This window comes from Rhodobacter ferrooxidans (assembly GCF_000176015.1).
GTDB classification, from domain to species: domain Bacteria; phylum Pseudomonadota; class Alphaproteobacteria; order Rhodobacterales; family Rhodobacteraceae; genus Pseudorhodobacter_B; species Pseudorhodobacter_B ferrooxidans.
In genome coordinates this window covers 110967-164990 of the sequence record NZ_ACYY01000007.1, presented here as the reverse complement: position 1 = coordinate 164990, position 54024 = coordinate 110967, and the positions used below count along the sequence as shown (strand labels likewise).

The 54024-nt window shown below is 66.1% G+C and carries 55 protein-coding genes (1 of these 55 cut by a window edge); 26 read left to right on the top strand and 29 right to left on the bottom strand.

Annotated features, from left to right (window positions below; genetic code table 11):
* Nucleotides 1-2628 (bottom strand): helicase-related protein (locus RSW2DRAFT_RS07505; protein ID WP_040671825.1); only part of this gene is annotated, 2628 nt, incomplete at its 3' end.
* Nucleotides 2629-2646: 18 nt separating this feature from the next.
* Nucleotides 2647-3246 (bottom strand): tetratricopeptide repeat protein, encoded by a 600-nt coding sequence (locus RSW2DRAFT_RS07500; protein ID WP_008029603.1) that lies wholly within the window; start codon nucleotides 3244-3246, stop codon nucleotides 2647-2649.
* 40 nt (nucleotides 3247-3286) lie between these two features.
* Between RSW2DRAFT_RS07500 and RSW2DRAFT_RS07495 the strand changes: the two genes are divergently transcribed.
* Together RSW2DRAFT_RS07495 and RSW2DRAFT_RS07490 are read left to right on the top strand one after the other, a co-directional pair.
* The gene (locus RSW2DRAFT_RS07495) at nucleotides 3287-3571 is read left to right on the top strand and encodes an SCP2 sterol-binding domain-containing protein (protein WP_008029600.1); all 285 of its coding nucleotides are present in this window, start codon (nucleotides 3287-3289) and stop codon (nucleotides 3569-3571) included.
* A complete protein-coding gene (locus tag RSW2DRAFT_RS07490; protein WP_008029599.1) occupies nucleotides 3568-4503 on the top strand; it encodes an alpha/beta fold hydrolase in 936 nt (311 codons plus the stop codon). The genes RSW2DRAFT_RS07495 and RSW2DRAFT_RS07490 overlap by 4 nt, the downstream gene beginning before the upstream one ends.
* Before the next feature lie 127 nt (nucleotides 4504-4630).
* Here RSW2DRAFT_RS07490 and RSW2DRAFT_RS07485 read toward each other — a convergent pair whose 3' ends face one another.
* The 4 genes from RSW2DRAFT_RS07485 to RSW2DRAFT_RS07470 are packed head-to-tail and all read right to left on the bottom strand — an operon-like array spanning nucleotide 4631 to nucleotide 8542.
* Nucleotides 4631-5356, bottom strand: coding sequence for a proteasome-type protease (locus RSW2DRAFT_RS07485; RefSeq protein WP_008029597.1), 726 nt, complete (start codon nucleotides 5354-5356; stop codon nucleotides 4631-4633).
* A 30-nt stretch (nucleotides 5357-5386) separates the two neighbouring features.
* On the bottom strand, nucleotides 5387-6196 hold the full coding sequence (locus RSW2DRAFT_RS07480; protein WP_008029595.1) for a transglutaminase family protein: 810 nt from the start codon (nucleotides 6194-6196) through the stop codon (nucleotides 5387-5389).
* The gene (locus RSW2DRAFT_RS07475) at nucleotides 6196-7146 is read right to left on the bottom strand and encodes an alpha-E domain-containing protein (RefSeq protein WP_008029594.1); all 951 of its coding nucleotides are present in this window, start codon (nucleotides 7144-7146) and stop codon (nucleotides 6196-6198) included. The genes RSW2DRAFT_RS07480 and RSW2DRAFT_RS07475 overlap by 1 nt, the downstream gene beginning before the upstream one ends.
* 4 nt (nucleotides 7147-7150) lie before the next feature.
* The gene (locus RSW2DRAFT_RS07470) at nucleotides 7151-8542 is read right to left on the bottom strand and encodes a circularly permuted type 2 ATP-grasp protein (protein WP_040671793.1); all 1392 of its coding nucleotides are present in this window, start codon (nucleotides 8540-8542) and stop codon (nucleotides 7151-7153) included.
* Between the two features lie 237 nt (nucleotides 8543-8779).
* Here RSW2DRAFT_RS07470 and RSW2DRAFT_RS07465 point away from each other — a divergent pair, with 237 nt between their 5' ends.
* Nucleotides 8780-10600: a M3 family oligoendopeptidase gene (locus RSW2DRAFT_RS07465; RefSeq protein WP_008029592.1), complete on the top strand. Its 1821-nt coding sequence runs from the start codon at nucleotides 8780-8782 to the stop codon at nucleotides 10598-10600.
* A gap of 15 nt (nucleotides 10601-10615) precedes the next feature.
* Here RSW2DRAFT_RS07465 and RSW2DRAFT_RS07460 read toward each other — a convergent pair whose 3' ends face one another.
* The 7 genes from RSW2DRAFT_RS07460 to RSW2DRAFT_RS07430 form a co-directional block, all read right to left on the bottom strand.
* Nucleotides 10616-11461 (bottom strand): cobalamin B12-binding domain-containing protein, encoded by an 846-nt coding sequence (locus RSW2DRAFT_RS07460; protein WP_008029591.1) that lies wholly within the window; start codon nucleotides 11459-11461, stop codon nucleotides 10616-10618.
* A 183-nt stretch (nucleotides 11462-11644) separates the two neighbouring features.
* A complete protein-coding gene (locus RSW2DRAFT_RS07455) occupies nucleotides 11645-12634 on the bottom strand; it encodes a Gfo/Idh/MocA family protein (protein WP_040671791.1) in 990 nt (329 codons plus the stop codon).
* 57 nt (nucleotides 12635-12691) lie between these two features.
* Nucleotides 12692-13306 (bottom strand): class I SAM-dependent methyltransferase, encoded by a 615-nt coding sequence (locus RSW2DRAFT_RS07450; RefSeq protein WP_008029589.1) that lies wholly within the window; start codon nucleotides 13304-13306, stop codon nucleotides 12692-12694.
* Nucleotide 13307: 1 nt separating this feature from the next.
* A complete protein-coding gene (gene pssA, locus RSW2DRAFT_RS07445) occupies nucleotides 13308-14060 on the bottom strand; it encodes a CDP-diacylglycerol--serine O-phosphatidyltransferase (RefSeq protein WP_008029588.1) in 753 nt (250 codons plus the stop codon).
* Between the two features lie 10 nt (nucleotides 14061-14070).
* Nucleotides 14071-14763 carry a phosphatidylserine decarboxylase gene (locus RSW2DRAFT_RS07440; protein WP_008029587.1) on the bottom strand — a complete coding sequence of 231 codons (693 nt, stop codon included), beginning with the start codon at nucleotides 14761-14763 and terminating at the stop codon, nucleotides 14071-14073.
* 142 nt (nucleotides 14764-14905) lie between these two features.
* Nucleotides 14906-15802, bottom strand: a complete 897-nt coding sequence (rpoH, locus tag RSW2DRAFT_RS07435) for an RNA polymerase sigma factor RpoH (protein ID WP_008029585.1) — start codon at nucleotides 15800-15802, stop codon at nucleotides 14906-14908.
* Between the two features lie 167 nt (nucleotides 15803-15969).
* On the bottom strand, nucleotides 15970-17286 hold the full coding sequence (locus RSW2DRAFT_RS07430; protein ID WP_008029583.1) for a hypothetical protein: 1317 nt from the start codon (nucleotides 17284-17286) through the stop codon (nucleotides 15970-15972).
* Between the two features lie 300 nt (nucleotides 17287-17586).
* Here RSW2DRAFT_RS07430 and RSW2DRAFT_RS07425 point away from each other — a divergent pair, with 300 nt between their 5' ends.
* Complete coding sequence (locus tag RSW2DRAFT_RS07425) at nucleotides 17587-18588, top strand: TerC family protein (protein WP_008029580.1); 1002 nt, start codon at nucleotides 17587-17589, stop codon at nucleotides 18586-18588.
* Nucleotides 18589-18628: 40 nt separating this feature from the next.
* Here RSW2DRAFT_RS07425 and RSW2DRAFT_RS07420 read toward each other — a convergent pair whose 3' ends face one another.
* Nucleotides 18629-19699 (bottom strand): RluA family pseudouridine synthase, encoded by a 1071-nt coding sequence (locus tag RSW2DRAFT_RS07420; RefSeq protein WP_008029578.1) that lies wholly within the window; start codon nucleotides 19697-19699, stop codon nucleotides 18629-18631.
* Here RSW2DRAFT_RS07420 and RSW2DRAFT_RS07415 point away from each other — a divergent pair.
* From RSW2DRAFT_RS07415 to RSW2DRAFT_RS07375, 9 genes are all read left to right on the top strand, one after another.
* Complete coding sequence (locus tag RSW2DRAFT_RS07415) at nucleotides 19698-20012, top strand: DUF6476 family protein (RefSeq protein WP_040671788.1); 315 nt, start codon at nucleotides 19698-19700, stop codon at nucleotides 20010-20012. The genes RSW2DRAFT_RS07420 and RSW2DRAFT_RS07415 overlap by 2 nt on opposite strands.
* A 66-nt stretch (nucleotides 20013-20078) precedes the next feature.
* Nucleotides 20079-21818 carry an ATP-binding protein gene (locus RSW2DRAFT_RS07410; RefSeq protein WP_232209662.1) on the top strand — a complete coding sequence of 580 codons (1740 nt, stop codon included), beginning with the start codon at nucleotides 20079-20081 and terminating at the stop codon, nucleotides 21816-21818.
* A gap of 116 nt (nucleotides 21819-21934) precedes the next feature.
* Nucleotides 21935-23398 (top strand): amidase, encoded by a 1464-nt coding sequence (locus RSW2DRAFT_RS07405; RefSeq protein WP_008029573.1) that lies wholly within the window; start codon nucleotides 21935-21937, stop codon nucleotides 23396-23398.
* 81 nt (nucleotides 23399-23479) lie between these two features.
* Nucleotides 23480-24532: an ABC transporter ATP-binding protein gene (locus tag RSW2DRAFT_RS07400; RefSeq protein WP_008029572.1), complete on the top strand. Its 1053-nt coding sequence runs from the start codon at nucleotides 23480-23482 to the stop codon at nucleotides 24530-24532.
* Between the two features lie 4 nt (nucleotides 24533-24536).
* Complete coding sequence (locus RSW2DRAFT_RS07395; RefSeq protein WP_008029570.1) at nucleotides 24537-25445, top strand: ABC transporter permease; 909 nt, start codon at nucleotides 24537-24539, stop codon at nucleotides 25443-25445.
* A complete protein-coding gene (locus tag RSW2DRAFT_RS07390; protein ID WP_008029569.1) occupies nucleotides 25438-26262 on the top strand; it encodes an ABC transporter permease in 825 nt (274 codons plus the stop codon). Before RSW2DRAFT_RS07395 ends, RSW2DRAFT_RS07390 begins: the two co-directional genes overlap by 8 nt.
* Nucleotides 26263-26310: 48 nt before the next feature.
* A complete protein-coding gene (locus RSW2DRAFT_RS07385; protein ID WP_008029567.1) occupies nucleotides 26311-27336 on the top strand; it encodes an extracellular solute-binding protein in 1026 nt (341 codons plus the stop codon).
* 93 nt (nucleotides 27337-27429) lie between these two features.
* Nucleotides 27430-28839, top strand: coding sequence for an amidase (locus RSW2DRAFT_RS07380; protein WP_008029565.1), 1410 nt, complete (start codon nucleotides 27430-27432; stop codon nucleotides 28837-28839).
* 66 nt (nucleotides 28840-28905) lie between these two features.
* Entirely contained in the window at nucleotides 28906-30144 is a 1239-nt protein-coding gene (locus RSW2DRAFT_RS07375; RefSeq protein ID WP_008029563.1) for a 3-deoxy-D-manno-octulosonic acid transferase, read from the top strand.
* On the opposite strand, the gene RSW2DRAFT_RS07370 is transcribed toward RSW2DRAFT_RS07375, so the two are convergent.
* The gene (locus RSW2DRAFT_RS07370; RefSeq protein WP_008029561.1) at nucleotides 30141-31238 is read right to left on the bottom strand and encodes an acetoin utilization protein AcuC; all 1098 of its coding nucleotides are present in this window, start codon (nucleotides 31236-31238) and stop codon (nucleotides 30141-30143) included. The two genes, RSW2DRAFT_RS07375 and RSW2DRAFT_RS07370, sit on opposite strands and share 4 nt — an antisense overlap.
* Nucleotides 31235-31759: a glutathione peroxidase gene (locus RSW2DRAFT_RS07365; RefSeq protein WP_040671782.1), complete on the bottom strand. Its 525-nt coding sequence runs from the start codon at nucleotides 31757-31759 to the stop codon at nucleotides 31235-31237. Before RSW2DRAFT_RS07365 ends, RSW2DRAFT_RS07370 begins: the two co-directional genes overlap by 4 nt.
* Nucleotides 31760-31936: 177 nt before the next feature.
* Here RSW2DRAFT_RS07365 and RSW2DRAFT_RS07360 point away from each other — a divergent pair, with 177 nt between their 5' ends.
* On the top strand, nucleotides 31937-32422 hold the full coding sequence (locus RSW2DRAFT_RS07360) for an NUDIX hydrolase (protein ID WP_050786788.1): 486 nt from the start codon (nucleotides 31937-31939) through the stop codon (nucleotides 32420-32422).
* A 60-nt stretch (nucleotides 32423-32482) separates the two neighbouring features.
* Nucleotides 32483-32923 carry a DUF1178 family protein gene (locus RSW2DRAFT_RS07355; RefSeq protein WP_008029555.1) on the top strand — a complete coding sequence of 147 codons (441 nt, stop codon included), beginning with the start codon at nucleotides 32483-32485 and terminating at the stop codon, nucleotides 32921-32923.
* Between the two features lie 96 nt (nucleotides 32924-33019).
* Here the strand turns inward: RSW2DRAFT_RS07355 and RSW2DRAFT_RS07350 are convergent, their stop codons facing one another.
* Nucleotides 33020-33343: a 2Fe-2S iron-sulfur cluster-binding protein gene (locus RSW2DRAFT_RS07350; protein ID WP_008029553.1), complete on the bottom strand. Its 324-nt coding sequence runs from the start codon at nucleotides 33341-33343 to the stop codon at nucleotides 33020-33022.
* Nucleotides 33344-33472: 129 nt separating this feature from the next.
* Here RSW2DRAFT_RS07350 and RSW2DRAFT_RS07345 point away from each other — a divergent pair, with 129 nt between their 5' ends.
* From RSW2DRAFT_RS07345 to RSW2DRAFT_RS07335, 3 genes are all read left to right on the top strand, one after another.
* Nucleotides 33473-33853 (top strand): OB-fold nucleic acid binding domain-containing protein, encoded by a 381-nt coding sequence (locus tag RSW2DRAFT_RS07345; protein ID WP_008029552.1) that lies wholly within the window; start codon nucleotides 33473-33475, stop codon nucleotides 33851-33853.
* A gap of 84 nt (nucleotides 33854-33937) precedes the next feature.
* The gene (locus RSW2DRAFT_RS07340) at nucleotides 33938-34459 is read left to right on the top strand and encodes a peptidoglycan-binding domain-containing protein (RefSeq protein WP_008029551.1); all 522 of its coding nucleotides are present in this window, start codon (nucleotides 33938-33940) and stop codon (nucleotides 34457-34459) included.
* A gap of 136 nt (nucleotides 34460-34595) precedes the next feature.
* Nucleotides 34596-35303, top strand: a complete 708-nt coding sequence (locus RSW2DRAFT_RS07335) for a hypothetical protein (protein ID WP_008029548.1) — start codon at nucleotides 34596-34598, stop codon at nucleotides 35301-35303.
* A 147-nt stretch (nucleotides 35304-35450) separates the two neighbouring features.
* On the opposite strand, the gene RSW2DRAFT_RS07330 is transcribed toward RSW2DRAFT_RS07335, so the two are convergent.
* The 6 genes from RSW2DRAFT_RS07330 to rpiA all read right to left on the bottom strand — a co-directional run bounded on the left by RSW2DRAFT_RS07330 (nucleotide 35451) and on the right by rpiA (nucleotide 41575).
* Nucleotides 35451-36917: a Do family serine endopeptidase gene (locus RSW2DRAFT_RS07330; protein ID WP_198008079.1), complete on the bottom strand. Its 1467-nt coding sequence runs from the start codon at nucleotides 36915-36917 to the stop codon at nucleotides 35451-35453.
* A gap of 166 nt (nucleotides 36918-37083) precedes the next feature.
* Nucleotides 37084-37278, bottom strand: a complete 195-nt coding sequence (locus RSW2DRAFT_RS07325; protein ID WP_008029544.1) for a DUF2065 family protein — start codon at nucleotides 37276-37278, stop codon at nucleotides 37084-37086.
* Nucleotides 37275-38171, bottom strand: coding sequence for a protease modulator HflC (gene hflC / locus RSW2DRAFT_RS07320; protein ID WP_008029542.1), 897 nt, complete (start codon nucleotides 38169-38171; stop codon nucleotides 37275-37277). The genes RSW2DRAFT_RS07325 and hflC overlap by 4 nt, the downstream gene beginning before the upstream one ends.
* Nucleotide 38172: 1 nt before the next feature.
* Nucleotides 38173-39372 (bottom strand): FtsH protease activity modulator HflK, encoded by a 1200-nt coding sequence (gene hflK / locus RSW2DRAFT_RS07315; RefSeq protein WP_008029540.1) that lies wholly within the window; start codon nucleotides 39370-39372, stop codon nucleotides 38173-38175.
* A gap of 54 nt (nucleotides 39373-39426) precedes the next feature.
* The gene (gor, locus tag RSW2DRAFT_RS07310) at nucleotides 39427-40782 is read right to left on the bottom strand and encodes a glutathione-disulfide reductase (protein ID WP_008029539.1); all 1356 of its coding nucleotides are present in this window, start codon (nucleotides 40780-40782) and stop codon (nucleotides 39427-39429) included.
* 4 nt (nucleotides 40783-40786) lie between these two features.
* Nucleotides 40787-41575, bottom strand: coding sequence for a ribose-5-phosphate isomerase RpiA (rpiA, locus tag RSW2DRAFT_RS07305; RefSeq protein ID WP_008029537.1), 789 nt, complete (start codon nucleotides 41573-41575; stop codon nucleotides 40787-40789).
* A gap of 177 nt (nucleotides 41576-41752) precedes the next feature.
* Here rpiA and RSW2DRAFT_RS07300 point away from each other — a divergent pair, with 177 nt between their 5' ends.
* From RSW2DRAFT_RS07300 to RSW2DRAFT_RS07275, 6 genes are all read left to right on the top strand, one after another.
* Nucleotides 41753-42205, top strand: a complete 453-nt coding sequence (locus RSW2DRAFT_RS07300; protein WP_008029536.1) for a DUF2267 domain-containing protein — start codon at nucleotides 41753-41755, stop codon at nucleotides 42203-42205.
* 147 nt (nucleotides 42206-42352) lie between these two features.
* Nucleotides 42353-43039 (top strand): glutathione S-transferase family protein, encoded by a 687-nt coding sequence (locus RSW2DRAFT_RS07295; protein WP_008029534.1) that lies wholly within the window; start codon nucleotides 42353-42355, stop codon nucleotides 43037-43039.
* A gap of 44 nt (nucleotides 43040-43083) precedes the next feature.
* Entirely contained in the window at nucleotides 43084-44463 is a 1380-nt protein-coding gene (locus RSW2DRAFT_RS07290) for an L-serine ammonia-lyase (protein ID WP_008029531.1), read from the top strand.
* 29 nt (nucleotides 44464-44492) lie between these two features.
* Nucleotides 44493-45230, top strand: a complete 738-nt coding sequence (locus tag RSW2DRAFT_RS18265) for a helix-turn-helix transcriptional regulator (protein ID WP_008029529.1) — start codon at nucleotides 44493-44495, stop codon at nucleotides 45228-45230.
* Between the two features lie 282 nt (nucleotides 45231-45512).
* Complete coding sequence (locus RSW2DRAFT_RS07280; protein ID WP_008029528.1) at nucleotides 45513-46241, top strand: hypothetical protein; 729 nt, start codon at nucleotides 45513-45515, stop codon at nucleotides 46239-46241.
* A 299-nt stretch (nucleotides 46242-46540) separates the two neighbouring features.
* Nucleotides 46541-47449: a GSCFA domain-containing protein gene (locus RSW2DRAFT_RS07275; protein WP_198008078.1), complete on the top strand. Its 909-nt coding sequence runs from the start codon at nucleotides 46541-46543 to the stop codon at nucleotides 47447-47449.
* A gap of 227 nt (nucleotides 47450-47676) precedes the next feature.
* Here the strand turns inward: RSW2DRAFT_RS07275 and RSW2DRAFT_RS07270 are convergent, their stop codons facing one another.
* From RSW2DRAFT_RS07270 to RSW2DRAFT_RS07250, 5 genes are all read right to left on the bottom strand, one after another.
* A complete protein-coding gene (locus RSW2DRAFT_RS07270; protein WP_008029526.1) occupies nucleotides 47677-49320 on the bottom strand; it encodes a CTP synthase in 1644 nt (547 codons plus the stop codon).
* Nucleotides 49321-49485: 165 nt separating this feature from the next.
* On the bottom strand, nucleotides 49486-49992 hold the full coding sequence (secG, locus tag RSW2DRAFT_RS07265; protein WP_008029525.1) for a preprotein translocase subunit SecG: 507 nt from the start codon (nucleotides 49990-49992) through the stop codon (nucleotides 49486-49488).
* A gap of 155 nt (nucleotides 49993-50147) precedes the next feature.
* The gene (locus tag RSW2DRAFT_RS07260; RefSeq protein WP_008029524.1) at nucleotides 50148-50891 is read right to left on the bottom strand and encodes a hypothetical protein; all 744 of its coding nucleotides are present in this window, start codon (nucleotides 50889-50891) and stop codon (nucleotides 50148-50150) included.
* Nucleotides 50888-51265, bottom strand: a complete 378-nt coding sequence (locus RSW2DRAFT_RS07255; protein ID WP_008029523.1) for a VOC family protein — start codon at nucleotides 51263-51265, stop codon at nucleotides 50888-50890. Before RSW2DRAFT_RS07255 ends, RSW2DRAFT_RS07260 begins: the two co-directional genes overlap by 4 nt.
* Before the next feature lie 3 nt (nucleotides 51266-51268).
* On the bottom strand, nucleotides 51269-51664 hold the full coding sequence (locus RSW2DRAFT_RS07250) for a DUF6524 family protein (RefSeq protein ID WP_008029522.1): 396 nt from the start codon (nucleotides 51662-51664) through the stop codon (nucleotides 51269-51271).
* Between the two features lie 153 nt (nucleotides 51665-51817).
* On the opposite strand from RSW2DRAFT_RS07250, the gene RSW2DRAFT_RS07245 reads away from it, so the two are divergent.
* Nucleotides 51818-53110: an adenylosuccinate synthase gene (locus RSW2DRAFT_RS07245; RefSeq protein WP_008029521.1), complete on the top strand. Its 1293-nt coding sequence runs from the start codon at nucleotides 51818-51820 to the stop codon at nucleotides 53108-53110.
* 102 nt (nucleotides 53111-53212) lie between these two features.
* The gene (locus tag RSW2DRAFT_RS07240; RefSeq protein WP_008029520.1) at nucleotides 53213-53464 is read left to right on the top strand and encodes a DUF2842 domain-containing protein; all 252 of its coding nucleotides are present in this window, start codon (nucleotides 53213-53215) and stop codon (nucleotides 53462-53464) included.
* 17 nt (nucleotides 53465-53481) lie between these two features.
* On the opposite strand, the gene RSW2DRAFT_RS18260 is transcribed toward RSW2DRAFT_RS07240, so the two are convergent.
* On the bottom strand, nucleotides 53482-54024 hold the 3' portion of the coding sequence (locus RSW2DRAFT_RS18260) for a hypothetical protein (RefSeq protein ID WP_008029518.1). Its footprint extends 1818 nt past the window's final position; only the last 543 of its 2361 coding nucleotides appear in the window; the start codon falls outside the window, past its right edge; the stop codon is at nucleotides 53482-53484.

Below are 54024 nucleotides of genomic sequence, written 5' to 3'. Positions count from 1 at the left end.
GCGGCGCTCGCCGGCCGGTTGGAGTTCGGTCCGGGCGCGCGGGCCACGGCCTTCGCCGCCACGCGGGCGCGGGGCCCAGGTGAAGGTGACGAAGGTTTCCATCTCGACCACCGGCGGCTCGGCAGCCTCCGCTTCGCCTTCGGCGGCGGGCGCTTCGGGTTCCGGCGCCAAAGCTTCGGGAGGCGGCGCCAGCACCGATTCCCCCTCGGGGATCGGCGCGGTGGACACCACCACCGGCACCACCACCTCGGCCTTGACCTTGGGCCGCTCGCCCTTGTCGCCCTTGTAGCCCAGACCGGCCATAAGATCGGTGAACTGCTCCAGCGTCATGCCGGTGATCGACAGCATCTCGGGCGTGGCTTCAAACCCCGCCCGGCTGTCCTTGGCGCGCAGCAAATCGGCCAGCCGTTCCAGCATGTCGATGCGGATGGCGCGGCTGCCGGCCGGGTGATAGCCCGCCAGCGTGTAATGGTTGCGCGGCACTTCCGGCAGGTTGGGGATGGTCACCAGACCGGGCGGCGGGCTTTCGGGAAACTCGGCCAGACCATTGGCCAGCGACCACAACACCAGCCGCAGCCGGGTCGGCGCGGGCTTCAAGAGCAGCGGCAGGAACACGGTGAACTGGCCAAACCGCACGCCATGCTTGCGCAAGGCCGAGCGCGCCTCCTGGTCCAGCGCCTTCACATCCTCGGCCACCTCGGCGCGGCTGAGAACGCCAAGCCCCTCGCCCAGCCGGAAGGCAAAACCGCGGGCCAGCCCGGTCAGCGTCTCGTCGCGGCCCAGCGCCAGCAGCGGCTCGAACAGCGCCGCCACCTTGCGGTCGATGAAATGCTGCAAGCGGCGGCGCACCTTTTCCAGCACCTCCTGGCCTGCATCTTCGTCCACGAAAGCCTCGACCTGCGGCCGGGTAACCTCGGCCCCCGCCACCAGCTTGCCGACGGCATAGGTGCCCCACATCAGGCCGCCCTGCTCGGTGAAATCCATCTCGGTGTCGGGGGCGTTGTAGAACTTGTCCGCCCGCAGATGGAACTCGGGGCGCAGCGCCTGCACCGCGGCCTGCCGCAGCACCCGCGCCTCGTCTGGCGAGCCTGACGCATCCTGACGGAAGCGGAACCCTTCCAGACGGCCGACGAATTCGCCTTCCACCGTCACTTCACCCAACGTATTGACCTCGGCCACAAGGCTCTCCTTCTGCTTCAACCGCCGCATCAGAACCGAGGTGCGCCGGTCGACAAATCTTTGCGTCAGCCGTGCGTGCAACGCATCTGACAAGCGGTCTTCTACAGCGCGCGTTTCATCGCGCCAATGGCTTTCATCGTCCACCCAGCCTTTGCGCTGTGCGACATATGTCCAGGTGCGGATATAGGCCAGACGTTTGGACAGCGCGTCAATATCGCCATCGGTCTTGTCGATCCGCGCCACAGCCTTGGCCAACCAGTCGGTCGGCACCCGTCCATCCTGCAGAAAGCCGAAGATTCGCGCGAGCAAACTGGTGTGCTCGCCGCCCGAAATGCCGCGGAAATCCGGGATGCGGCAGACATCCCACAGCAGACGCACCGCTTGCGGGCTGCGGATGCGGTCGTGCAGGTCGGGCAGGTCCGACAGCACCTTCAACGCCGCAAGATCGTCGGATTCGCGGGTGCGGTTCAGCCATTCGTTGTCGGTGGGGGCCTCCAGCGAGCCAATCAGCCGCGCCACCGTGCCGAACTCCAGCACGTCGTTGCGCCAGTTCAGCTTGCGCACCGGGGCAAAGCGGTGGTTCTCGATCGCCTCGATCACCTCGTCGTCCAGCACCTGCGCCTCGCCGGTGACACCAAAGCTGCCGGGCTCCAGATAGCGCCCGGCCCTTCCCGCGATCTGACCCAGCTCGTGCGGGAACAGCGCCCGCATCCGGCGGCCATCGAACTTGGCGGTGGCGGAAAAGGCGACATGGCCGATATCAAGGTTCAGCCCCATGCCGATGGCATCGGTGGCCACCAGATAATCGACGTCGCCATTCTGATACAGTTCCACCTGCGCATTGCGGGTGCGGGGGGAAAGCGCCCCCATCACCACCGCACAACCGCCCTTCTGGCGGCGGATCAATTCGGCGATGGCATAGACATTTTCAACCGAAAACCCGACGATGGCGCTGCGCGCGGGCATCCGGCTTATCTTTTTCGAACCATTCCACGTCAAAGTCGAAAACCGCTCGCGCCGGGAAAACTGCACCCCCGGCACCAGCGCCGCAATCGCCGGACGCATCGAATCCGAGCCCAGAAACATTGTATCCAGCAGGCCGCGCGCCCGCAGCAGGCGGTCGGTAAAGACATGGCCACGTTCGGGGTCGGCGCAAAGCTGGATCTCGTCGATGGCGACGAAATCGGCACCGATCTCCAGCGGCATCGCCTCGACGGTGCAGACCCAATACTGGGTGCGATCGGGCACGATGCGTTCCTCGCCGGTGACCAGCGCCACCACCGACGGGCCGCGCAGGGCCACGATCTTGTCATAGACCTCGCGCGCCAGCAGCCGCAACGGCAGGCCGATCACCCCGGTGCGGTGGCCCAGCATGCGCTCGATGGCGTAATGGGTCTTGCCGGTATTGGTCGGCCCAAGGACCGCCGTGACCCGCGCGTTCGATCGCATCATCCTGCCCGTGGTTTGTTACAGCGCCTGGCCCGCGGCTTTTTCTTCCAGCCGCTTCACCGCGTCCAATACCGCCTGCAGGCGCGGATGTATAGCAAGCGCGGCGCGATAGACGGCCAGCGCCTGTTCCGGGCGGTCCAACTCCTCCAGAATCACGCCAAAGCCGGAAAGCGCCCCGAAATGCCGCGGATTCAGCGCCAGCGTGCGCTGGATATCCTCGATCGACGGTCCCAGATCGCCGTTCTGGAAATAGGCGGTGGCCAGCGCGTTCCAGCCCTCGGCAAACTCGGGCGCATGGTCGGTCAGCGCCGTCAGATGCTGGATCGCCACCTCGTAATCGCCCTGCTCCATCGCCTTGCGGCCCCGCTCCAGCAGCAGATCGAAGGCGGGCGAGCCGGACCGCGACCATTCGCGCCAGATATCGGATTCGATCCGCACTGCCTGACGCTCATCAGCGGTGGCCAGATCCGCAAACAGCGCGTCCAGCTTGGCGGTCTGGGCGGCAACGGGCAGGCATGACAGGAAAATCAGCACAATTGCCGCAACGATACGAAGTGGAAAGGGTTGCTGCGCATACATTTCACGGGCAAGTGTAGCGCGCGCGGCGGGAAAAGCCATATCCTGCCGCTCACGTTTCGGGGACCGCAGGGAGAGCAGGATGAGCAAGGTAATCGCAAAGGCTGTGGAAGAACTGGGCAAGAAGGTGCCAAGTTTTGATGGCGTGGCGAAATTCGTCATCCCCGGTGAGGGGGCGATCATGATCGACGCCAATGGCGTGCGCCCCGGCGACGAGCCTGCCGAAGTGACGCTGACCGCCAGCGGCGAGGTGTTTGCCGCGATTCTGGCCGGCGAGATGAACCCGACGATGGCCTTCATGACCGGCAAGCTGACAGTTGATGGTGCCATGGGTCTGGCGATGAAGCTGGGGGCGGCGCTAAGTTGAAAGCTGCTCCGTACTTTGCCGAGATTGCCGAGGGCCCCGAAGATGGCCGCACCTTCTGGCTGACCACTGCCGATGAAGTGCGGCTGCGCGCCGGGCTGTGGCATGGAAACGGGCCGCGCGGCACGGTGATCCTGCTGCCCGGCCGCACCGAATATATCGAGAAATATGGCCGCATCGCCCGCGATCTGGCGGCCAGCGGCTATGCCACACTGACCTTCGACTGCCGCGGTCAGGGGCTGGCCGACCGGCTGCTGGCCGACCCGATGGCGGGCCATGTGCAGGATTTCGCGGAATATCAACGCGATCTGGATGCGCTGTTGACGGCGGCGGATGCGCAGGGTCTGCCGGAACCGCGCTATCTGCTCAGCCATTCGATGGGCGGCTGCATTGCGCTGCGCGGGCTGATGCGCGGCATCAAGGTGCAGGCCGCGGCGTTCTCGGCACCGATGTGGGGGATTTCCATCGCCGCCTGGATGCGGCCCTTTGCGTCGGTGTTTTCCACCATGTCGGTCTGGTTCAATCAGGCGCATCGCTATGCGCCGGGGACCGGCGGCAAGACCTATCTGGCCGAGGCCGAGTTTGCCGGCAACATCCTGACCAAGGACAGCGAAACCTGGGACTACATGAAACGCCAGGCGCTGACGCATCCCGAGCTGACGCTGGGCGGACCGTCGATGGGCTGGCTGCATGCGGCGCTGATGGAATGTCACGCGCTGTCGATGATGCCGTCGCCGCCTGTCGCCGCCTATTGCGCGCTCGGCACTTCGGAACGGGTCGTCGATACCGGGCCGGTGCATCTGCGGATGGCGGCCTGGCCGCGCGGGCGGCTGGACCTGATCCCCGGTTCCGAGCACGAGGTGATGATGGAAGTGCCTGTCACCCGCAGCCGATTCATCGCCAGTGCAGTGGCGCTGTTCGAGGCCAATCGCTAGCGCCTGTCAGGCAAAAGTGGACACCGGTATTGCCGCCCGACAGGCGCTGGACCATTCCGCCGCTCCTCCCTCCCTTTCGGTCGGTCCTCGCTGCAGCGAAGCGCGCCCGCAAGGAAGCAATGAGCGACTAGAGCGTGATCTGGGCGAACCCGTCGCGCAACGCCTTTGACCAGGCATCCGACATGGCGCGGAACCCCGGATCGCCCGCCTCGATCCGCCGCCGCAGCGTCACCCGACAGGCATCGCGCTCGATCACCGCCAGATCCAGCGGCATGCCGACGCTGAGGTTCGAGCGCAGCGTCGAATCCATCGACAGCAGCACCGCCTTCTGCGCATCGGCCAGACTGGTCGCGGGCGTCACCACCCGGTCAAGGATCGGTTTGCCGTATTTGTGCTCGCCGATCTGCAGGAACGGCGTGTCCTCGGTGGCCTCGATGAAATTGCCTTCGGGATAGATCAGGAACATCCGCATCTCGCCGCCGCGCCGCTGCCCGGCGACGATCATGCTGGCCGAAACCCCCTGCCCCATCGCCACCAGCTTTTCATCGACATCGGCCCGCACCGCCGCCAGGGTATTGCCGATGATCTCGGCCACCCGCAGCAAGGTCGGCGCCAGCATGATCGAGGTTTCGGCATCGACATCCGGCCCGCGCACCGCGTCCTTCAATCGGGCGATGGTGGTTTGCGTCACCGACAGGCTGCCGGCGGTCAGGATGGTGATCACCCGTTCGCCGGGGTCTTCGAACACGAACATCTTGCGATAGGTGGCAATATTGTCCAGCCCGGCATTGGTGCGGGTGTCCGACAGCAGCACCATCCCCGCATTCACCAGCAGGCCCACGCAATAGGTCATTCGTCTTCCCCGGTTCCGTTGCGGGCCAGCCTATTGCTGCACCGACTGAACTGCAACCGTCACGTCCATGCTTTCGACGCCGGGCCCCCGGGCAATGCCGCGAATAGGTGCTGCATCTTGTGCATCCAACCCCGAACCAAGCCGGATATAGCGTTCGTCCGGGCAGCAACGGTTTGCGGGGTCAAAACCAACCCAGCCCAGGCCTGCCACCCAGACCTCGGCCCAGGCATGCGCCGCCTCGTGCAGGGTGCCATCCTCGCTGGCATGCAGGTAGCCCGAGACATAACGCGCAGGCATCCCCAGATGCCGCGCCATCGCCAGCACGGCATGGGCATGGTCCTGACAGACCCCTTCGCCACCGGCCAGCGACTCGGCGGCGGTGGTGTGGGCATGGGTGGTGCCGGGGCGATAGACGATGGCATCCGCGACCGCCGCCGACAGCCGGTGCGCGGTTTCCAAGCCGCCCGAGGCCGTGACGCATTGCGCCGCCAGATCGGCCAGCGCCTGATCGGCCTGGGTGGGCGTGGTGGAGCGCAGGTAACATTCCGGCGGCACCGCTTCGCGGTGGCCGCGCAAAACCCCTGACAGATCCGTGGTTTCCAGCCGCCCGCGCACCGTGACCGAAATCTCGCTGACCGGGCCGGGCACGCTCCAGCCTTGCACCCAGTCGCCCGCCCCATCGCGGAACGCCCCACCTGCCAGCCCGCCCGACACCGAAACTTCCCAGTCCAGCAGCCGCTGGCCGTCGAACCGCGAGGGGGTCAGCCGGTGGCTTTGCACCACGCTGCGGGCAGGCGTGTCATAGCGATAGCGGGTCACATGATCGACACTCAGCAACATCAACGCATGTCCCCGCTCAGGTAACTGTCGTGGATCACCGCGCCAAGGCTGGCCGCATCGCGGATGAAGCGGGACAGGAACTCGTGCAAGCCTTCCTCGAAGATCGCCTCGACACTGACCGAGTCCAGCCCCGCCAGCAAGCGCGCGCTGAGTTCCTGCGCCTCGGTCATCCGCCCGTAAGCCTTGGCCAGCCGCCCGAGGTGGTTGTTCATCCCGGCGACGCAGGTGATCAGGCTGCGCGGGCATTGCGGGTTCAAGATCAGGAAATGCGCAATCTTGGCCGCCGTCACCTCGCCACCGTAGGCCCAGTGAAACGCCCGTTGCGACGACATCGCCCGCAGCAAGGTGGCCCATTGGTAGTTGTCCAGCCCCGAGCCGACATAATCGACCTTCGGCAACAGCACATAGTATTTCACGTCCATCAGCCGGGCTGTGCTGTCGCCACGCTCCAGATAATAGCCGATGTTCAGAAAGTTGTAGCCGTCGTTGCGCAGCAGCGTCGCATCAATGGCGCCGCGCACCATGGCGGCGTGGCGCATGGTCCATTCGGTCATTTCCGAAAGCTCCAGCTCGCTGCGTTCGCGGCGTTCCAGCGCGCGCAATTCCTGAAACGCGGTGTTCAGCGCGTCCCAGACTTGCGCGGTCAGCGCCGTGCGCACGATGCGGCCATTCTCGCGTGCCGCGGTGATGCAGGCCGCCACCGACGAGGGGTTGTCGTGGTCGAAGAACAGATGGCTTTCGATGTTGCGCTGCACCGGGTCGCCGTATTTGGCGGCAAACCCGTCGGCCATGCCGCCCGCGCGCAACAGGCTGTCCCATTCGCTGCGATAGCCGTGCACCGAGGGCAAGAGCGAGATGCGCGCGCCCACCTCCAGCAGCCGGGCGGCGGTTTCGGCGCGCTCCATCCGGCGGGCGATCCAGTAAAGATTGTCGGCGGTCCGGCTTAACATGACATCACTCCGCCAGCACCCAGGTGTCCTTGACGCCGCCACCCTGGCTGGAATTCACCACCAGAGAGCCATCGGTCAGTGCCACCCGCGTCAACCCGCCGGGCACCAGATCAATGCTTTCACCAACCAGACAATAGGGCCGCAGGTCCACATGCCGCGGGGCGATGCCATCGGCCACGAAGGTCGGCGTGGTCGAAAGCGCCAGCGTCGGCTGGGCGATGTAGTTGCCGGGGTTGGCCTTGATGCGGGCGCGAAACATCTCGACTTCGGCGGCGCTGGATTTCGGCCCCACCAGCATGCCGTAACCGCCCGAGCCGTGAACCTCTTTCACCACCAGTTCGGCCAGATGCTCCAGCACATATCGACATTCGTCATCGCGGCCGCATTGCCAGGTCGGCACGTTGTTCAGGATCGGCTCCTCGCCCAGATAAAACCGTATCATTTCCGGCACATAGGTATAGACCGCCTTGTCGTCGGCCACCCCGGCCCCCGGCGCCGAACAGATCGACACCCCGCCCGAGCGGTAAACGTCCATCAGCCCCGCCACCCCCAGCATGCTGTCGGGGCGAAAGCACAGCGGGTCCAGATAGGCATCGTCCAGCCGCCGATAGATCACATCCACCCGGCGCGGGCCTTCGGTGGTGCGCATGTAGACATACTCGCCTTCCACGAACAGATCCTGGCCCTCGACCAGTTCCACCCCCATCAGATCGGCCAGAAAGCTGTGTTCATAATAGGCGCTGTTGAAATGCCCCGGCGTCAGGATCACCACCGTCGGCTCGCGGTCGCATTTGGCGGGGGCCACCGAGGCCAGGGTGCGCCGCAGCCGTTCGGAATAGCTGTCGATCGGCAGGATACGGTTTTCGCGGAAGAGATCGGGGAACATCCGCATCATGATCTCGCGGTTTTCCAGCATGTAGCTGACGCCAGAAGGGGTGCGGCAGTTGTCCTCCAGCACGAAAAATTCGTCCGGCCCGGTGCGCACCAGGTCGACGCCGACGATGTGGCTGTAAACCCCCTTGGGCGGCACGAAACCCACCACCGATTTCTCGTAGGCCGCGTTCTGATAGACCAGCCGCGCCGGAATCCGCCCGGCCCGCACAATCTCGCCGCGCCCGTAAACATCGACCAGAAAGGCGTTCAGCGCCTGCGCCCGCTGCTTGATGCCACGCTCCAGCCGGGTCCATTCGGCATGGCTGAAGACGCGCGGAAACATGTCGAACGGGATCAGCCGGTCGGGGTCGCCACCCTCGCCGTAAACCGCGAAGGTGATGCCGATCCGGCGAAACAGCGCCTCGGCCTCGGCCTGTTTCATCTGGCGCAACTCGGCCGGCATGGCCCGGGTCCAGCCTTCCAGCCGGGCATAGGGTGGGCGCACGGCGCCTTGCAGATACATCTCGTTGAAACAGCTTGTCACGGCGGATGCCCCTGTGCTTGCCCTTTCACTTAATCAGTGGCGCGGCGCAGGGGGAAGCCTTGGCGGCCATTCGCGCGCATTCCCCCAGCATATGCCTATATTTTAGGCGCACTCGCCCGGTTTCGCGCCGCTTTACCCACGAAAAGCTGATCCCCGCGGCCTTGCACCCACCCCACCCTTCCCCCTAGATGGGATGAACAGCAAACGAGGTTCCGCATGCCGCTTCCCCTGCCCCGCCCGGTCTTTGATGCCAACAGTGCCGCCGCAGGCTTTGGCGACCTGCCCGAATGGGATCTGACCGACCTTTACCCCAGCCCCGAGGCGCCGCAACTGGCCGCCGATCTGGCTTTTGTCGAGCGTGCGGTCGTGGCCTTCGAGGCCGCGCACAAGGGCAAGCTGGCCAGCCTTTCCGCCGATCAGATGCTGGCCTGCGTGCAGGATTACGAGGCGATCGACATCGCCGCCGGGCGGCTGATGTCTTACGCGGGCTTGCGTTACTACCAGAACACCATGGACAGCGACCGCGCCAAGTTCATGGCCGACATGCAGGACAAGATCACCACCTTCACCACGCCGATGGTGTTTTTCTCGTTGGAATTCAACCGTCTGGACGAAAACCATCTGGCAGGCCTGCTGGCCGCCAACGAAGCCCTCGCCCGCTACAAGCCGGTGTTCGACCGCATGCGCGCCATGCGGCCCTACCAGTTGTCGGACGAGCTGGAGACCTTTCTGCACGACGAATCCGTGGTCGGCGCCTCGGCCTGGAACCGGCTGTTCGATGAAACCATGGCCGGGCTGACCTTCACGCCGGAGAACGAGACCCTCAGCCTCGAAGCCACGCTGAACCTGCTGACCGACCCCGACCGCGCCCGCCGCGAGGCTGCGGCCCGGGCGCTGGCGAAGGTGTTCGAGCGGGATATCAAACTGTTTTCCCGCATCCACAACACGCTCGCCAAGGAAAAGGAAATCCACGACCGCTGGCGCAAGATGCCGACCCCGCAAACCGGGCGGCACCTGTCGAACCATGTCGAGCCCGAGGTGGTCGAGGCGCTGCGCAATGCCGTGGTCGCGGCCTACCCGCGGCTCAGCCACCGCTATTATGCGCTGAAGGCGAAATGGCTGGGGCTGGAGCGGATGCAGGTCTGGGACCGCAACGCCCCCCTGCCGCAGGAATCGCCGAAACTGGTGGATTGGGACACCGCGCGGCAGACCGTGCAGGCCGCCTATGCGTCGTTCGACCCGCGCATGGCGGCGCTGTCGGAGCCGTTCTTCTCCAAGGGCTGGATTGATGCGGGCGTCAAACCCGGCAAGGCTCCCGGTGCCTTTGCCCACCCGACCGTCACCACCGTGCATCCCTATGTCATGCTGAACTACCTTGGCAAACCGCGCGACGTGATGACTTTGGCGCACGAGTTGGGCCACGGCGTGCATCAGGTGCTGGCCGCAGCACAGGGCGAACTTTTGTCCTCCACCCCGCTGACGCTGGCCGAAACCGCCTCGGTGTTCGGCGAAATGCTGACCTTCCGCAAGCTGCTGGATGGCGCCAGCACGCCTGCCGAACGCAAGACCCTGTTGGCCGGCAAGGTCGAGGACATGATCAACACCGTGGTCCGCCAGATCGCCTTTTACGACTTCGAGTGCAAACTGCACGCCGCCCGCGCGCAGGGCGAACTGACCCCCGACGACATCAACGCCCTGTGGATGAGCGTGCAGGCCGAAAGCCTTGGCCCGGTGTTCGATTTCATGCCGGGATATGAAACCTTCTGGGCCTATATCCCGCATTTCGTGCACTCGCCGTTCTACGTCTATGCCTATGCCTTCGGCGACGGTTTGGTGAACGCGCTTTATGCCGCCTATGCCGACGGCCTGCCGGGGTTCCAGGAGAAGTATTTCGACATGCTGAAGGCTGGTGGGTCCAAGCACCACAAGGAACTGCTGGCGCCCTTCGGGCTTGACGCGTCGGACCCGAAATTCTGGGACAAGGGCCTGAGCATGATCGCAGGTTTCATCGACGAGCTGGAGGCGATGGAGGCCTGAAAAACCGCGGCGGGGTCAGCCCCGCCGCTGTGCCTGCAACCGGGCTTGCAGCCGGTTTTGCATCTGCACCTCGGCCTCGGGCAGGTCTTTCACCACCGCATCGGCGTCGGTCAGGGTCATCAGGTCGGGTTCCAGATCGGCGATCTTGCCGCTGATCATGATCCAGGCACCGGGATTGCGGATGCGCAGCGCCACGATCAGCCGCGACAGCGCAAAGATCATGCTGGTGCAACTGGCCGACAGGCCGATGATCGGATACTGCCGATGGCTGATCGAATCGACCAGTTCCTCGTGCGACATCCCCACTTTCAGGTCGATCTGCCAGCCACGACGACGCATCTGGTCGGCGGCCATGGTCACGCCCAGCGTATGGGTCTCGCCCGGCGACGCGGCAAAGACTGCGCGGAATTCGTCCGGCAGCACCACGCTTTCGGCGCAGAACAGCCGCCGCAAGCCGCGCATGATCGCATATATCCGGCCGGTGCCGATGGCGACCTCCAGCAGCGAGGCCTCGTCATCTTCCCACATCTCGCCCAATTGCCGGGCGGCCTGCGCCAGATAGCCGAAATACAGCCGCTCGATCGACACGCCGCTGTCATGGGCGCGCATGATCCGGTCGGTGGCAACATTTTCGTCGGCGGCCAGCAGATCAACGCACAGCGCGTCGATCTCGGCCTGCGGCACAGGGCCTTCGACGCGCAGGGTTTCCTTGTTGCGCTGATCCAGCCGCGCAATCACCTCTTGCGCCAGGGCATGCACCGCCTCTTGCGGCAACGTGGCCCGGCCAGAGCGGAACAGGTCGTTGGCCCGATCCAATGCCGTTCGATCCAGGCCAGAGCTTTCGTTCAGGTTCCCAGTCATGCCGACTTGCCTTCCGAAAGTTCCATGGGCGACCCCCCGCCGTTGCAAGACCCAAGGCCTTGCTGCGCCCCATGATTCCATAATCCTGCGCGACGTCACCTTAACACCGAAAACATGTCAAGCAAGCCTGACAGTTCGCGCAGAGGATGTGGCGAATCGTCTCGCTCCTTGCAATTGCAGCATTTACGACACTGCAACCGCAGCGGCAAAAATCCGGTCGATCATGGCTTGGGTGCCACGCACGAATTCCAGCGGGCAAGGGTAGGCCGCGCCGGTCCGCACCGAGGTGCAAAACGCCTCGACCTGCAACACATAGTGGTTGGCGGCGGGAAAACGCTCGACCGTCATCGACAGGCCGGGGCGGTGCAATTCCACCCGCGCCTCACCAAACACGTTGGCATTGAAGGGGGCGGTCAGCCGGATCAGCCCGGTTTCGCCCTGAAACACCACCTCTTGCCGCGGGAACAGCCGCATCGAGGTCAGCGCGGCATAGCTGAACCGCCCCTGCGGTCCGGCAAAAGTGCCCGTCACCTGCGCCCAGGTATCGACACCGTTTTCAAACCGCACGCGGGCTTGCAGGTCTTCCGGCTCCGCTCCGGTGACGAAACGCACCGAGCCATAGGCATAGACCCCGATGTCGCGGATGCCGCCACCGCCGGTTTCCGGCCGGTTGCGGATATTGGCGAGGTCGGCGCGGTTGTCATAGCTGAACACCACATCGGCATGTTCCACCCGGCCGATGGCGCCCGACTGCACCAGATCACGGGCGCGCTGCCATTGCGGGTGATGCACGATCATGTAGGCCTCGGCCGCCAGCAAGCCGCTGGCATCGCGGGCGGCGATCAGCGCGTCGAAGTCCGAGTCCTGCATGGCAATCGGCTTTTCGCACAACACATGCTTGCCCGCGGCGAGGGCTTTCAGCGTCCATTCGACATGCAGATGGTTGGGCAGCGGAATATAGACCGCATCAATCCCGGGGTCGGCCAGCAAGGCCTCATAGCTGTCATGCAGCCGCAGCCCGGGGCAAAACGCCTGAAACGGCACCGCCTTGGCGGGATCAGAGGTGGCCAGCGCCACCAGTTCGGCACCCTTTGCTGCATGGATGGCCGGGGCCATGTGATGCCGGGCGAAATTCGCCGCCCCCAGAATACCCCACCGAACCGCTGCCATCATCGCCTCCGCTGCACGGCGGTCAGGCTAGGGCCAGCCCGCCCCGCCGACAAGCCCGCATCACAGCTTGCGGAACCGCAGCATCGTCATCATCCCGAACGGCGGCAGCGTGCGTTCCTGCTTCAACAGCAGCCCGGCCTCGCCCATCACCCGCGCCCTCGCGAAATCCGAATGCCAGCCCAGCAAGTTGACCATCGGCGCCGCCGCCTTTTCCGCCACCGCCAGAAACCCGGCCTCGCGGGCAAAGTGGTTGACCACGATCACCGACCCGCCCGGACGGCAGACCCGCGCCATTTCCGCCAGCACCTTTTCCGGCTCCGGCACCACCGACATGATGTGCATCGCCATGACATGATCGAAACTGTCATCGGGATAGCCCAACGCCCGGGCGTCCATCTGCTCCAGCGCCACCACTTGCCGCAGCCGCAGCTCTTTTACCTTTTCCTGCGCCTTTTCAAGCATTTCGGCGCTGTAATCGACACCAGTGACCCGGACGTTATGGCCATAGCGGCGCAGCGCGAGGCCAGTGCCCACCCCCACCTCCAGCACATCGCCGCCGGCGCGGTTGACAAAGCTCACCGCTGCCCGCCGCCCGGCATCGGTGATGGCACCAAACGTCAGATCGTAGATCGGCGCCCAGCGGGCGTAGGATTTCTGAACAGCGTGCAGGTCCATGTCACTCTTCCTCCCCGGAACGGCCAACCCGATACTGGCGCACCGCAAATCCCAATGCGGCCAGATAGGCCACGTCCAGAACCACCAGCGTGGTCCAGGTATAGGTCAGCAGCGCCGCCACCAGCGCCACAAAGCCCAGCACGATGTAGCTGGCAGTATCGGCATAAAACGTGGTGCCCTTGAACGAGGGCGTCGGCACCCGGCTGATCATCAGCGCGCCGATCGCCACCATCCAGATCGCCACCAGACTCGGCGGCAGGTGCGGCATGCCGTCCAGCATGAACACCACATACATCGGCAGCATCACCAGCATGGCCCCGGCAGGCGAAGGCACACCGACGAAATGGGTCTTCGCAGTCGGATCATGCGGCACCCGGCTGTCTACGTTGAACCGCGCCAGCCGCATCACGCAGCACACCGCATAGATCAGCACCGCAATCCAGCCCGCACTCGACCAGCCCTGAAACGCCCAGAAATACAGCGTCAACGCCGGGGCCACCCCGAAATTCACGAAATCGCCCAGCGAGTCCAGTTCGGCGCCGATCTGGCTTTCCTGCTTGAGCATCCGCGCCAGTCGGCCGTCCAAGCCATCCAGCACCGCCGCCAGCAGGATAAGGCCAATGGCAAAGCCGAACCGCCCCTGCGCGGCAAAGCGGATCGCGGTCAGGCCCGCGCAAAGCGCCGTCACCGTCAGCAGGTTCGGCAGCAGTTGCACCAGTGGCAGTTCGGACCTTGGTCTTTTCGGTTCCGTCATGGCCGGGCAATCACTCGGTCTTGGCGGTGCGGGCGGGCGGGTTGGCGGCGAGGTCCGCAATCACCGTCTCGCCGGCGATCATGGTCTGGCCCAGCGTCACCTGCGGCTGCACACCTGCGGGAAGATAGACATCCAGCCGCGAGCCGAAACGGATCAGCCCGAACCGCTCGCCGGTGCGAACGGCCTGATCTTTCGACACGAAACACACGATCCGCCGCGCCACCAGCCCGGCAATCTGCACCACGGCGATCTTGCGGCCATCCGCCATCTCGATGCTGAGGCTGTTGCGCTCGTTGTCGATGCTGGCCTTGTCGAGCGAGGCGTTCAGGAATTTACCCGCGCGATAAGCAATCGCCGTGACCTTGCCGGCAATCGGCGCGCGGTTCACATGGCAGTTGAACACGTTCATGAAGACCGAGACCCGCAGCAGGGCCTCCGGCCCCATGCCCAATTCCTCGGGCGGCACCGCGGTTTCGATCAGCGACACCACGCCATCGGCAGGGCTGACCAGCAGCCCCTCGGCCTGCGGCACCGCCCGCTTGGGGTCGCGGAAAAAGTAATAGCACCAGATCGTCAGGCCCAGCGCCACCCAGCCGATCGGATCCCAGATCAGAAAGCCCACCAGCGTGACCGCCGCAAAGATGCCGACAAAGCGCAGCCCCTCGCGGTGCATCGGTTTGACGAAGGTATCAAGCATGTTCATGGCAGCCCCCTGTGCAAGGAATACTCAGCGCCTATAGGGTTATGCCCGCCGGTTCAAACGCAAATCCCTGCAGGCGGCCTGAAAGCGGCAATATGGCGCGCATTTCCGACATTGGCCCTGCGACAGCTGCGCGCAGCCGCCCTCAGGCCGGGATTGCCATGCCCTTGCCGCGCGCCAGTTCGCGCATGCGTTCCTGCAGCTTTTCAAACGCCCGCACCTCGATCTGGCGGATACGCTCGCGGCTGACGCCATAGCTGGCGGACAGATCCTCCAGCGTCACCGGCTCGTCGGCCAGACGGCGCTGCATCAGGATGTCCTTCTCGCGGTCGTTCAGCACCGCCATCGCCTGCACCAGCAGGGCGCGGCGCATCTCCAGCTCGTTGCGCTCGGCATAGTCGTTGGCCTGATCGCTGTCCTCGTCCTCCAGCCAGTCCTGCCATTGCGTGCTGCCCTCGCCGTCCGAGCCGACCGTGGCATTCAGCGAGGCATCGCCGCCGGAAAGCCTGCGGTTCATGTCGATAACCTCGGTTTCCGACACGTTCAGGTCATGGGCAATGCGGGCGACGTTCTCGGGCCGCAGATCGCCCTCTTCCAGCGCGCCGACCTTGGCCTTGGCCTTGCGCAGGTTGAAGAACAGCTTTTTCTGCGCCGAAGTGGTGCCCAGTTTCACCAGTGACCACGACCGCAGGATGTACTCCTGAATCGAGGCCCTGATCCACCACATCGCGTAAGTGGCCAGCCGGAAACCCTTTTCCGGGTCAAAGCGTTTCACCGCCTGCATCAGCCCGACGTTGGCTTCCGAGATCACCTCGGCCTGCGGCAACCCATAGCCGCGATAGCCCATGGCGATTTTCGCGGCCAGCCGCAGGTGGCTGGTGACCATCTTGTGCGCGGCGGTCGCGTCCTGATGATCGACCCAACGCTTCGCCAGCATGTATTCCTCTTCCGGCTCCAGCAGCGGAAACTTGCGAATCTCCTGCATGTACCGGTTCAGGCCCTGTTCCGGGCTTGGCGCGGGAAGATTGGTATAGGTGCTCATCGGACCCTCCTGCCCTGCCCGGAAATTCCCGGGCCGGGGCCAGCTACTTAAGTACCCTATGACGAAGCCGCAAGAGATTGCGCTATCACAGAACAGCTTAACGCCAGATATACGCGGCTCCGTCGCCCGCGGATGAATGTGTCGGAAATATCACGCAGATGTCAGCGTCAGGCCACCCGGTCCAGCGTGGCGGCCCCCGGTTGCAGCAGGATCACCTCGCCCGCGCCATGCCGCAGGCCGATCGCCCCCGCGGCCTTGGTGCCGGTGAAGGTGATGCTGCCCTCGCCAAGCCGCAGCGTCAGGCTGTCCTCGCCCCATTCCAGCGCGAAGCCGGTGAATTCGGCACCGATCTGCACCACCGCCTCGGTGCCCGCCGCCAAAGCCACGCTGTCGTTGCCGTCGCCCAGCCGGTAATACAAGCCCACCGTGCCGCCTTGCAGCGCGATGGTATCATCCCCCGCGCCGCCCGCGATGCCGATGGTCGATTGCGCCCGCACCGTGATCGCATCATTGCCGTCGCCGCCGCCGACATGGCTCCCCCAGGCCAGCGCCGAAGCCATCCGCGCCGCCGCGGTCTTGTCCGCCACCGGGTCCAGTTCGCCGCCTTCCTGCGGGTCGCGCGACAGCCGCTGGCCGATCGCGGCATCGACGGTGATCACATCATCACCCGCGCCGCCCGAGATGCCGCCGACCACCAGCGACTGCACGCTGATCGCATCGTTGCCCGCCCCCGCGTCCAGCCCGACCGCCACGCCCGCCATAACCGCGATGGCGTCATTGTCGCCACCGGTGCTGACGCCATCGACAATCCGGGCGGCAATCGCCACCGCATCACCCGCCTCGCGGATCGCGCCCGAGGCCATGATCCAATCGACATCACCGGCATCAGTGCTGACGTCGCGCACCACATCGGCAATGATGCTGACGGCATCGGCGTCGTTGCCGGTAAAAATGCCGCTGACCTCGCGCGCCGTGATCGTCACCGCATCCGACCCGCCCGCGGTATCGACGTTTTCCACCACATCGGCGTTCAGCACCAGCGTATCGGCCAGTTTGGCATCGTTGTAATAGGCCAGCGGCGCCAGCCCGCTTTTGAAATCGGTATAGAGGCCGGAAATCCGGCCCGCGCTGATCGTCAGCGACACCCCGCCGGTGGTCTGATGCTCGCCCGAGACCAGCACCGCCGCCCCGGCCTGCACGGTGTTCTGCCCCGCGCCGGTCTTCTCGGCCAGCAACCGGCTCAGCGCCCGGGTCAGCCTGGCCACCTTGGCCAACAAGCGATCCGTCTCGCCGCGGTGCGGCTGGTTGGCATGCCCCTGCCCGGCCTCGCGCATCTGCTTGAAATTCGCGGCCTGTTCGCTGCGCTGGGTCGCCACATCGGCCTTCACCAGCGTCGTCAGATCGGTCTGCGCCGCACCATCACGCAGCGGATAGGTCGAAGAACCTTGCACCCAGGCCATCGCGGCCGAAGAAACGCCCTGCATCGCAGCCCCCTTGGTCAACAGGCATGGCCTCAGCCTGCCAGCGGCGCGTTGCGATAAGGTTAAGGCGCTTTGCAGGGATTTCAGCAGCACGGCCGCGCGCCGGTCGCAACAGCGCGGAAATTCGGCGCAGCCCCCCTTGCGCCGCCCCGAACACTCCCTAAATCCCAAGAACGAACCGGGCCCCTCTGACGGCAGTTGCAGCCGTGATGTCGGATCGCACCGAGCGTGCTCGGTGACAGCCCGGTCTTTCGATCCTGCGGGCGGTTGCTGCCACGTTCCCCAACAGGACGAGGCTGCATCTTGGATATCCTGCTTTATTCGCAATTTCTGGGCACACCGCTGTGGATGTGGTTTGCCTTCATGGCGGTCGTTCTGGCGCTGCTGGTGCTTGACCTTGGCGTGCTGCACAAATCCGACCACGAGATCGGCGTGACCGAAAGCCTGAAGCTTTCCGCACTTTACATCAGCCTTGGCGTTGGCTTCGGCGGCTTTGTCTGGCTGCAACTGGGCGCGCAGCCGGCGGCGGAATACCTGACCGCCTTCGTGGTGGAAAAGACCCTGGCGCTGGACAACATCTTCGTCATCGCGCTGATCTTCAGCTATTTCGCGATTCCGCGGCAGTATCAGCACCGCGTGCTGTTCTGGGGTATTCTGGGCGTGATCGTGCTGCGCGGCCTCATGATCGGGCTGGGGGCGACGCTGGTCGCGCAATACGGCTGGCTCTTGTATGTCTTTGCCGCCTTCCTGATCTTTACCGGTGTCAAGATGCTGGTCACCGACGAGGAAGACATGGACCTGAGCGCCAACCCGGTGCTGCGGTTCATGCGCAAGCACTTCCGCGTCACACCCGGCCTGCATGGCAGCCGCTTTTTCGTGAAAGCCCCCGCTGCCGGGACCGGGGCGATGGTGCGCCAGATGACGCCGCTGTTCCTGGCGCTGGTGCTGATCGAGATCGCCGATCTGGTGTTCGCGGTGGATTCGGTTCCCGCGGTGTTCGCCATCACCACCGACCCCTATATCGTCTATACCTCGAACATCTTCGCGATCCTCGGGCTGCGGGCGTTGTATTTCGCGCTGGCTGCGGTGCTGCACCGCTTTCACTATCTGAAATATGCGCTGGCGATCCTGCTGGTGTTCATCGGCTCGAAGATCTTCGTGGCCGACATGATGGGGTGGCAGAAGTTTCCGGCAAGCTGGTCGCTGGGCATCACCTTTGCGATCCTGACCGCGGGCGTGGCGGTGTCGCTGTGGAAAAGCCGCAACGAACCGGCGGTCCACGGCGCCGGGCGGCTGAGCGAGTAAGCGCGCGGGTCCGCAGGGGCACCCCTTCGGACCCGGCCATTCAGACCCCGCGCAGTGCCGCGGTCAGTGCCGCCATATCGGCAGGCAGCGGCGAGGTGAACAGAAGCTCCTCTCCCGACACCGGATGCACGAAGCCGAGGCTGGCCGCATGCAGCGCCTGCCGCGGGAAATCGTTGGCGGCCTGCGCCACCGCTTCGCCAACCGCTTTCGGTGCCACCTTGCGGCGACCGCCATAGGTCTGATCGCCCAGCAGCGCGTGCCCGGCATGGGACATATGCACCCGGATCTGATGCGTGCGCCCGGTTTCCAGCCAACATTCCACCAGCGCCGCCACTGGCGGGGTGCCATAGCTTTCCAGCACCCGCACCCGCGTGACCGCGTGGCGGCCACTGTCGAACAGCACCGCCTGGCGCTGGCGGTCGGTCTTGTGGCGCGCCAGATTGGTGGCGATGCAGACAATCCCGCCCGGCTCGAAGCTGACGCCACGGATACCGCGCAGCCGCGGGTCGGCGGCGTTGGGCGCGCCATGCACCAGCGCGATGTAGTGGCGGGTCACGCTATGCGCCTCGAACTGCGCGGCCAAGCCATGATGCGCCCGGTCGGTTTTCGCCACCACCAGCAGGCCCGAGGTGTCCTTGTCGATCCGGTGCACGATGCCGGGCCGCTTGGCGCCACCCACCCCCGACAGCGTGTCGCCGCAATGATGCAGCAGCGCGTTGACCAGCGTGCCGGTGTAGGAACCGGGCGCCGGATGCACCACCATGCCCACCGGCTTGTCAACCACGATCAGATCGGCATCCTCCCAGACCACGGTCAGCGGGATATCCTCGGGCTGCGCGTCGATGTCCACCGCCGGCGCCAGCCGCAGCAGATATTCCTGCCCCTCGGCCACCCGCGCCTTGGGGTTGGTGACGGCGACGCCCTCCAGCGTCACATCCCCATCCGCGATCATCTTCATCAGCCGCGAGCGTGACAGTGCCGCATCCTCTGGCACCTGCCGCGCAAGCGCCTTATCAAGGCGGTCGGGCGGGTCTTCGCCAATGACCACACGCAGGTTTGCTGCATCGGTTTCATCATCGGCATCGTCTGCCGCAAACGGAGAGTTGGCCATGGATACGGCTCCGGCACCGGAAGGGCTTCCGCCCAGCCTGAGGTTTCTGAAAACGCTGGTGACCGTGCTGACGGTCACGATGATTGCCGGTGTCATAACCATCGTCGGGCTGCTTGTCACCCGGCTGCCTTCGGGCGGCCCCACGGCGCTGCCTGCGTCCATTGCCCTGCCTGCCGGAACCAAGGCCGCGGCCTTCACCCAAGGCGCGGGCTGGTTTGCCGTGGTCACCACCGATGACCGGATTCTGATTTTCAACTCGGACGGCAGTCTGCGTCAGGATATCACCGTGACAGTCGCGCCCGCAGCGGACTAGGCTGCCCCAAGGCGTCGGCCCGCCGCCATCCGGCGGACGGGGATGCCCTTCAGGGCGGCAAAGTCGATGACCTCTGCATCCCAAATGCCGCCCACCTGCCCCAGGTGCATCGACCTGGCCGAAGAGCTGCGCCGCCAGTTGGAGCTGTTGTGGCGCGATGCGCCGGTGCGGTTCTTCACCTCGATGCTGGCCTATGCCCTGTCGATGCTGTTCCTGCCCTGGCCGATCCCGCTGATCTGCGCGGCGGTGAACTTCACCGGCGAGATCGTCAGCATGCGGCTGATGCGCGACCTTGATCCGACGCGCCAGCGCGGGCGCTACGGACTGGTGCTGGCGATCTGCTATGTGACGGAACTGGGCTTTGCCGCCCCCCCGGCGCTGATCTGGCATCTGGACGGTCCCTACATGAAGGCCTTTGCCGTCGGCATGCTGGTCTCCTCGATGCTGCATGTGGTGACGGTGCGGGCGATCCACCTGCCGCTGGGGCTTGCGGGACTTGCCGCCATCGCCACGGCAGGGCTGGTGTCGAACTCGGCCCACTGGCTGCACCTGCGCGACATCACTTCGCTGGTGTTCACCACGTTCTGTGCGCTGCTGGTGCTGGGCTATGCCACCGGCGCGCTGGTGCAGACCCATATCCTGAACCGCAACGTCGCCGCCGACCGCGCGCAGGCGCTGGCCGCCAATGCCGCCAAGGGCCGGTTTCTGGCGCAGATGAGCCACGAGTTGCGCACGCCCCTGAACGCCATCCTCGGCATGGGCCACGCCGAATTGCGCCGCAACCCCGATGCGCTGGGGCAGGAACGGCTGGAGGTTCTGGTGGCGGCGGCCTCGGGCCTCAGCACGATGCTGGACGACATTCTGGATGTGTCGGCGGTCGAGGAAGGGCGGATGCAGATCCACCCGGCAGCGGTCGATCCCGCCGCCGAGATCGCCGCCACCGTGGCGCTGTTCCGCCCCAGCTTTGACGAAGCCGGGCTGCGGCTGAACCTCGATCTGGCCGCCGACCTGCCCGCCTTTGTGCGGCTGGACCCGCAGCGGTTGCGGCAATGCCTGTCGAACCTGCTGTCGAATGCGCTGAAATACGCCGCCCGGGGCGAGGTGACGTTGCAGGTGTGCCGGACGGCCGACCTGCTGCGCATCGCCGTCACCGACACCGGCCCCGGCATTGCCGAAGCCCAGCGCGAGGCGATCTTTCAGCCCTTCGTGCGCGGCGGCGCGGTCAGCCCGGTCGATGGCGGGCGCGGCCTCGGCCTTGCGATCTGCCGCGAACTGGCCCGGCTGATGGGGGGCGATCTGGTGCTGGCCGATGGCCCGACGCCCGCCGACGCACCGCAGGGCGCCTGTTTCGTGCTGACCCTTGCCGCCCCCACCACCGAAGCTCCGGCACCTGCACCGGCACCGCAGACCCTGCCGCTGGCCGGGCAACGGGTGCTGACGGTGGACGACATCTCGACCAACCGGCTGGTGGCGGCGACCTATCTGAACCTCTTGGGCGTGGCGGCGCTGGAGGCGGACTCGGGCGCTGCGGCGCTGGCGCTGCTGGCCGCGACCCAGGTCGATCTGGTGCTGCTGGACATGAACATGCCCGAAATGGACGGGCTGGAAACCTTCCGCCGCATCCGCGCCCTGCCGGGGTCCATGGCGCGGGTGCCGGTGGTGGCGCTGACCGCCGATGCCAGCGCCGCCCATCGCGCGGGCTATCTGGCGCAGGGGCTGGACGGTTACCTTGCCAAGCCGCTGACCCCCGAGGCACTGGCGGCGGAACTTGGCCGGTTGCTGCAACCCTCTGCAATCACAGGCTGAAACCGACAACCTATGCGTCGGTAATCGCCAATTTGCGACGAAAGCCGCGGTCAATCCGGGTGGACCTTCCGGCTTTGCCGCCGCAGCATGGCACGGCAACAGCCAAGGAAGCGACCATGCTGCAAGCCTACGATGTGCACGACGCCACCGATCTGGCAGCCCTGGTCGCCGCGGGCGAGATTACCCCCTGCGAGTTGCTGGACGAGGCGCTGGCCGCGGTGGCGCGGCTGAACCCGAAGCTGAACGCCGTGGTGCTGATGCAGGAAGATGTGGCGCGGGCCTCGATTGCCGCGGGCCTGCCGCAGGGGCCGTTTCGCGGCGTGCCGTTCCTGATCAAGGATCTGGGCTGCGAGGCGGTGGATTTCCCGTCGCACAACGGATCAAACCTGCTGCGCGACACCCGCTACAAGCGCGACAGCGCCATCTTCGAACGCATCCGCGCCACCGGCGTCGTCACTTTCGGCCGCACCACCTCGCCCGAGGGTGGCATCGGTGCCGCCACCGAAGCCGCGGTTTACGGTGGCCCGACCCGCAACCCGTGGAACCTTGATCACACCTCGGGCGGCTCGTCGGGCGGCTCGGGGGCGGCGGTGGCGGCAGGCATCGTGCCCTTCGCGCATGGCTCGGACGGGGGCGGCTCGGTGCGCATCCCGGCGTCAAGCTGCGGGTTGTTCGGCTTCAAGCCGACGCGGGCGCGGCTGCCGGACGGGCCTTATGCCGGCGAGGGCTGGGCCGGCATGGCGATCGACGGTTTCCTGACCCATTCGGTGCGCGATACCGCGGTGATGCTGGATGCCTGCGCCGGGGCCGATCTGGGTGCCCCCTACTGGGCGCCGCCCTTGCAGTGCAGCCATGCCGACGCGATCAGCCGCCCGCCGCAGCGGCTGCGGGTGGCGGTCTGCGACACCACGCTGACCGGCGAGCCGATCCACCCCGATTGCCGCGCCGCCGTACTGGCCGCCGCGCGGCTGCTGGAAAGCCTGGGCCACCATGTCGAACCGGGCCGCCCCAGGGCCGATGTGCCGATGATGATGCGGGCCTGGACCGACATCGTGGCGGTCGGCACGGCGCTGGGCATCGACGCTGGCCTGAAAGGCCGGCCGCTGACCGCCGATCTGGTGGAAGGCGTCGGCCGCGGTGCCCATGCCTATGCCCAGACCCTTGCCCCCACCCGCTATCTGCAAGCCGTCGGGCAAATCCATGCCTTCGGTCGCCAGATGGCCGCGTATTTCGACCCCGAAGACGGCAGCCCCGGCCCTGACATCCTGCTGACCGCCACGCTGGCCGAGCCGCCCGCATTGGTGGGCCGTTTCGCCCACACCACCGAGGATTACCTTGACTACCGCATGGGCCCGAACGGCATTTTCGCCTATTCGCCGTTCTGCGCCATCTTCAACGCCTCGGGACAACCCGCCGCCTCGGTGCCGCTGGGGCGCTCGGCCAGCGGGCTGCCGATCGGCGTCCATCTGGCCACCCGCTTTGGTGCCGACGAGGATCTGATCGCGCTGTGCGCAGAACTTGAGCATGCCGCCCCCTGGCTGGGCCATCAAGGTGGAACCGGCACGAAAGGCCTTGCATGACCGCCGCTTCCCGGAAAACATGATCAAATCTTGAATGGCCGTGAATCAGCGCCGGGGGGCAGATATTTGTCGGAAATAGCCGTGGAAGCCCGCAACGCAGTCAAGGCCTTTGGTCAGGGCGATGTGGCGGTGCGGGCGCTGGATGACGTGTCGGTGCAGATCCGCAAGGGCGAGTTCTTCACGCTGCTGGGGCCGTCGGGCTGTGGCAAGACCACCCTGCTGCGGCTGATCGCCGGGTTCGAGACCCCGACCTCGGGGCAGATTTTGCTGGACGGGCAAGACATTACCGACCTGCCGCCCAACAAGCGGGCGGTGAACACGGTGTTTCAAAGCTATGCGCTGTTTCCGCATCTGACCGTGCTGCAGAACATCGGTTTCGGCCTGGAAATGCTGGGCCGCCCGAAGGCCGAGGTGAAAGCCACCGCCGAGCGGATGCTGGCGCTGGTGCGGATGGAGGCGTTTTCCTCGCGCAAGGTGGCGCAACTTTCGGGCGGCCAGCAGCAGCGGGTGGCCCTCGCGCGGGCGCTGGCACCGCAGCCCAAGGTGCTGCTGCTGGACGAGCCGCTGTCGGCGCTGGACCTGAAGCTGCGCAAGGAAATGCAGGTGGAACTGAAGCGCCTGCAACTGGAAACCGGCATCACCTTTGTCTTTGTCACCCATGATCAGGAAGAAGCCCTGACCATGTCGGACCGCATCGGGGTGATGAGTGCCGGCAAGATCCAGCAGATCGGCGCCCCGGTCGATATCTACACCCGCCCGGTCAACCGCTTTGTCGCCAGCTTCATCGGAGAGACCAATTTCCTGCCCGCCAGCGTGACGGGTGGTCGCGTCACGCTGAACACCGGTGACGGGATCGAGGCGGGCGGCACCGAAGGCCGCATCGGCCCGGTGACCGTGACCATCCGCCCCGAACAGGTGCGCATCGGTCCGGCGGATGAGCCCGGCGCGCTTGCCGCCACCGTGCGAAGCTGGGTGTATTTCGGCACCGATACCCATTGCCACCTTGGCCTTGCCGATGGCTCGGAAGTGGTGGCGCGGCTGCAAAGCCCGGCTTCGGGCGACGCGGGTCTGCATCAGGGTGACAAGGTCGGCCTGCGCTTTGCGCCGGGTGCGGCGCAAGTGCTGGGGGATTAGGGCCTTGTCCAGCAACGAGGACCGCGCCCGCGCCGCCAACACCCGCACTGCCTGGGCGTTATCGACCCCGGCGCTGGCGCTGCTGGCGCTGGCCGCCATCGGGCCGCTGCTGATCGTGCTGGTCTATTCCTTCCTTACCCCCGGCGCGCATGGCAACGTGGAATGGGCGTTCTCGCTGGAAGGCTGGACCGGCATCGTCGCCACCAAGGACATCTTCGACGACACCTGGGGGCTGGCGGATGCCAATATCTCGATCTTCTGGCGGTCGGTGAAACTGTCGCTGCTGACCACGGTGATCACCTTTGCCGTGGGCTTTCCCACGGCCTGGTTCATCGCCACACGGCCGCCCAAGGCCCGCGCCATGTGGTTGTTCCTGATCACCATTCCGTTCTGGACCAACGTGCTGATCCGCACCTTCGCCATCAACCAGGTGATCCGCAACGAGGGCATCCTGAACGCCATCCTGCTGAAATTCGGTCTGATCGACGCGCCGTTGCAGATCACCTACACCAACACCGCGGTGCTGATCGGCATGGTCTATGTCTACCTGCCACTGATGGTGCTGCCGCTGTTCGCGGTGATCGACCGCTTCGACATGCGGCTGCTGGAGGCGGGCTACGACCTTTACGCCAGCCGGATGCAGATCCTGCGCCGGGTGATCCTGCCGATCACCAAGCCCGGCATCATCGCCGGCTCGATCCTGGTGTTCGTGCCCTGCCTTGGCGCCTACGTGACGCCGCGCATCCTGGGCGGCGGCAAGCTGATGATGATCGGCAATTTCATCGAGCTGCAATTCGGCCAGGGCCGCAACTGGCCGCTGGGGGCGGCGCTGTCGATGACCTTGCTGGTGGTGGTGACGATCGCGCTGCTGTTCTATGTCCGCACCCTGAACGGAGACCGCAAGGATGGCTGAGCGCACAACAAGGCGGGGCGGCAAAAGCTTTTCGGTGACCCGGCTGCCGGGGTTCGCCCCCATCGCGGTGGTGGTGTTCCTGGTGCTTTACGCCCCGATCGCCACTCTGGTCGGCTATTCGTTCAACGCCTCGGAAAGCGTGTCGCAATGGGGCGGGTTCTCGCTGCACTGGTATGGCGTGGCGCTGCAGAACGGCGAGGTCACCGACGCGGCCATCACCTCGATGATCGTGGCGGGCTTTGCCGCGGTGATCTCGACCCTGGTGGCCACCATGGCGGCGCTGGGAACCACGCGGCGCGGCCACGTGCCGGGGCAGACCGTGATCTATGCCATGATCAACCAGCCGCTGATGGTGCCCGAGATCGTGACGGCGGTGGCCCTCCTGATCTTCTTTGCCATGGTCAAGCAGGCCACCGGCTATACCGGGCTTGGCTACCTGATCCTGGCACATTCGGCGTTCTGCATCCCCTTTGCCTACCTGCCGATCCGGGCGCGGCTGGAGGGCATGGACCTCAGCCTCGAAACCGCCGCCGCCGATCTTTACGCCAGCCCCTGGCAGACTTTCCGGCGGGTGACGCTGCCCTTGCTGATGCCCGCGATCTTTGCCGGGGCGATGCTGGCCTTCGTGATCTCGCTGGATGACGTGGTGATCACCGAATTCATCAAGTCGCCGGGGCAGGACACCCTGCCCACCTTCATGATGGGCCAGTTGCGCCGGTCGATGAAGCCCGATGTCAACGCGATTTCCACCCTGCTGCTGGGCGTCACCCTGGTGATGCTGAGCGCGTTTTTCCTGCTGAGCCGAAAACGGGACTGAAATGCCCCGGTCAAACCACAAGACTGCGTCCAACCAAGGAGAGTTCCGATGAAGAAATACCTGATCGCCACCGCGTTGCTGCTGTCAAGCACCACGCTGGCCGCCGCCGAGGGCGAGTTGTTCCTGTATAACTGGGGCAATTACACCAGCCCCGAGATGATCAAGAAGTTCGAGGACCAATACGGCGTCAAGGTCACCATCACCGATTTCGACAGCAACGACACCGCACTGGCCAAGATCGAGGCCGGGGCGCATGGCTTTGACCTGGCGGTGCCCTCGGCCGGCTTTGTCGGCATCTATGCCGAAAAGGGGCTGATCCAGGAGCTGGACCTTGCCCGCCTGCCCAACCACGCCAACATCGCCCCGGAATGGATGAACGTGGCCTGGGACGAGGGCCGCAAATGGTCGGTGCCGTGGCAGTGGGGTTCCACCGGCGTTTCGGTGAACACCAAGGTCTATACCGGCGACATTAACACCAGCGCCATCTTCATGGACCCGCCGGAGGAGTTGAAGGGCAAGATCAACGTCATCCCGGAAATGGGCGACGTTCTGGCGCTGGCCACGATGTATGAGGGCGGCGAAGTCTGTTCGGAAGACCCCGCGGTGATGAAGAAGGTGCGCGACGCCCTGCTGGCGGCCAAGCCGTCGTGGATGGCGATGGATTATTCGACCGTCGAGAAGATGAGCAACAACGACTATGCGGCGACGGTGGATTGGAACGGCTCGTCGATGCGGGCGCGGCTGGGCAATGCCGATGTGGCCTATGGCTATCCCAAGGAAGGCTTCGGCTTGTGGATGGACAACGTGGTGCTGCTGAAGGACGCCAAGAACGTCGATAACGCCTATCTGTTCATGGACTTCATCATGCAGCCCGAGAATGCGGCGGCGCTGTCGGCCTTTGCCCGTTATGCCAACGGCATCGCCGGATCGGACGCCTTCATGCCCGAGGACATGAAGACCGCGCCCGAGATCGTGACCCCGGCGGAATTCGCCGACAAGGGGCATTTCGTGCTGGCCTGTTCCGGCAAGGCGCTGGAATACCAGACCGCGATCTGGACCGAGTTGCAGAAATAGGTTGCGCCGCGGGCCTTTGGCCCGCGACGCGGAGGCGGGGGCGCTGCCCCCCGCACCCCCCGGGATATTTGAGCAGAGAAGAATGGGAAGCCAATGGGGTTGACCGGGCTTTCGGCCTCGGATCTGGCGCGGCTGATCGCTGTGCGGCAGGTGGCGCCGTCGGAGGTGATGGCGGCGTTTCTGGCGCGGACCCAGGCGGTCAATCCGGGGATCAACGCGCTGGTGTCGTTGCGCGATGCCGATGATCTGATGGCTGAGGCGCGGCGGCTGGATGATGCAGCGCCGCGTGGCTGGCTGCATGGGCTGCCGTTTGCGGTGAAGGATCTGGTGGCGGTGCGGGGGCTGCGCACCACCTATGGCTCGCCGCTGTTTGCCGATTTCGTGCCCGCTGCCGATGACCTGCTGGCCGCAAGGCTGCGGGCGGCGGGGGCGGTGTTCATCGGCAAGAGCAACACGCCGGAATGGGGTCAGGGCAGCCACAGCTTCAACCCGGTGCATGGCGTGACGCGCAATCCCTATGACCCGAGCCGCAGCGCCGGGGGGTCGTCGGGCGGGGCGGCGGCGGCACTGGCGGCGCGGCTGGTGCCGGTGGCCGATGGCTCGGACATGATGGGCAGTCTGCGCAACCCGGCGGCGTTCTGCAATGTCTATGGCTTTCGGCCCAGTTGGGGGCTGGTGCCCGGCGATGCGGTGGGCGACTCGTTTCTGGCGACGCTGGCCACCGAAGGGCCGATGGCGCTGACCGTGGAAGACCTGGCGCGGTTGCTGGAGGTGATGGCCGGGCCGAACCCTTTGGTGCCGTTCTGCCGCCCCGCCGAGGGCTTTGCCGACCGTCTTGATGCGCCGGTGAAGGGGCTGCGGATCGGCTGGCTGGGCGACTGGGGCGGGGCCTATCGCTGCGAGCCGGGGATACTGGACTTGTGCGAGGCGGCGCTGGCGGTGTTCGCCGATATGGGCGCCGAGGTGGTGCCGGTGCCGCCGCCGTTTCCGGCGGAGCAGTTGTGGCAGGCCTGGACCACCCTGCGCGCCATGCTGAATGCGGGCGACAAGGCGGGGCTTTATGCCGATCCTGTGAAACGGGCGGCGCTGAAACCGGAAACCGTCTGGGAGATCGAGCAGGGTCAGGGGCTGAGTGCCGCCGCCGTGCATGCGGCCTCGGTGATCCGCTCGCGCTGGTATGCAAGGGTCGCCCGGCTGTTTCAGGACCATGACGCGCTGGTGCTGCCCTCGGCGCAGGTCTGGCCGTTTCCGGCGGAATGGCGTTGGCCGCAGGTGATCGACGGGCGGGCGATGGACACCTATCACCGCTGGATGGAGGTGGTGGTGCCGGTGTCGCTGGCGGGGCTACCGGCGCTGGCGCTGCCTGCGGGGTTTGGCGCGCAGGGCTTGCCGATGGGGATGCAGGTCTTCGGGCCGGTGGGGGCGGATGCGAAGGTGCTGGCGCTGGGGCAGGCCTATCATCTGGCCACCGACTGGCCCGGCAGGCGGCCACCGGTGCTGTAGGGCGGCGGGCGCTTGCCTATGGGCCGGGCGCGGCCTAAGCATCGGGCAGCGGATGGCGGAGGACATGTGCAGTTTTACCGGTTCCTGATGCGGCTTGCGCTGCCGGTGCTGCTGGCCATGGTGCTGGTGCAGATACTGCGCGGGCGGTTGCCGCGGGCGGCGCTGGCCGAGCGGCTGGGGCGGGCCGGGGTGCGTCCATCGGGGCGGCTGCTGTGGCTGCATGGCGCCAGCAATGGCGAGTTGACCTCGGTGCGCTGGTTGGTCGAGCGGCTGCTGGCGGACGATCCTTCCCTGAGCCTGCTGGTCACCTGCAACAGTGCCTCTGGCCGGGCGATGGTGCAGGGCTGGGGCTTGCCGCGGCTGTCGGTGCAACTGGCGCCGTTCGATGTGCCGGGGGTGGTGCGGCGGCATCTGGCGCGCTGGCAGCCACAGGCGCTGGTGACGGTGGAGAACGAGCTGTGGCCCGAGCGGCTGCGGCAGATGGCGGCGCTTGGCCCGGTGCTGCTGATCGGGGCGCGGATGTCGCAGCGCAGCGCCGACCGCTGGGCAAGGCTGGCGCCGGGGGTGATGGGCGAAACGCTGCAACGGCTGCGGGCGGTTTCGGCGCAGGATGCGGGGTCCGAGGCGCGGCTGCTGGCGCTGGGGTTGCCGGAAGGGCGGCTGCTGTCCCGGCTGATGCTGAAGGCGCAGGCAGCGCCGGTGCAGGCGGTGGCACCGTTTGAACAGCCGGTGCCAAGGGCGCGCTGTCTGCTGGCGGCCTCGACCCACGAGGGCGAGGATGCGCTGATTCTCGACGCATTTGCTGCGGCGCGGGCGGCTGGTAGGTTCGATCTGCTAATCCTGGCACCAAGGCATCCGCGCCGCAGCGCCGCGATTGCCGGGCTGATCGCGGCGCGGGGCTTTGACTTTGCCACCCGCTCGAAGGGCGAAGTGCCGGGGCCGCGGACGGCGGTGTATCTGGCCGATACGCTGGGCGAGATGGCGGGATGGTATGGCATGGCCGGGGTGACGATCATCGGCGGCAGCTTTGGCGAGGCCGGGGGGCATACGCCTTATGAACCGGCGGCGCTTGGGTCGGCGCTGATCCACGGCCCGTCGGTGGCGAATTTCGCCGAAAGCTTTGCGGCGCTGGATGCGGGCGGCGCGGCGGTTTCGGTGGCGGATGGCAAGGGGCTGGCCGGGGCGCTGCTGGCGCTGGATGCGGGCGAACAGCAACGACTGGCGGCAAGGGCGCAGGCGGTGCTGGTGCCGGGCGATGACGCAACGGCGTTGCTGGAGGCGATCCGCGCTGCGCTTTCCGGCTAACGCCGCGCCAGATGCGCCAGCGAGTCCAACACTTCGGGGCGCACCGGGCCTTCGCGCGGGGCGTCGCGCAGGGTGTTCAGCAGGTGTGGCGGCGGGGGGGATTTGACGGGCAGCGCCCACAGAAGGTCTTGTGCGGCCTCGGGCAATTCCTCGGGGATCGCCTCGCCCGCCAGCGTGGCCCAGACCCCGGTCCAGCAGCGCGCCACGGCATGCGGATCATAGCCGCCACCGCCCAGCACCAGCAGCCGCGGTGCGATCGGCATCAGCGCCGCCACCACCGCCCAATGCGCGTTGTTCGACAGCGCCAACCGTGCCAACGGGTCTTCGGCCAGCGCATCGGCACCGCATTGCAGCACCACCGCCTCGGGGCGGAAGGCCGCCAGCCGGGGCAGGATCAGGCCCTCCAGCACGGCCCGCATTTCAGTGTCGTTGAAACCGCGCGGCACCGGCAGGTTGAAGCAATTGCCGCCGCCATCCTCGGCCAGCGCCCCGGTGAACGGCCAGCGCCGGGCCTCGTGGACCGAGATCAGCAGCGCCTGCGGGTCACCGGCAAACGCCGCCTCGACCCCGTCGCAATGGTGCGCGTCGATATCGACATAGGCGATGCGGCGGATGCCGTTGCGGCGCAGCACCTTCATCCCCAGCACCACATCGTTCAGATAGCAAAAGCCGTTGGCCCGTGCAGCCAGCCCATGATGGGTGCCGCCGCCCGGCACATGCACCACGCCGCCATCGGTCAGCAACTCCGCCGCCAGCATCACCCCGCCTGCCCCGGTGGCCGGGCGGCGGAACATCTGCGGGAACACCGGATTGGCGCTGGTGCCAAGGCCGTAGGTGGCGCGCACCTGCGGGCTGACCGTGCCTTCGGCCTCGGCGGTCTGGAGGGCGGCGATATAGCCGGGGTCATGCCACAGCGTCAGGGCGGCGGGCTTGGCCTGCGGGCTGGTGCGATAGCGTTCGGGCGGCAACCAGCCCAAGGCGCGGCACAGGTCAATCACCGTCGAAACCCGCGGGATCCGCAGCGGATGCGACGGGCCGAAGCTGGAGTTGCGGTAGATCTCCGAGCCGATGAACAGCGGCGAAGGCAGGCTCACTGCAACAGCGTCTCGATCCTGCCGGTGATGGCGCGGGCGGTGGGCTTGGTGGTCGAGCCCCAGGTGCCCACCACCTCGCCCTTGGTCCCCAGCAACACCTTGTTGAAATTCCAGCCCGGGGTAAAGCCGTTGGCATCGCGCATCCAGGCATAGAACGGATGCGCCGCAGCACCCGTCACCGGGGTGATCTCGGTCATCGGAATGGTCAGATCGAAGTTGACGTCGCAGAACTCCTTGACCGCCTTGCCATCGGTCAGTTCCTGGTTGAAGTCGTTCGACGGCACCGCCAGCACCACCAGCCCCTGCGCGGCATAGCGGTCTGACAGCGCCTGCAGGTCGTCATATTGCGGGGTAAAACCACAGAGCGAGGCGGTGTTGACCACCAGCACCGGATGGCCGCGCCAGGCCTTGGTGTCCAGCGTGCCACCGTCGATCGAGGCAAAGCGGAAGCCGGGTTCCGCCGCCGCTGCCGCCGAGGCCAGCCAAAGGGTCAGCACCACTGTCATTACCGCTCTGGTCATTGCCGCAGCCCCTTTGCACGTTCCCCGAGCCTGAAACATAGGGCGGCGGCAAATCCTGTCAAACTGCCGTGAGACCCGAAGGAAAACCGTGCATTTCCTGCCGATTCTGCCATGCTGTTACAAATACCCCGGCTGCAGAAGAATGGCCGGGCAAACATCAGGCAGCGGGCTCAGATCGTGGACAGCAGTGTTTCCCCAGCAACCGCCCCCGAGGCGGTGCCACAGGCGCAGGTAGGTGCGCTGTGCTGGCGCCGCATCGGCAAACGGCTGGAAGTGCTGCTGATCACCAGCCGCGACACCGGGCGCTGGGTGATCCCGAAGGGCTGGCCGATTGCCGGGCTGACGGCGGCGGATTCGGCGGCGCGCGAGGCGTTCGAGGAAGCCGGGGTTGAAGGCAAGGCGCTGGGCGACTGCATCGGGCGCTATGGCTATCTGAAAATGCTGGCACCGCAGGACGGGCTGGCCTGCGAGGTGGCGGTCTATCCGTTGCAGGTGAAGGCGCTGCGCGACCGCTTTCCCGAAAGCCAGCAACGGCGGCGCAAGTGGTTCACCCCACGCAAGGCCGCCCGCAAGGTGGCCGAACCCGACCTGCAAGGGCTGCTGGACGGGCTGGAGCAGTTGCTCTCCCCCGCCCTGCCTGCGGCCAAGACCGCCAAGGCTTGATTTCCGCCCGCCACTGGATACATGCTGACGGATGGGCGGCTGGACCGCCATGAGGATGCCATGATCCGCTACACCCTGAAATGCAGCGCCGGCCACGGGTTCGAGTCGTGGTTCGCCTCGGCCACGGCCTATGACGATCAGGTGTTGCGCGGGCTGGTCGGCTGCCCGGTCTGTGGGGCGGTGCAGGTGGAAAAGACCCTGATGGCCCCGGCGGTGCGACCGGCGCGCAAGGCGGGCGGGGAAGGGACTGCGGCTGCGGGGCCGTTGTCGGCACCGGCCTCGGAGGCAGAAGCTGCGCTGGCGGCGCTGAAGCGCGAGGTCGAGAAGAATTCCGACTATGTGGGGATGAACTTCGCCACCGAGGCGCGGCGCATCCATGCCGGGGCGGCCCCGGAGCGGGCGATCCATGGCGAGGCCAAGCCCGAGGAGGCGCGGCAGTTGATCGAGGAGGGCGTGCCGGTGATGCCGCTGCCATTCCTGCCGACGCGCAAGACCAACTGAAACAGAAGGGGGGCTGTCTGCCCCCCTACGGCCTTCGGCCTACCCCCCGAGGATATTTGTCCAAAGGTGAAGTCGGACCGGTTCAGGTGGACTGATTCAGATCTGGCGTTCGGGCATGTGGACCACCAGGCCGTCCAGTGCCGAAGTCACCTTGATCTGGCACGACAGCCGCGAGCGGATCGGGTCGGGTTGCCAGGCGAAATCCAGCATGTCGGCTTCCATTTCTTCCTTGCGCGGCAGTTTGGCCACCCAGTCGGCGGCCACCAGCACATGGCAGGTCGAACAGGCGCAGGCGCCGCCGCAATCGGCGTCGATCCCCGGCACGCGGTTGTCGCGCGCGCCTTCCATCACGGTCATGCCATTGGCCACCTCGATGACATGTTCCTTGCCGCCGTATTCCACATAGGTGATCTTCGCCATGCTGTGCCCTTTTCGTAAGCGATGCCGTCTTTGCAGCGGCATAGGCGAAAAATGCGGCATTTGCCAGAGGGGGAAACGGCTTGCCCTTGCGGGAATTTGTTCTATATTTGTTCACGTCAGGGAGGGAACATGGCCGACTGGATGACCCAGACCCCGGTGCCGAACACCTGGCCGCGCCCGCCCGCGGCGCTGCCGCACATCCGGCTGGACGAGCCGCCGGTGGGGGCGCGGGTTTGTGTGGCCGGGTTGGTGCTGGTGCGCCAGCGGCCCGGCACCGCCAAGGGGGTGATCTTTCTGACGCTGGAGGACGAGACCGCGGTCTGCAACGTGGTGGTCTGGGCGCAGGTTTACGAGAAGTTCCGCCGGGCGGTGATCTCGGGGCGGTTGCTGCGGGTGACCGGGCGGTTGCAGCGCGAGGCGGGCGTGGTACATGTGGTGGCCGAGGTGATCGAGGATCTGTCGCCGCTGCTGGACCGCTTGTTGCAGCCCGAGGCGGCACCAGAGGGCTGAGGTCTTTCGCAGCCTGCGCATTGCCGCTATGCTGGCTTGCGATAACGCCGGGTCAACCCGGCCAACAGGCACAGTGACCGGCGCATGCGCAGACCCCTTACCCTTCTTTGCCTGCTGGCGCTGGCCGCCTGCCAAAGTGCCGCCACGCCCGAGGCACCGGGCCGCGCCGATCTGGCCGCCGAACTGACCCGCCGCAGCCCGCCACCTGCCGAGGACGGCGTATGCTGGGCCAGCGATGTCACCCCTGCGGTGATCGAGACGGTGACCGAGCAGGTGATGCAGCCCGCCGAACCCGCTCGCGACGGCAAACCCGCCCGCCCCGCCAGTTTCCGCACCGTCACCCGCCAGCAGATCGTGCAGGACCGCGAGGAGGTGTGGTTCCGCACCCCTTGCGACGCAGAAATGACCGTGGATTTCATCGCCACCCTGCAACGGGCCCTGAAGGCGCGCGGGCTTTACCGCACGACGCTGACCGGGGTGATGGACGACCCCACCCGCGACGCGATCCGCCGGTTCCAGGCGCCGCTGGGGCTGGACAGCCCGCTGCTGTCGCTGGCAGCGGCGCGCGATCTGGGGATCGTCGCCACCGATCTGGGGCAGTTGTGAGCGGGCTGACGCAAGCCGCCTACGAGGCCGAGGTGCTGCGGCATTGGGGTGGCCAGCCGGACAATTCGGGTTTACGGCGTGACCAAGACGACCCGGCAGGTGCAGCGGAGCGGACACCAGGCCGCCGGGAACCATCATGTCCCTGATCAATGCCTGGAAGCGGCAGGGCAGCCTTGAACTGCCGACGATTGTCATGGTCTTGAGTGCCATTGCCGGGGCAGCCTTGGCGGAAACTCTTCCTGTTCGACTGGGAACGAATTTTCCGGATGCCGTAGGTCGACCGCTTCAAAAATCCGGCTCGGTCGCCGAAGTATTGCGCAGGTTGAACTTGGGCATGCAACTCTATGTAACCGACGTCGACAATTGCCAGGCGCTGATCAGGATTCCCCCCTGGAAACAACAAGAGATCGACACGCTGACCGACACCCATACGATAGTTCAATCCATCGAGGCGGGGTGCTGGGCCGTTCTGCAGTTTGACCCGAGCACACGAGTGACAACGTTCGAATCGACCGACAGGATCACGCCGGCCATGATTCATGGGATCATGGCCCATTCTGAAGAATTATCAGCGGGCAATGATGAATGGCGCAAGACCCTGACGACCTTTGCCGCCGGTGTCATAACCTGCAAAGACGAAGATCGTTGCCTTCTGGCTTTGCCCGACGGGAAAAGACCGCCCGATGAATCACTGCTGTTTGATCTGATCCTGGCGAAGGACGATGCGCGTTTCATCCTGGTCACGCAGTTGTTTCAGGGGCGAGCTGGCTTCGTGTATGGCGTGCGGTGGCGCGAAACCGCAGGCGGGGGCGAGGTGATCTCTATGTTTCCGGAAATGGAGTAGCCCTTCCGACCGAACCGGCCGCATCCTGGCCGACGAGGGTGCCGAATGGGTCGAGGCGTTCCGCAGCCGTCTTTTGCGCGAGATCGGCTGAACGCAAAGGGGCGGCAGGTTGCCCCGCCGCCCCGGCAATGCGCCCGGACGGACCGGTTATTCCAGCGACAGCGCCACGAAGCGCGGATCACCATCGCGGCGGATCAGCAGCAGCAAGGATTTGCGCCCGGCATCCTTGGCCTCGGTCACCCGGTCTTTCAGATCCTGCACCTTCAGCACCTTCTGCTGGCCGGCCTCGGTGATCAGGTCGCCCTGACGCAGACCCTTTTCATAAGCCTCGGCGTTCACATCGACATCGGTGATCACCAACCCTTCGCTGCCCTTTGGCAGGCCCAGACCTTCGGCATCCGACGGCGACAGTTCGGCCACCGTCAGTCCCAGCAACTCGCCCTTGGCCGGTTCGGCCGGGGTGGCCGCGGGGGTGACGGTCTCTTCGCCCTCGGCGGTTTCACGGCGGCCCAGCGTCACCGACAGGGTCTGCGATGCGCCTTCACGCAGCACCACCACCGACACCGCCTGCCCCACCGGCGCACCGGCAACGCGGCGCACCAGATCGCGGGTGTCGGCCACTTCCTTGCCGTCAAAGGTGACGATCACGTCGCCCGACAGCATGCCCGCATCCTTGGCCGGCCCATCGGGCACATCGGTGATCAGCGCGCCTTTCGAGGCGGTCAGCCCCATCGCCTCGGCCACATCCGGCGTCACGTCCTGGATGCGCACGCCCAGCCAGCCGCGGCGGGTTTCACCGAACTCGCGCAACTGATCGACCACATCCGACACCACGTTCGAGGCCATCGAGAAACCGATGCCGATCGAGCCGCCGTTGGGCGACATGATGGCGGTGTTCACGCCCACCACCTGACCGTCCATGTTGAACAGCGGCCCGCCCGAGTTGCCGCGGTTGATTGCGGCGTCGGTCTGGATGAAATCGTCAAACGCGCCGGAAATTGCCCGGTTGCGCGCCGACACGATGCCGGCCGAGACCGAGAAGCCCTGCCCCAGCGGGTTGCCCATCGCCACCACCCAGTCACCGACCCGCATCAGGTCGCTGTCGCCAAAGGTCACGAAGGGCAGCGGTTTGTCGCTTTCCACCTTCAAGAGCGCGATGTCGGTCTTGGTGTCGGTGCCGACCAGCTTGGCCTTCAGCCGGTCGCCACTGAAAAACTCGATCTCGATGTCATCGGCGCCTTCGATGACGTGGTTGTTGGTGACGATGAACCCGTCCTCCGACACCACGAAACCCGACCCCAGCGCTTCGGAGCGGCGCGGCTCGGCGGGGCCGCCATTGCCGTTGCGGTCCATGAAATCCTTGAAGAAATCCTGGAACGGCGAACCGTCGGGCAGCGTCGGCCCGTCGCCCATGCCGCCTGCCACCACCGACGAAGTGGTGATGTTGACCACCGAAGGGCTGATCTTTTCAGCCAGATCGGCAAAGCTGTCGGGCATGGTCTGGGCAACGGCCTGCGATACCTGCGCCAGGGCCAGCCCGATCCCCAGCGTCAGGGCCAGAAACAGCCCGGTGCGGCGCACCGGGGCTGCATCGGCGGTTTTCGCGATTGTCATGGCGTTGGACTGCACACCGAACTCCTTTTCATTTCCCTGAACCGAGGCCGCCGCGAAGGCGGGGCCGTCTGCGCTGCATCATCATCTGGGCACGCGGCAATGCAATGCAATCCCTGTCGCGGGTCGTCAAATGGATGTGAACAGCTTTTCCTGCCTTGTCACTGTTTCAGGCGCCAAGCCAGCGGGCAAGCCAAATCAATGTGACCCCCAGCGCCAGCGCCAGCAAACCCAAGGCGCGGCGGCGGTCGCGCGACATCGCGGCGATCAGCGTCACCAGATCGTCGATACGCGAAGGGGCCAGCGCGAACGCCAGCCCCTCCACCACCAGAACCAGCCCGAGGGCCAGCAGGATCATGCTCATGGCAGTGTCGGCGGGGCCGGGGCAACCGGCGGCTGATCGCTGCGCAGATAGTCGAAGAACTGGCTGTCGGGTTGCATCACGATCGACGAATTGCCCCCCTTCAGCGCCCGTTCGTAACTGGTCAGCGAGCGGGTGAAGGCGAAGAATTCGGGATCGCGGCCAAAGGCATCGGCATAGATGGCGTTGCGTTTCGCATCCGCCTCGCCGCGCACCACTTCGGCCTCCTTGCGGGCTTGCGACACCAACTCGACCACCGTGCGGTCGGCAGAGGCGCGCACCCGTTGCGCCGCCTCGCCGCCGCGGGCGATCTCGTCGGCCGCCTCGCGTTCGCGTTCGGCCCGCATCCGCGCATAGGTGGCGGCCAGGTTCTGCTCGGGCAGGTCGGTGCGGGTCAGCCGCACGTCGATGACGTCAACCCCCAGCGCCGCCGCCTCGCGCTTGGCGATGTCGCGGATCTGGTTCATCAGGCCGGTGCGGTCTTCCGACAGCACCCGCTGCGACGGCACGGTGCCCAGCACCTCGCGGATGGCGGCGTTGATGATGCGGTCAAGCCGCACTTGCCCCGCCTCGATGCCGCCCGCCCCCACCGCCTCGCGGAAGGCGGTCAGATCGGTGATCTGCCAGCGGGCAAAGGCGTCCACCACCAGCCGGCGGTCGTCCAGCGGCGTCACTTCCAAAGGCTGCGTCGGCAGGCTGAGGATGCGGCCATCGTAACGCACCACTTCCTGGATCAGCGGGATCTTGAAGCCCAGACCGGGGTCTTCCTTCACCGCCTTGACCTGACCGAATTGCAGCACCAGCACCTTTTCGCGCTCATCGACGATGAACACCGACGAGATTGCCAGCACACCGGCAATCACCAGAATCGGCAGGATGATCGAACTTCTGTTCATCTCAGTTGCTCCCCACGGTGGCCGCAGCGGCAGGCGCCATGCGGTTCAGCTCGTTCAGCGGCAGGAACGGCACGACGCCCTGCCCCGCAGCCCCGCCCGAGACGCCATCAAGGATCACCTTGTTCATGTCACCCAGCACTTTTTCCATGGTTTCCAGATACATCCGCCGCCGCGTCACCTCGGGTGCCTTGATGTATTCCTCATAGACCGCCTCAAAGCGGCTGGCCTCGCCCTCGGCGTTGTTGACCACCTCGGCGCGATAGGCCTCGGCCTGTTCGGTCAGCCGTGCCGCCTCGCCGCGTGCGCCTGCCGTCACCTGGTTGGCATAGGCATCGGCCTGCTTTTCCAGCTTGTCGCGTTCCTGCTGTGCCGCCTGCACTTCGCGGAAACTGTCGATCACCTCGCGCGGCGGGTCGGCGCGGTCAAAGTTCACCCGCACCACGGCTATGCCCGACTGATAGCTGTCCAGCGTGCCCTGAATGGCGGTGCGCAGGTCCGAGGCGATGACGCCGCGGTCGCGGTTCAGCACCGGCGACAGTTCGGAACGGGCGATGATGTCACGCATGGCACTTTCCGCCACGGCACGGATCGTGTCGGTGGGGTCGGCCAGGTTGAACAGGAATTTCGCCGGGTCCGAGACGTTCCAGACCACCTGAAACTCGATATCGACGATGTTCTGGTCGCGGGTCAGCATCAGCCCGGTGTCGGTGTCGCCGTTGCGGCCGGTGCCGATGTCGGTCTGCCGCTCGCCGGTCACCTGCACGATTTCGGCCTTGGTGAACGGCCAGGCGGCGAAGTTCAGGCCCGGATTGCCCACTGCCGAAAACTTGCCCAGAAACAGCTCGACCGAGCGTTCCTCGGGCTTGACGGTGTAGAAAGAGGCGAAAGACCACAGGCCCGCAGCCGCCAGCAGGCCCAAAAGCAGCCCCTTGCGGGTGAACAGCGGGGCCATCGGGCTACCGCCCGTGCCGCCGCCGCCGCCATTGCCGATGCGGCCACGCCCGCCCATCAGCACGCGCAACTGCTCCTGGCCCTTTTTCATGATCTGGTCGATCTCGGGGATCTGCGGCCCCTCGCCGCCCGAGGGCTTGCGCCCGCCCCGCCCGTCGTTGCCCCGCCCATCATTGCCCCGGTTATCGCGGCCCTCGCGGTCATCGCCGCCATTGCCACCGCTGCCCCAAGGCCCGCCACTACCTGCCATCAAAACTGTTCCTTATATTCCGTCATGTGCTAACTGGTCATTCCGCCGCGAATTTCAAGATTTCCGCACCGGATTGCGCATGGTCACCAATTCCTCGGCCAGCGTCGGATGCACCGCCACCGTGCGGTCGAAATCGTCCTTGGTGGCGCCCATCTTGATCGCCACAGCGGCCAACTGGATCATCTCTGCCGCGCCCGGACCGACGATATGGCAGCCCAGAACCTTGCCAGTTGCCTGCGAAACGATCAGCTTGGTCAGCGCCTTGTCGGGACGCCCGGCCAACAAGCTCTGCATCGGGCGAAAGCTGGCGGCGTAAACCTCGATCGGCTCCTGCGCCGCAGCGACTTCCTCGGTCAGCCCCACGGTGCCGAACTCGGGCCGGGTGAAAACCGCACTGGCCACCAGATCGTGATCGGCCTGCCAGGGCTGGCCCTTGAACACGGTGTCGGCAAAGGCATGGCCCTCGCGGATCGCCACCGGGGTCAGGTTGACCCGGTCGGTCACATCGCCCACCGCAAAGATCGAGGGCACCGCGGTCTGGCTGTAGCCATCGACCTGCACCGCCCCCGAAGGTGCCATTTGCACCCCCAGCGCCGCCAAGCCCAGCCCGGCGGTGTTGGGCACCCGGCCAGTGGCATAAAGCACCAGATCGACCTCGCAGGTGCCATGCCCGGTCTGCACCAGAAGGCCGCCCGGCCCCTGTTCCAGCCCCAGCACATCGGTATCGGTGCGGATGTCGATGCCGCTGGCCGCCATCGCCGCCGCCACCATATCCCGCGCCTCGTTGTCAAACCCGCGCAGGATCTGCGGGCCGCGATAGCATTGCGTGACCTTGACCCCCAGCCCGTTCAGGATACCGGCGAATTCCGAGGCGATATAGCCGCCGCCCACCACCAGCGCCCTTTTCGGCAGTTCCGGCAGATCGAAGATCTCGTTCGAGGTGACCGCCAGCTCCGCCCCCGGAATGTCGGGGATGAACGGCCGCCCGCCAGTGGCGATCAGGATATGCCGCGCGGTAAAGCGTTGCCCGGTGGCCAGCCGCACCACATGCGGTTCCTCCACCACGGCGCGGGCGTCATGCACCACCACCCCGGCGCGTTGCAGGTTGCCCCGGTAGGCCGCCTCCAGCCGGTCCAGTTCCGCCCGTAGCGCGGTGCGGAACCGCAGCCAGTCAAACCCGCCCGCCGTCACCTCCCAGCCGTAAGCCCGGGCATCGGCGATGGCATCGGGGTAGCTGGAAGCATAGACCATCAGCTTTTTCGGCACGCAGCCGCGGATGACGCAGGTGCCGCCCATCCGGCTTTCCTCGGCCAGCGCCACCTTCGCCCCGCCCTCGGCTGCAGCGATGCGCGCCGCCCGCACGCCACCCGAGCCGCCGCCGATGACGAACAGATCATAGTCGAATGCCATGCAATCAGTCCCCGAGATCGGCGAAGATGTTGTCGGAGGCGGCAAATTCCACCCGCTCGTCGGAACTGGAACCGGCGTTGATGTCGCGCACCGTGACGCGACCATCGCCATTGCCGATCACCACGATGTCGCAGATGTCGATGAACAGCCCGTTCTCCACCACGCCGGGGATCTGGTTCAACACCAGCGCCAGTTGCCGCGGGTTGCCGATGCGCTTCAGATGCAGATCGACGATGTAATTGGCCTCGTCGGTCAGCAGCGGCCGGTCGCCGTTCATCCGCAAAGTGCAGTCGCGGTTCAGCACGTCCATGCTGACCAGGGTTTCCTCCAGCAGCGCCTTGGTGGTCTGCCAGCCGAACGGGATCACCTCGACCGGCAAGGGGAAGGCGCCAAGGCAGCCGACTTCCTTGGCGGCATCGGCGATCACGATCATCTGGTCCGAGGCCGTGGCCACGATCTTTTCCTGCAACAGTGCCGCCCCGCCACCCTTGATCAGGTTCAGGTTGGGGTCGATCTCGTCGGCGCCGTCGATGGTGAGATCCAGCCACTTCGCCTCGTCCAGCGACATGATCGGCACGCCCAAGGACCGCGCCAGTTCCGCCGTGCGGCTGGAGGTCGGCACCCCGGTGACCCGCAAGCCTTCCTCGCGGATGCGTTCGGCCAGGCAGCGCACCATCCAGGCCGCGGTCGAGCCGGTGCCAAGCCCCAGCTTCATGCCGGTTTCGACGAATTCGACGGCGCGTTTGGCGGCCACGAATTTGGCCTTGTCGATGGGCGAAAGCTCGGCGGGCATGGGGGTCTCCTGTGGCTGCACCTTGCTTATAGGCAAAGGCGGGCAGGCGTGCGAGCAGGAATTGCACCCGGCGGTGGGGGGCGGGAGCCAAAATTCTTGCAAGAATTTTGCCAAGAGTTTTACTTAAAACTCTTGGGCGCGGGTTCCGTCGCGCGCGATTGTTGAAAGGCTGTATGGATGCCGATGCCCTACACCTACCGCCACGCCAGCACCGAGTTTGCGGCCTTTCTGGCAGCGGCCCGCGACGGGCTGAACCTGAGCAGCGACAATGCCACCTACACCGCCACCGATGCGGTGTTCCAGGTGTTCCGCCGCCGTCTGTCGGTGCCGCAGGCCCTGGCCTTCGCCGATGTGCTGCCTTGCGTGCTGCGGGCAATCTTTCTGGCGCATTGGGATGTGTCGGCGCTGGTGCTGCCGTTCGCCGACCGTGCCGCCCTGACCGCCGAGGCGCAGGCGGTGCGGCCGCATCACAATCTGACGCCCGGCAACTGCATCGAGGCTGTGGCGCGGGCGGTGCGCGGGCAGGTGTTGGCGCTGGATCTGGACCGGGTGCTGGCAACGCTTCCCGAGGGGGCGGTGGAATTCTGGGCGGTGCCGGGGGTGGGTAGCGGCGATCTGCGGTTTCCTTGAAGCAGCGGTATGGCGGGGCGGGCGGACGCTCCGCGGGGGATATTTGTTCAGAGGTGAATGTGGGGCGGCGTTTCGGGTGGGGAAATGTCGCTTTCTGGTAGGGCGCGGGCCGGGACTTGCGGGATAGTGGGGCAAAGGAGAGCCGCGATGTTGGTTTTGCACTATGCGCCGGACAATGCCTCGCTGATCGTGCGGCTGGCGCTGGAGGAGGCGGGGGCGCCATATCGGGCGGCCTTGGTGGACCGCGAAGTGCGGGCGCAGGACAGTGCGGCTTACCGGCGGCTGAACCCGGTCGGGTTGATCCCGGCTTTGGAAACCTCGCAGGGGGTGGTGTTCGAGACCGGGGCGATCTTGTTGTGGCTGGCGGACCGGTTTGGCGGCGGTTTGGGGGTGGCGCCGGATGCGGAGGCGCGCGGCGATTTTCTGAAGTGGTTGTTCTTTCTGTCCAACACCGCGCATGCGGATTTGCGACAGTTGTTCTATCCCGAAAACTATGTGCCCGAAGGTGCCGAGGCAGGGCATCACGACATCATCGTGGCGCGGATGCTGCGGCATTTCGGGTTACTTGACGTGGCGGTGGCGGCGGACCCTGCGTTATTCGCGGCGCCCTCGGTGCTGAGCGCTTATCTTGCGGTGTTGATGCGTTGGGCGGTGTTGTATCCCGAGGGGCAGCGGCGTTGGTTCCGCGTCACCGATTTCCCGGCCCTCGCCGCTTTGGCCCGTGATCTTGAGGCGCGACCGGCGGCGTTGCGGGCGGCCCTTGCCGAAGGGCTTGGCCGCACTCCATTCAGTGAACCCGATCCTGCCTGCCCATCCGAGGGCAGCGCCCTGTAAGCCCGCCTGCCCTTCGGGGGGCGGCGCATTGTTAGAAAGCCGCGATGTTCCTTTCCGTTTTCGACATGTTCAAGATCGGCGTCGGCCCGTCCTCCAGCCATACCATGGGGCCGATGGTGGCGGCGGCGCGGTTTCTGGCAACCCTGCGCGCCAGCCCGTTTCACGCGGCAGGGCTGCGGGCCAGCCTGCATGGCAGCCTCGCCTTCACCGGGGTGGGGCACGCGACCGACCGCGCCACCATTCTCGGCTTGGCCGGGTTCGAGCCTGCCACTTATGACGCCGAGGCGGCCGAGGCGGCGCTGGTAGCGATCCGCACCAGCCGGACCATCCAGCCGCCCGGCCTGCCGGCGCTGCGCTTTGACCCGGCGGCGGACCTGCTGTTCGATTTCGGCCCCGCCCTGCCCGGCCATGCCAATGGCATGATCCTGCGTGCCACCGATGCGCAGGGCGACGTGATCCTGCAGGAAACCTATTACTCCATCGGTGGTGGCTTCGTGCTGACCGCCGCCGAGCTGATCGAGGCGCGGGGGGCCAAGGCCAACGCCCCTGCCGCCGTGCCCTATCCGTTCGAGACCGCCGAGGCGATGCTGCGGATGGCGGCGGCCTCGGGGCTTTCCATCGCCGCGATGAAGCGGGCCAACGAGTTGAAATTCCACTCTGCCGCCGATCTGGACCGCGGCATGGAACGGATCTGGGCGGTGATGCGCGACTGCATCGACCGTGGCATGGCGGGCAGCGGCATCCTGCCCGGTGGGCTGAAGGTGCGCCGCCGGGCGCGTGGCATCCACGAGGCGCTGCTGGCCGAGCGCGGGCTGAACATGACCGCGCCGCACACCATCAACGACTGGATGAGCCTTTATGCCATGGCGGTGAACGAGGAAAACGCCGCCGGGGGTCAGGTGGTGACGGCGCCGACCAATGGCGCGGCGGGCGTGGTGCCGGCGGTGATCCGCTATTATCTGGACCATGTGCCGGGGGCGTCTGCCAGCCGGGTGGGTGAGTTTTTGCTGACCGCGGCGGCCATCGGCGGCATCGTCAAGCACAACGCCTCGATTTCCGGTGCGGAATGTGGCTGTCAGGCCGAGGTCGGCTCGGCGGCCGCCATGGCTGCGGCGGGGTTGGCTGCGGTGCTGGGGGGCACCCCCGCGCAGGTGGAAAACGCCGCCGAGATCGCGCTGGAGCATCATCTGGGCATGACCTGCGACCCGGTGCGCGGTCTGGTGCAGGTGCCCTGCATCGAGCGCAACGGCCTGGGGGCCATCAAGGCGATCTCTGCCGCCAGTCTGGCGTTGCGTGGCGACGGCGTGCATCTGGTCAGTCTGGATGCCTGTATCGAGACCATGCGGCAGACCGGCCACGACATGCACGAGAAATACAAGGAAACCTCGCTGGGTGGCTTGGCGGTGAACGTGCCGAACTGCTAACCTGCACCCTTGTGGGTGGAGGGTGTGTGATGCAGGCGGAACTGGTCGGATTGTCGGAAGGCCTGCGTGCCGCCACCTCGACGGACCGGTTATGGCAACTGGGTCTGGACGCCCTCGCGCGTTACGGCGTCACCGGAATCTGCTATGCCGTGACCACCTCGCGCCGGGCAGCGCTGGCCAGTGACCTGACCGAGTTCGATTTCGCCGTCTTCCGCTATCCCGGAGCCCCGTTCAACGAATTCCTGCAAAAACAGGGTTTCCGCAACGACCTGACAGTGCGCCGGGTGGTGCAAAGCGGCCTGACGACGGTCTGGCATGACGAGTCGCTATGGGACAATGCCGAGCCTGAAGAACGGCGCCGCGCGCTGGCCGAGCAGGAGATGGGCTTTCGCATCGGCGTCACCACCACCTGCAGTTTCGAACCGGGCTGCGTGTCCGGCATCGGCATGACCATGCACCAGATGCCGGCGGAAACCTTCACCCGGCACTGGTCGGACCATGGCCCGAAGTTGCAGGCGATCACGGCGCTGCTGGATGCGCAAGTGCGCCGCGATCACCTGCCGATGCTGATCGGGCTGACACCGCGCGAGGTGGATTGCCTGAGTTGGCTTGCCGCCGGGCTGCGCCCCGACCAGATCGCCGAGACGCTGGGCATCGGCTATCGCACGGTGGACAAATACATCGTCTCGGCCCGCGGCAAACTGCGGGCGCGCACCCGCGATCAGGCAGTGGCCAAGGCGCTGACGCTGCGGCTGATCGACCCCTAGGCTGCGGCGTTCGGTCACTGGGGAAACCTCCCCAATTGTTCGCTTGTGCAGGTTCACTATGGTCGCCTTGCGGTGGGCGCTGTTTGCGGCACTGATCGCGCGTAACGAGTGAACCGGCGGCACCCCTCGCCGCCGGAGCCCGGCGCGGCAAGCGGTTTTGCCGCGCCCCAGCCCGGCTTGCCAGCCCGGCTTGAATATCGCTGACCCAGCCGATAGCATCCGCATCGCGAATACGCCTTGGTGCGAAAGTTGCTGTGCATATGCGACAGCTGGAGACCTGCAATGCCCGAACGCAAGCGCCGCATGTTTCCCCGCTGGCCGCGGTTCGGCGGGCCTGATCTGCACGGAAAGTCGGTGATCCTCATTGGTCCGGCAGCGACAGTGACCGAGGAACTTGAGGGGGTCGATCTTGCCGAATTCGACTTCGTGGCCCGCATGAACAACTCGATCAACACGCCGATCACCTATCGCGGTGCGCCCTATTTCACCCATAACCTTTACATCCGCAATCAGCAGCCGAACTCGGCCAAGTCGCTGGCGGGGCGTCTGGACCAGACAAGCGCCGAACGCTGTGGCACCCGCGTGGTGGTGTTCGTGCTGTCGCATTGGCACGAAATCCTGCGGCTTGTGCGAAAGGTGGTCGGCATCTGGCGCATGGGTCTGGATGTCGAGATTTACGTGCTGGGCCCGGGCCTTGTGCGCCGGGCCGCCGCCTCGATCACACCGGTCAAGCCGACGCTGGGCTTTGTCACCCTGCGCTATCTGCTGGAGGCCAATCCGAAACGCTTGCATGTGGTCGGGTTCACCTTCTTCACCACGAAATACATCGACGCCTACAATGATCGGGTCAAGGTTGATGCCGACGCGCTGGCGTGGTCAAGACGCAACGGCAAGCACAACCCCGAGGTGGAACGCCTCACTTTCCGGCGGCAATATGAAGACGCCGTGGCGGCGGGAAAGCCCGTGACGCTTGGTGCCGGGGTCTTGCGCGCGCTTTACGGGAATGGCTGACGGCAGGACGCCCGCGCGCCCTGTCGCCCGGCTGTGCCGACCGCCGCTGCCGTCTTTGCATTGACCGCCACCATGGTCTTGGCCATACTTGTAGAGGTCCGCCCGAAGAGGTAATGCGCCCCCGGCTTCGAGCATCGGATCATGCACGGCAATGTGCTGCGACGTTGCCGTGAAAGTGGCGCTGAAAGACCCGAGAAAGGTGTAGTTGGACGGCAATGAAGGGTATTTTCCGAAAGTTATTCAAACACAAGGGCGGAAGCCGCTTCATTGTCCAACCCGGTGACAAGCAGCGCGAGAACATGGTGTACTACGAGATGAGCGGCGAGACGCGCCGCGCCCATCGTTCCTGGTATCGCGGCAAGCACACCAATTTCCACCCTGTCCGCGCCAGCCTGGCCGAACCCGATGCCTTCGCAAATCATGTCGGCAAGGGCTGGTTGCCGCCCGCGCCGTTCATTGACAAGAACACCTATATCGCCGCGTTCGGCAGTTGTTTTGCCGCCCATGTCACCAAGTTTCTGGCCAAGGAAGGCTACAACGTCTTCGGTCGCAACCTGCGGATCGACTCGCACATCGTGCGCTCGGGCGAAGGCATCGTGAACACCGCCGCCCTGCGCCAGCAATTCGAATGGGCCCTGGCCGGGGCTGCCGCGGCTGCCGGCCAGTGGCACGACAAGGCCGGCGTCGAGCTTGAGGTCTCGGAAACGGTTCGCAAGGAAACCCACCGCATCTTTGAAGAAACCGAGGTCTTCATCCTGACCCTCGGTCTTTCGGAAATCTGGTACGACAAGGAAACCGGCGCGCCGTTCTGGAAAGGCGTCCCGAAAGACAGCTTTGACGACACCCGTCACGGCTTCCGCGTGATCGGCGTGGCCGAGAATCTGGAAAATCTGGAACGGGTGCGCGAGTTGATCCGCGCCCACCGCCCAGAGGCAACAATCGTGCTGACACTGTCACCGGTGCCGCTTGCCGCCACCTTCCGCCCCGTCTCCTGCATCACCGCCAACGCCGTATCGAAGGCCAGCCTGCGCATGGCAATCGACGAGTTGATGCGTGCCCACGAGGACGACGAACGCCTGTTCTACTTCCCGTCCTACGAGATGATCACGGCCTTCCTGCCCGATCCCTACGAGGACGATCTGCGCCATCCAAAGCCTGCCGCGGTCAACGAGGTGATGCGCGCCTTTCAGGCAGCCTATCTTCGGTAGGTCAGGACTGGCGCGTCACGACCTGATCTGAACCCGCGCACAGGCCCAGGATCACGCAACGGCCATGGGCGGCCCCCCCAGCGCCCGAACCCGGGAACGGGCGGCATCTGGCCTGCACCGACACCGGAATTGGCTGCGAGCGAGGCATCAAATGACAGTCGTATCCAGATAAAGCAGTCGTCCTGGCGCGGCGGTGCCAGGGTCGGGCACCCGCCGCAGGTTCAGGGTCAGACCAACCGCGCCCCTTCGACCGCCGCCCGCACGAAATCGGCAAACAGCGGATGCGGCGCGAAGGGCTTGCTTTTCAGCTCGGGGTGGAACTGCACGCCGATGAACCACGGGTGGTCGCGGACCTCGACGATCTCGGGCAGGCGGCCGTCGGGGCTCATGCCCGAGAAGATCAGGCCACAGGCCTCCAGTTGCGCGCGATACTGGATATCGACCTCGTAGCGGTGGCGGTGGCGTTCCTCGATCTGGGTGCTGCCGTAGATCTGCGCCACCTTCGAGCCGGGCAGCAGGTTGGCGGTATAGGCGCCCAGCCGCATGGTGCCGCCCTTGTCGTCGCCCTGTTTGCGCGCCACCACATGGTTGCCCTGCACCCATTCCTTCAGGTGGTAAACCACGGGCACGAAACGCTTCTTGCCGGTTTCGTGGTCGAACTCCTCGGAACCGGCGGTGGTGATGCCCGCCAGGTTCCGCGCCGCCTCGATCACCGCCATCTGCATGCCGAGGCAGATGCCCAGGTAGGGGATGCGCTTTTCGCGGGCGTATTGCGCGGCCTTGATCTTGCCCTCGGTGCCGCGCTCGCCAAAGCCGCCGGGCACCAGAATGGCGTGGAACGGCTCCAGATAGGGCGCGGGGTCTTCGCGTTCGAAGATTTCGGCGTCGATCCATTCGGCGCGCACCCGGGTGCGGTTGGCCATGCCGCCATGGGTCAGGGCTTCTGCGATGGATTTGTAGGCGTCTTCCAACTGGGTGTATTTGCCGACGATCGCCACCCGCACCTCGCCCTCGGCATGGGTCAGGCGGTCCATCACGTCGGTCCAGCGCTCGAGGTTGGGCCGGGGCGCGGGCGAGATGCCGAATGCGTCCAGCACCGCCTGATCAAGCCCGGCGCGGTGATAGGCCAGCGGCGCCTCGTAGATGGTTTTCAGGTCATAGGCCGGGATCACCGCTTCCTTGCGGACGTTGCAGAACAGGGCGATCTTGGCGATTTCCTTTTCCGGGATCGGGTGTTCCGACCGGCAGACCAGCACATCGGGTTGCAGGCCGATCGAGCGCAGTTCCTTGACCGAATGTTGCGTCGGCTTGGTTTTCAGCTCGCCCGAGGCCGCAAGGTAGGGCAGCAGCGTCAGGTGCATGAAGATGCATTGGCCACGCGGGCGGTCCTGGCCGAACTGGCGGATCGCCTCGAAGAATGGCAGGCCCTCGATATCGCCCACCGTGCCGCCGATCTCGCACAGCATGAAATCGACCTCTGAATCCCCGATCTTCAGGAAGTCCTTGATTTCGTTGGTGACGTGCGGAATCACCTGGATGGTCTTGCCCAGATAGTCGCCGCGGCGTTCCTTTTCCAGCACGTTGGAATAGATCCGCCCCGAGGACACGCTATCGGTCTTGCGCGCCGAAACGCCGGTGAAGCGTTCATAGTGGCCAAGGTCAAGGTCGGTCTCGGCGCCATCGTCGGTGACGAACACCTCGCCATGCTCGAACGGGCTCATGGTGCCGGGATCGACGTTCAGGTAGGGGTCCAGCTTGCGCAGCCGCACCGAGAAGCCGCGGGCCTGCAACAGTGCGCCCAGGGCCGCCGAGGCCAGCCCCTTGCCAAGCGAGGAAACCACGCCGCCGGTGATGAAAACGTAACGTGCCATGCGGAAGGAACCCCCGTGAAACTCTGGTTAATCGGCTGTGATTCGCCTGTCGGGAATCGCAGCATCACGGGAATTGAGAGATAGCCGAAAGTCAGGCAATACGCAACCGGACCGCAAGATGCTGTCAAAACCCGGGCTGGGCGGACAAAGGATAGTGGTCGCGGCCTAGTTGCTGGGGGCTACGGGTGCCGCCGGTGCAACCGGATCGACCACGGGTGCCGGTGCTTCGGCGGCCGGTGCTTCGGCGGCCGGTGCTTCGGCGGCCGGGGCGTCGGCGGCCGGGGCGTCGGCGGCCGGGGCGTCGGTTGCGGCCGGGGCGTCGGCCCTTGGCGGGGTCAACGGCGCATCGGTCGGCGCAGGGGGCAACAGGCTGCCGCCACCCAGCGGCGCGTCGGGCGCCTTCGGCGCCGGAGCGGTGCCGCCGATCTGGTCGATCACCGAAGAGCCGGCCGAGTTCTTGGCGGCAATGATGGTCAGCGCCACCGAGGTGCCGATGAAGGCCACGGCAAAGATCCAGGTCAGCCGGGTCAGCGCCGTTGCCGCCGCCCGCCCCGACATCGCGCCGCCACCGCCGCCCATGCCCAGACCGCCGCCCTCCGAGCGTTGCAGCAGCACCACGCCGATCAGCAAAAGCGCCAGGATCAGGTGGACGGTAAGGACGACGTTTTCCATGGCGCGGGCTTTCAGGATGTTGCCGGGCCTATCTAGGCGGATGTGCTGCCGCCCGCAAGGGCTTCGATCCTTGGCGGGACCGGTGCCGACCCGGCGGGTGCGCTGCCAGCCCCGAGGCGAGACATCAGGCCGCACCATGCCTGGCCCGGCCTTGGTCAGCGCCGTGCCAGCCCCGGCAGGCTGGGCAGGTTTTCCGGCAGACCCGCCAGCCCGCCATGGCCGTCAAGCCAGATCAGCATGGCACAGGCCGCTTCGGCATAAATCGCGGTATCGGCCCCGGCGCGGCGGCTCCAGTCGTGCGGGCTGGCGGGCAGGTCCGGCCGCGGCTGGGCGGTGCAGCGTTGCGCAGGCGTGGACCCCGGGCGCAGATAGCGCGGGTCATCCGACAGGATCACCGCCAGCCCCTCGTTGACCCAGGCGGGCAAACCGCCGGTGATCACCCGGGTCGTGGCGTTGCGCTGTGCCAGCACCACATGCGCCAACTCGTGGGTCACAATGATGCGGCTTTGGCCGCGCGGCGCCAGCCGCACCACCGAGCCGAGCCTGGTGGACAGGGTTTCCGCCAGCGCGCCGCTTGCCCCCGGACGCCCGCCCAGACGGCGGTTGCAAGCCTCGGTGGCGCAGGCCAGCAGCCGCGCCCGCGGCCCGGCATCGTGGAACACCGCCCCCAGATGCGCCCGCGCCGCCGTCACATCAGCGATCAGCCGGGCGCGGTCCTCCGGCGTCATGCTGCGTTCGACATAAAGCCCCGGGGCGGCGCGTTGCAGCCCATAGCAGCCGGGGCAGACCGCCGCCGTCAGCGCCGGATAGGCCCGAACGCCCGTCAGCAACGCCGCCAGCAGCATCAGGCTCAGGGCAAGGACGGCAGGCACCACCGACCACAGACGCGCCGGGGTCATGCGGCCCCGCAGACCGCCGACAGCTTGTTGCCATCGGGATCGCGCAGATAGGCGGCGTAGAAATCGGGCCCGTAGGGGCGCAGACCCGGCGCGCCTTCATCAAACCCGCCCTGCGCCAGCCCGGCGGCATGAAAATCATCCACCGCCGCCCGGCTGGGGGCGGTCAACGCGGGCATCGAGCCGTTGCCTGCGGTGGCGGGCTTGCCATCGAACGGCCGGGTGATCCACAGCCGCGCCATCCCGCCCGGCGGCCCATAGCCCGCCTCGCCCGCCTCGGTCACAAGGCGGCAAAGACCCAGCGGCGCCAGTGCGGCATCGTAGAACCGGATGGCGCGGGGCAGATCGTTGGTGCCAAGGGTGATGTAGCGGATCACCGCCTAATCCTCGACATCATCCACCGAGGCCTGCCCCGACAGCCGCTGCCGCACGATGCTCCACGACAAGCCCACCCCCAGCACCAGCGACAGCGCCAGCAGCCCCAGCCAGACGTTCTGATCCCGGTTGTCGAGCGCCAGCACGCCCCAGTCGATCAGCACCCAGATCGACAGCCCGAAGATGGCCACGATCAGCAGCATGCCGAACCGGCCGATCGAGCGGATGGTGGCCTCGAAGTAGATCAGGAACCCCACGAACAGCAAAAGCCCCAGCAGCAGGGTCAGCGGCAACTGGTCGGCGTAATGCGTGCCAGCCCAGCGGATGAAATTCCACTGGGTCGGGTTGAAGGTGGCGGCCAGCAGCAGATACGCCCCCAGCCAGCGCAGCAAGATCCCCATGTGCCCCTCCGGCGTTTTGCCTGTGGTGCATCAGCTTTGCGCCCCTGTCCAGTGGATGCGACGGCCGGGCGGCGATTTAGCTGTTTCGCAAGGCGGCAGCCACGGCTATACCGGCGCGGGTTGAACGCCGGGAACAAGCCGAAAGGATCAAGCATGGCCAACGTCGTTGTCGTGGGGGCCCAGTGGGGCGACGAGGGTAAGGGCAAGATCGTCGATTGGCTGTCCGAACGCGCCGACGTGATCGCGCGGTTCCAGGGCGGGCATAACGCCGGGCACACGCTGGTGATCGACGGCGTGGTTTACAAGCTGTCGCTGCTGCCTTCGGGCATCGTGCGCGGTGGCAAGCTTTCGGTGATCGGCAATGGCGTGGTGCTGGACCCCTGGGCGCTGCTGTCCGAGATCGAAAAGCTGCGCGGCCAGGGTGTCGATGTGAACCCCGACAACCTGATCATCGCCGAGAACACGCCGCTGATCCTGCCGGTGCATGGCGAACTGGACCGGGCGCGCGAGGCGCAGGTGGGTGTGGCCAAGATCGGCACCACTGGTCGCGGCATCGGCCCGGCCTATGAGGACAAGGTGGGCCGCCGCACCGTGCGGGTGGCCGATCTGGCCGATGAGGCCACGCTCGATCTGCGGCTGGACCGCTTGCTGGCGCATCACGACGCTCTGCGCCGTGGGCTGGGGCTGGAACCGGTGGACCGCGCGGCGCTGAAAACCGCGTTGCTGGAAGTGGCACCGAAGGTGCTGCCCTATGCCAAGCCGGTGTGGAAGATTTTGAACGAGGCGCGGCGGGCCGGAAAGCGCATCCTGTTCGAGGGCGCACAAGGCTCGCTGCTGGATGTCGATTTCGGCACCTATCCGTTTGTCACCTCGTCCAACACCCTGGCGGGGATGGCGGCCACCGGCACCGGGCTGGGGCCGACGGCGATCGACTTCGTGCTGGGCATCGTGAAGGCCTATACCACCCGCGTGGGCGAAGGCCCGTTCCCGGCCGAACTGTTCGACGCCGATGGCGACCGGCTGGGTGCGCGGGGGCATGAGTTTGGCACCGTGACCGGGCGCAAGCGGCGTTGCGGCTGGTTTGACGCGGTGCTGGTGCGGCAGACCTGCGCCACCTCGGGCGTCACCGGGATCGCGCTGACCAAGCTGGACGTGCTGGACGGGTTCGAGACCTTGAAAATCTGCGTCGGCTACATGCTGGACGGGGTGCGGCTGGACTATCTGCCCACCGCCGCTGATCAGCAGGCCCGGGTGACGCCGATCTACGAGGAAATGCCGGGCTGGTCGGAAACCACCGCCGGAGCGCGCAGCTGGGCCGACCTGCCGGGGGCTGCGATCAAATACGTCCGCCGGATCGAGGAGTTGATCCAGTGCCCGGTGGCGATGCTGTCCACCTCGCCCGAGCGCGAGGATACCATTCTGGTCACCGACCCCTTCGTTGACTGATCCAAACCGCCGCTCATCCGCCTTTACGGGCGTCTTCGCTGGAGCCGTTCAGCGCAGACGCCCGGGCGGGCGGATAAGCGGCCCGCACAGAAAGCCCTGCCGATGAGCCTCAGCTATGCCGCCCGCCGAAAGCTGTCGCTGTTGATCCTGCTGGTCGGGCTGCCGCTTTATGTGGTGGCCTCGGTGACGGTGGTGAACTGGCTGGACCGCCCGCCGTTCTGGGCGGAACTGCTGGTCTATGTCGGGCTTGGCATCGTCTGGGTGCTGCCGTTCCGCGCGGTGTTTCGCGGCGTTGGCCAGCCCGACCCCGATGCGGCAAAGCAAAAGGCAGAGGGCAACGACCCCTCTGCCTGATCTGCCTTGCAGTTGCCTCAGCCCAGCAGCTTGCGGGCTTCGGCCAGATAGTGCGAGCTTTCCGCCAGCGCGAACTGGCCGCGCTTGATCTTGGTGATCTTGCCCGAGCGCAGCAGGATGCCGAAGCCGCGCAGGCTGTCTTCCCGGCTGTAGCTGGCGTCGGGGTCAACCGCGCTGATCTGGCGGATCAGGTGCGGGCGGCTGAAATGCGGCCGCCCCTGCACGCAGGCGGTATAGGCGGCGGCGGCTTCCAGCAGCGCCGGCAGGCCCTGCGCCCCCAGACGTTCGGCAAATTCGGCAAAGCCCTTGGTGTCGGTAAAGATATTGGCCTCGGCCTCGGCGTCTTCTTCGGTCAGGTCGTCGTCGATCATCTCTTGCTGCAGGGCAAGGTTGGAACCAGCGCTGACCCGACGCGGCCGCACTGGGGCAATGCCTGCGTCATTGGCGGCCTGCGGTGCGGCCAGGGCTTCGGGTTTGCGGTCGATGCGTTGTTCCGACACCAGAACCAGCGGTGCCGGACGTTCGCCGGTGACCGCCGTCGCGGCCGGGCGCACCAGCCG

Excerpts from the sequence above, each read along its gene's own strand:
- RSW2DRAFT_RS07495 (WP_008029600.1), top strand. The coding sequence starts at position 3,287 with ATGAGCAAGGTAATCGCAAAGGCTGTGGAAGAACTGGGCAAGAAGGTG.
- hflK (WP_008029540.1), bottom strand. The coding sequence starts at position 39,372 with ATGGCAGGTAGTGGCGGGCCTTGGGGCAGCGGTGGCAATGGCGGCGAT.
- RSW2DRAFT_RS07245 (WP_008029521.1), top strand. The coding sequence starts at position 51,818 with ATGGCCAACGTCGTTGTCGTGGGGGCCCAGTGGGGCGACGAGGGTAAG.
- RSW2DRAFT_RS07465 (WP_008029592.1), top strand. The coding sequence starts at position 8,780 with ATGCCGCTTCCCCTGCCCCGCCCGGTCTTTGATGCCAACAGTGCCGCC.
- RSW2DRAFT_RS07290 (WP_008029531.1), top strand. The coding sequence starts at position 43,084 with ATGTTCCTTTCCGTTTTCGACATGTTCAAGATCGGCGTCGGCCCGTCC.
- rpoH (WP_008029585.1), bottom strand. The coding sequence starts at position 15,802 with ATGAGCACCTATACCAATCTTCCCGCGCCAAGCCCGGAACAGGGCCTG.
- RSW2DRAFT_RS07270 (WP_008029526.1), bottom strand. The coding sequence starts at position 49,320 with ATGGCACGTTACGTTTTCATCACCGGCGGCGTGGTTTCCTCGCTTGGC.
- RSW2DRAFT_RS07240 (WP_008029520.1), top strand. The coding sequence starts at position 53,213 with ATGAGCCTCAGCTATGCCGCCCGCCGAAAGCTGTCGCTGTTGATCCTG.
- RSW2DRAFT_RS07275 (WP_198008078.1), top strand. The coding sequence starts at position 46,541 with ATGGTGTACTACGAGATGAGCGGCGAGACGCGCCGCGCCCATCGTTCC.
- RSW2DRAFT_RS07390 (WP_008029569.1), top strand. The coding sequence starts at position 25,438 with ATGGCTGAGCGCACAACAAGGCGGGGCGGCAAAAGCTTTTCGGTGACC.
- RSW2DRAFT_RS07330 (WP_198008079.1), bottom strand. The coding sequence starts at position 36,917 with ATGACAATCGCGAAAACCGCCGATGCAGCCCCGGTGCGCCGCACCGGG.
- RSW2DRAFT_RS07280 (WP_008029528.1), top strand. The coding sequence starts at position 45,513 with ATGCCCGAACGCAAGCGCCGCATGTTTCCCCGCTGGCCGCGGTTCGGC.
- RSW2DRAFT_RS07460 (WP_008029591.1), bottom strand. The coding sequence starts at position 11,461 with ATGACTGGGAACCTGAACGAAAGCTCTGGCCTGGATCGAACGGCATTG.
- RSW2DRAFT_RS07325 (WP_008029544.1), bottom strand. The coding sequence starts at position 37,278 with ATGAGCATGATCCTGCTGGCCCTCGGGCTGGTTCTGGTGGTGGAGGGG.
- RSW2DRAFT_RS07455 (WP_040671791.1), bottom strand. The coding sequence starts at position 12,634 with ATGATGGCAGCGGTTCGGTGGGGTATTCTGGGGGCGGCGAATTTCGCC.
- RSW2DRAFT_RS07380 (WP_008029565.1), top strand. The coding sequence starts at position 27,430 with ATGGGGTTGACCGGGCTTTCGGCCTCGGATCTGGCGCGGCTGATCGCT.
- RSW2DRAFT_RS07485 (WP_008029597.1), bottom strand. The coding sequence starts at position 5,356 with ATGACCTATTGCGTGGGCCTGCTGGTGAATGCGGGGATGGTGCTGCTG.
- RSW2DRAFT_RS07350 (WP_008029553.1), bottom strand. The coding sequence starts at position 33,343 with ATGGCGAAGATCACCTATGTGGAATACGGCGGCAAGGAACATGTCATC.
- RSW2DRAFT_RS07345 (WP_008029552.1), top strand. The coding sequence starts at position 33,473 with ATGGCCGACTGGATGACCCAGACCCCGGTGCCGAACACCTGGCCGCGC.
- RSW2DRAFT_RS07250 (WP_008029522.1), bottom strand. The coding sequence starts at position 51,664 with ATGGGGATCTTGCTGCGCTGGCTGGGGGCGTATCTGCTGCTGGCCGCC.
- pssA (WP_008029588.1), bottom strand. The coding sequence starts at position 14,060 with ATGACGGAACCGAAAAGACCAAGGTCCGAACTGCCACTGGTGCAACTG.
- RSW2DRAFT_RS07450 (WP_008029589.1), bottom strand. The coding sequence starts at position 13,306 with ATGGACCTGCACGCTGTTCAGAAATCCTACGCCCGCTGGGCGCCGATC.
- RSW2DRAFT_RS07470 (WP_040671793.1), bottom strand. The coding sequence starts at position 8,542 with ATGTATCTGCAAGGCGCCGTGCGCCCACCCTATGCCCGGCTGGAAGGC.
- rpiA (WP_008029537.1), bottom strand. The coding sequence starts at position 41,575 with ATGCCCGCCGAGCTTTCGCCCATCGACAAGGCCAAATTCGTGGCCGCC.
- RSW2DRAFT_RS07405 (WP_008029573.1), top strand. The coding sequence starts at position 21,935 with ATGCTGCAAGCCTACGATGTGCACGACGCCACCGATCTGGCAGCCCTG.
- hflC (WP_008029542.1), bottom strand. The coding sequence starts at position 38,171 with ATGAACAGAAGTTCGATCATCCTGCCGATTCTGGTGATTGCCGGTGTG.
- RSW2DRAFT_RS07260 (WP_008029524.1), bottom strand. The coding sequence starts at position 50,891 with ATGACCCCGGCGCGTCTGTGGTCGGTGGTGCCTGCCGTCCTTGCCCTG.
- RSW2DRAFT_RS07415 (WP_040671788.1), top strand. The coding sequence starts at position 19,698 with ATGGATACGGCTCCGGCACCGGAAGGGCTTCCGCCCAGCCTGAGGTTT.
- RSW2DRAFT_RS07440 (WP_008029587.1), bottom strand. The coding sequence starts at position 14,763 with ATGAACATGCTTGATACCTTCGTCAAACCGATGCACCGCGAGGGGCTG.
- RSW2DRAFT_RS07335 (WP_008029548.1), top strand. The coding sequence starts at position 34,596 with ATGTCCCTGATCAATGCCTGGAAGCGGCAGGGCAGCCTTGAACTGCCG.
- RSW2DRAFT_RS07295 (WP_008029534.1), top strand. The coding sequence starts at position 42,353 with ATGTTGGTTTTGCACTATGCGCCGGACAATGCCTCGCTGATCGTGCGG.
- RSW2DRAFT_RS07475 (WP_008029594.1), bottom strand. The coding sequence starts at position 7,146 with ATGTTAAGCCGGACCGCCGACAATCTTTACTGGATCGCCCGCCGGATG.
- RSW2DRAFT_RS07300 (WP_008029536.1), top strand. The coding sequence starts at position 41,753 with ATGCCGATGCCCTACACCTACCGCCACGCCAGCACCGAGTTTGCGGCC.
- RSW2DRAFT_RS18265 (WP_008029529.1), top strand. The coding sequence starts at position 44,493 with ATGCAGGCGGAACTGGTCGGATTGTCGGAAGGCCTGCGTGCCGCCACC.
- RSW2DRAFT_RS07365 (WP_040671782.1), bottom strand. The coding sequence starts at position 31,759 with ATGACCAGAGCGGTAATGACAGTGGTGCTGACCCTTTGGCTGGCCTCG.
- secG (WP_008029525.1), bottom strand. The coding sequence starts at position 49,992 with ATGGAAAACGTCGTCCTTACCGTCCACCTGATCCTGGCGCTTTTGCTG.
- RSW2DRAFT_RS07385 (WP_008029567.1), top strand. The coding sequence starts at position 26,311 with ATGAAGAAATACCTGATCGCCACCGCGTTGCTGCTGTCAAGCACCACG.
- RSW2DRAFT_RS07355 (WP_008029555.1), top strand. The coding sequence starts at position 32,483 with ATGATCCGCTACACCCTGAAATGCAGCGCCGGCCACGGGTTCGAGTCG.
- RSW2DRAFT_RS07420 (WP_008029578.1), bottom strand. The coding sequence starts at position 19,699 with ATGGCCAACTCTCCGTTTGCGGCAGACGATGCCGATGATGAAACCGAT.
- RSW2DRAFT_RS07410 (WP_232209662.1), top strand. The coding sequence starts at position 20,079 with ATGACCTCTGCATCCCAAATGCCGCCCACCTGCCCCAGGTGCATCGAC.
- RSW2DRAFT_RS07340 (WP_008029551.1), top strand. The coding sequence starts at position 33,938 with ATGCGCAGACCCCTTACCCTTCTTTGCCTGCTGGCGCTGGCCGCCTGC.
- RSW2DRAFT_RS07480 (WP_008029595.1), bottom strand. The coding sequence starts at position 6,196 with ATGTTGCTGAGTGTCGATCATGTGACCCGCTATCGCTATGACACGCCT.
- RSW2DRAFT_RS07500 (WP_008029603.1), bottom strand. The coding sequence starts at position 3,246 with ATGGCTTTTCCCGCCGCGCGCGCTACACTTGCCCGTGAAATGTATGCG.
- gor (WP_008029539.1), bottom strand. The coding sequence starts at position 40,782 with ATGGCATTCGACTATGATCTGTTCGTCATCGGCGGCGGCTCGGGTGGC.
- RSW2DRAFT_RS07430 (WP_008029583.1), bottom strand. The coding sequence starts at position 17,286 with ATGCAGGGCGTTTCTTCGGCCGCGATGGCCTGGGTGCAAGGTTCTTCG.